Source organism: Paenibacillus sp. FSL R5-0527 (genome assembly GCF_038008055.1).
Lineage (GTDB): Bacteria > Bacillota > Bacilli > Paenibacillales > Paenibacillaceae > Fontibacillus > Fontibacillus macerans.
Genome location: NZ_JBBOYI010000001.1, coordinates 5,674,407 through 5,731,225, shown reverse-complemented (window position 1 = coordinate 5,731,225; position 56,819 = coordinate 5,674,407). Strand labels below are relative to the sequence as shown.

56 protein-coding genes, 2 pseudogenes and 1 riboswitch (1 of these 59 only partly in view) are annotated in these 56,819 nt (G+C 52.6%); of the genes and pseudogenes, 35 read left to right on the top strand and 23 right to left on the bottom strand.

Features of this window, described 5'->3' with window-relative positions:
• From NYE69_RS25505 to NYE69_RS25480, 6 genes are all read right to left on the bottom strand, one after another.
• Positions 1–253 carry the 5' end (the start) of a ketoacyl-ACP synthase III gene (locus NYE69_RS25505; RefSeq protein WP_326045671.1) on the bottom strand. Its footprint begins 737 nt before the window's first position, so 253 of the gene's 990 nt are visible here — the first part of the coding sequence; its start codon is at positions 251–253; its stop codon lies off the left edge, out of view.
• A gap of 12 nt (positions 254–265) precedes the next feature.
• The gene (locus tag NYE69_RS25500) at positions 266–607 is read right to left on the bottom strand and encodes a hypothetical protein (RefSeq protein ID WP_036621050.1); all 342 of its coding nucleotides are present in this window, start codon (positions 605–607) and stop codon (positions 266–268) included.
• A gap of 47 nt (positions 608–654) precedes the next feature.
• Entirely contained in the window at positions 655–2,280 is a 1,626-nt protein-coding gene (locus NYE69_RS25495) for a thiamine pyrophosphate-binding protein (protein WP_326045672.1), read from the bottom strand.
• Positions 2,281–2,300: 20 nt separating this feature from the next.
• A complete protein-coding gene (locus NYE69_RS25490; protein WP_326047842.1) occupies positions 2,301–2,735 on the bottom strand; it encodes a GAF domain-containing protein in 435 nt (144 codons plus the stop codon).
• Between the two features lie 18 nt (positions 2,736–2,753).
• On the bottom strand, positions 2,754–4,019 hold the full coding sequence (locus NYE69_RS25485) for a methyl-accepting chemotaxis protein (RefSeq protein WP_326047841.1): 1,266 nt from the start codon (positions 4,017–4,019) through the stop codon (positions 2,754–2,756).
• A gap of 208 nt (positions 4,020–4,227) precedes the next feature.
• A riboswitch (cyclic di-GMP riboswitch) is annotated at positions 4,228–4,317 on the bottom strand.
• A 636-nt stretch (positions 4,318–4,953) separates the two neighbouring features.
• Positions 4,954–6,027 (bottom strand): M42 family metallopeptidase, encoded by a 1,074-nt coding sequence (locus NYE69_RS25480; protein ID WP_340928486.1) that lies wholly within the window; start codon positions 6,025–6,027, stop codon positions 4,954–4,956.
• A 479-nt stretch (positions 6,028–6,506) separates the two neighbouring features.
• On the opposite strand from NYE69_RS25480, the gene spoVAC reads away from it, so the two are divergent.
• The 21 genes from spoVAC (at position 6,507) to NYE69_RS25375 (ending at position 25,407) form a co-directional block, all read left to right on the top strand.
• Positions 6,507–7,007: a stage V sporulation protein AC gene (spoVAC, locus tag NYE69_RS25475; protein WP_411828901.1), complete on the top strand. Its 501-nt coding sequence runs from the start codon at positions 6,507–6,509 to the stop codon at positions 7,005–7,007.
• Positions 7,007–8,029, top strand: a complete 1,023-nt coding sequence (spoVAD, locus tag NYE69_RS25470) for a stage V sporulation protein AD (protein WP_340928485.1) — start codon at positions 7,007–7,009, stop codon at positions 8,027–8,029. The genes spoVAC and spoVAD overlap by 1 nt, the downstream gene beginning before the upstream one ends.
• Entirely contained in the window at positions 8,026–8,376 is a 351-nt protein-coding gene (gene spoVAE / locus NYE69_RS25465; protein WP_036621060.1) for a stage V sporulation protein AE, read from the top strand. The genes spoVAD and spoVAE overlap by 4 nt, the downstream gene beginning before the upstream one ends.
• 108 nt (positions 8,377–8,484) lie before the next feature.
• A complete protein-coding gene (locus NYE69_RS25460; RefSeq protein ID WP_213511041.1) occupies positions 8,485–9,441 on the top strand; it encodes an AAA family ATPase in 957 nt (318 codons plus the stop codon).
• A gap of 2 nt (positions 9,442–9,443) precedes the next feature.
• Complete coding sequence (locus NYE69_RS25455; protein ID WP_340928484.1) at positions 9,444–10,712, top strand: DUF58 domain-containing protein; 1,269 nt, start codon at positions 9,444–9,446, stop codon at positions 10,710–10,712.
• Complete coding sequence (locus NYE69_RS25450; RefSeq protein WP_340928482.1) at positions 10,709–12,958, top strand: DUF4129 domain-containing transglutaminase family protein; 2,250 nt, start codon at positions 10,709–10,711, stop codon at positions 12,956–12,958. Before NYE69_RS25455 ends, NYE69_RS25450 begins: the two co-directional genes overlap by 4 nt.
• 152 nt (positions 12,959–13,110) lie before the next feature.
• A complete protein-coding gene (locus NYE69_RS25445) occupies positions 13,111–13,638 on the top strand; it encodes a YqeG family HAD IIIA-type phosphatase (protein WP_340928480.1) in 528 nt (175 codons plus the stop codon).
• A complete protein-coding gene (yqeH, locus tag NYE69_RS25440; RefSeq protein WP_340928478.1) occupies positions 13,635–14,762 on the top strand; it encodes a ribosome biogenesis GTPase YqeH in 1,128 nt (375 codons plus the stop codon). The genes NYE69_RS25445 and yqeH overlap by 4 nt, the downstream gene beginning before the upstream one ends.
• Before the next feature lie 25 nt (positions 14,763–14,787).
• Positions 14,788–15,678: a shikimate dehydrogenase gene (gene aroE, locus NYE69_RS25435; RefSeq protein ID WP_340928477.1), complete on the top strand. Its 891-nt coding sequence runs from the start codon at positions 14,788–14,790 to the stop codon at positions 15,676–15,678.
• A gap of 7 nt (positions 15,679–15,685) precedes the next feature.
• Entirely contained in the window at positions 15,686–15,976 is a 291-nt protein-coding gene (gene yhbY, locus NYE69_RS25430; RefSeq protein ID WP_278739633.1) for a ribosome assembly RNA-binding protein YhbY, read from the top strand.
• A gap of 22 nt (positions 15,977–15,998) precedes the next feature.
• Positions 15,999–16,592 carry a nicotinate-nucleotide adenylyltransferase gene (locus NYE69_RS25425; protein WP_340928474.1) on the top strand — a complete coding sequence of 198 codons (594 nt, stop codon included), beginning with the start codon at positions 15,999–16,001 and terminating at the stop codon, positions 16,590–16,592.
• Entirely contained in the window at positions 16,576–17,163 is a 588-nt protein-coding gene (gene yqeK, locus NYE69_RS25420; protein ID WP_340928472.1) for a bis(5'-nucleosyl)-tetraphosphatase (symmetrical) YqeK, read from the top strand. Before NYE69_RS25425 ends, yqeK begins: the two co-directional genes overlap by 17 nt.
• The gene (gene rsfS / locus NYE69_RS25415) at positions 17,164–17,511 is read left to right on the top strand and encodes a ribosome silencing factor (protein WP_036621073.1); all 348 of its coding nucleotides are present in this window, start codon (positions 17,164–17,166) and stop codon (positions 17,509–17,511) included.
• Positions 17,508–18,413: a CvfB family protein gene (locus tag NYE69_RS25410; RefSeq protein ID WP_340928470.1), complete on the top strand. Its 906-nt coding sequence runs from the start codon at positions 17,508–17,510 to the stop codon at positions 18,411–18,413. Before rsfS ends, NYE69_RS25410 begins: the two co-directional genes overlap by 4 nt.
• A gap of 28 nt (positions 18,414–18,441) precedes the next feature.
• The gene (locus tag NYE69_RS25405) at positions 18,442–19,215 is read left to right on the top strand and encodes a class I SAM-dependent DNA methyltransferase (protein WP_270619335.1); all 774 of its coding nucleotides are present in this window, start codon (positions 18,442–18,444) and stop codon (positions 19,213–19,215) included.
• Positions 19,216–20,159: 944 nt separating this feature from the next.
• Positions 20,160–20,759 carry an RNA polymerase sigma factor gene (locus NYE69_RS25400; protein WP_340928468.1) on the top strand — a complete coding sequence of 200 codons (600 nt, stop codon included), beginning with the start codon at positions 20,160–20,162 and terminating at the stop codon, positions 20,757–20,759.
• Positions 20,695–21,480, top strand: a complete 786-nt coding sequence (locus tag NYE69_RS25395; RefSeq protein WP_340928466.1) for a hypothetical protein — start codon at positions 20,695–20,697, stop codon at positions 21,478–21,480. The genes NYE69_RS25400 and NYE69_RS25395 overlap by 65 nt, the downstream gene beginning before the upstream one ends.
• A 43-nt stretch (positions 21,481–21,523) precedes the next feature.
• On the top strand, positions 21,524–22,417 hold the full coding sequence (locus NYE69_RS25390) for an ABC transporter ATP-binding protein (protein WP_445744791.1): 894 nt from the start codon (positions 21,524–21,526) through the stop codon (positions 22,415–22,417).
• Between the two features lie 11 nt (positions 22,418–22,428).
• On the top strand, positions 22,429–23,667 hold the full coding sequence (locus NYE69_RS25385) for an ABC transporter permease subunit (protein WP_340928465.1): 1,239 nt from the start codon (positions 22,429–22,431) through the stop codon (positions 23,665–23,667).
• A gap of 283 nt (positions 23,668–23,950) precedes the next feature.
• On the top strand, positions 23,951–24,577 hold the full coding sequence (locus NYE69_RS25380) for a hypothetical protein (RefSeq protein WP_340928463.1): 627 nt from the start codon (positions 23,951–23,953) through the stop codon (positions 24,575–24,577).
• Positions 24,578–24,756: 179 nt separating this feature from the next.
• Positions 24,757–25,407 carry an SGNH/GDSL hydrolase family protein gene (locus NYE69_RS25375; RefSeq protein WP_340928462.1) on the top strand — a complete coding sequence of 217 codons (651 nt, stop codon included), beginning with the start codon at positions 24,757–24,759 and terminating at the stop codon, positions 25,405–25,407.
• Between the two features lie 150 nt (positions 25,408–25,557).
• Here the strand turns inward: NYE69_RS25375 and NYE69_RS25370 are convergent, their stop codons facing one another.
• From NYE69_RS25370 to NYE69_RS25360, 3 genes and pseudogenes are all read right to left on the bottom strand, one after another.
• Positions 25,558–27,390, bottom strand: a complete 1,833-nt coding sequence (locus NYE69_RS25370) for an ABC transporter substrate-binding protein (protein ID WP_340928460.1) — start codon at positions 27,388–27,390, stop codon at positions 25,558–25,560.
• A gap of 42 nt (positions 27,391–27,432) precedes the next feature.
• A pseudogene (locus tag NYE69_RS25365) lies at positions 27,433–28,581 on the bottom strand (ABC transporter permease); the annotation flags it as partial.
• Positions 28,582–28,627: 46 nt separating this feature from the next.
• Positions 28,628–30,082, bottom strand: a complete 1,455-nt coding sequence (locus tag NYE69_RS25360) for an ABC transporter permease (RefSeq protein ID WP_340928457.1) — start codon at positions 30,080–30,082, stop codon at positions 28,628–28,630.
• Between the two features lie 120 nt (positions 30,083–30,202).
• Between NYE69_RS25360 and NYE69_RS25355 the strand changes: the two genes are divergently transcribed.
• The 7 genes from NYE69_RS25355 to NYE69_RS25325 all read left to right on the top strand — a co-directional run bounded on the left by NYE69_RS25355 (position 30,203) and on the right by NYE69_RS25325 (position 38,228).
• Positions 30,203–31,939 (top strand): ABC transporter ATP-binding protein, encoded by a 1,737-nt coding sequence (locus tag NYE69_RS25355; RefSeq protein WP_340928456.1) that lies wholly within the window; start codon positions 30,203–30,205, stop codon positions 31,937–31,939.
• 511 nt (positions 31,940–32,450) lie between these two features.
• Positions 32,451–32,609: a hypothetical protein gene (locus tag NYE69_RS25350; protein ID WP_340928455.1), complete on the top strand. Its 159-nt coding sequence runs from the start codon at positions 32,451–32,453 to the stop codon at positions 32,607–32,609.
• 21 nt (positions 32,610–32,630) lie between these two features.
• Positions 32,631–33,167, top strand: coding sequence for an S-layer homology domain-containing protein (locus NYE69_RS25345; protein ID WP_340930526.1), 537 nt, complete (start codon positions 32,631–32,633; stop codon positions 33,165–33,167).
• Between the two features lie 301 nt (positions 33,168–33,468).
• Positions 33,469–34,449 carry an Rpn family recombination-promoting nuclease/putative transposase gene (locus NYE69_RS25340; protein WP_340928454.1) on the top strand — a complete coding sequence of 327 codons (981 nt, stop codon included), beginning with the start codon at positions 33,469–33,471 and terminating at the stop codon, positions 34,447–34,449.
• A 235-nt stretch (positions 34,450–34,684) separates the two neighbouring features.
• Complete coding sequence (locus tag NYE69_RS25335; protein WP_316560717.1) at positions 34,685–36,388, top strand: ribonuclease J; 1,704 nt, start codon at positions 34,685–34,687, stop codon at positions 36,386–36,388.
• Between the two features lie 212 nt (positions 36,389–36,600).
• The gene (locus tag NYE69_RS25330) at positions 36,601–37,251 is read left to right on the top strand and encodes a hypothetical protein (RefSeq protein ID WP_340928452.1); all 651 of its coding nucleotides are present in this window, start codon (positions 36,601–36,603) and stop codon (positions 37,249–37,251) included.
• A gap of 308 nt (positions 37,252–37,559) precedes the next feature.
• The gene (locus NYE69_RS25325) at positions 37,560–38,228 is read left to right on the top strand and encodes a S8 family peptidase (RefSeq protein ID WP_340928451.1); all 669 of its coding nucleotides are present in this window, start codon (positions 37,560–37,562) and stop codon (positions 38,226–38,228) included.
• Between the two features lie 192 nt (positions 38,229–38,420).
• On the opposite strand, the gene NYE69_RS25320 is transcribed toward NYE69_RS25325, so the two are convergent.
• The 3 genes from NYE69_RS25320 to NYE69_RS25310 all read right to left on the bottom strand — a co-directional run bounded on the left by NYE69_RS25320 (position 38,421) and on the right by NYE69_RS25310 (position 41,907).
• Complete coding sequence (locus NYE69_RS25320) at positions 38,421–38,558, bottom strand: hypothetical protein (protein WP_340928450.1); 138 nt, start codon at positions 38,556–38,558, stop codon at positions 38,421–38,423.
• 128 nt (positions 38,559–38,686) lie between these two features.
• Positions 38,687–41,233, bottom strand: coding sequence for an ABC transporter permease (locus tag NYE69_RS25315; protein ID WP_340928449.1), 2,547 nt, complete (start codon positions 41,231–41,233; stop codon positions 38,687–38,689).
• On the bottom strand, positions 41,230–41,907 hold the full coding sequence (locus NYE69_RS25310; protein ID WP_340928447.1) for an ABC transporter ATP-binding protein: 678 nt from the start codon (positions 41,905–41,907) through the stop codon (positions 41,230–41,232). Before NYE69_RS25310 ends, NYE69_RS25315 begins: the two co-directional genes overlap by 4 nt.
• A gap of 243 nt (positions 41,908–42,150) precedes the next feature.
• Between NYE69_RS25310 and NYE69_RS25305 the strand changes: the two genes are divergently transcribed.
• Together NYE69_RS25305 and NYE69_RS25300 are read left to right on the top strand one after the other, a co-directional pair.
• The gene (locus NYE69_RS25305; RefSeq protein ID WP_340928446.1) at positions 42,151–42,432 is read left to right on the top strand and encodes an ATP-binding cassette domain-containing protein; all 282 of its coding nucleotides are present in this window, start codon (positions 42,151–42,153) and stop codon (positions 42,430–42,432) included.
• Entirely contained in the window at positions 42,417–42,776 is a 360-nt protein-coding gene (locus NYE69_RS25300; protein ID WP_340928444.1) for an ATP-binding cassette domain-containing protein, read from the top strand. Before NYE69_RS25305 ends, NYE69_RS25300 begins: the two co-directional genes overlap by 16 nt.
• A 17-nt stretch (positions 42,777–42,793) precedes the next feature.
• Here the strand turns inward: NYE69_RS25300 and NYE69_RS25295 are convergent.
• The 4 genes and pseudogenes from NYE69_RS25295 to NYE69_RS25280 all read right to left on the bottom strand — a co-directional run.
• Positions 42,794–43,168: pseudogene (locus NYE69_RS25295) on the bottom strand (sensor histidine kinase); the annotation flags it as partial.
• 44 nt (positions 43,169–43,212) lie between these two features.
• Positions 43,213–44,388, bottom strand: a complete 1,176-nt coding sequence (locus NYE69_RS25290) for an MFS transporter (protein ID WP_340928441.1) — start codon at positions 44,386–44,388, stop codon at positions 43,213–43,215.
• A 68-nt stretch (positions 44,389–44,456) separates the two neighbouring features.
• A complete protein-coding gene (locus tag NYE69_RS25285; RefSeq protein ID WP_340928440.1) occupies positions 44,457–44,738 on the bottom strand; it encodes an ArsR/SmtB family transcription factor in 282 nt (93 codons plus the stop codon).
• A 121-nt stretch (positions 44,739–44,859) separates the two neighbouring features.
• Positions 44,860–45,768: an ArsR/SmtB family transcription factor gene (locus NYE69_RS25280; protein ID WP_340928438.1), complete on the bottom strand. Its 909-nt coding sequence runs from the start codon at positions 45,766–45,768 to the stop codon at positions 44,860–44,862.
• 187 nt (positions 45,769–45,955) lie between these two features.
• Between NYE69_RS25280 and NYE69_RS25275 the strand changes: the two genes are divergently transcribed.
• Both NYE69_RS25275 and NYE69_RS25270 read left to right on the top strand, forming a co-directional pair.
• Entirely contained in the window at positions 45,956–47,449 is a 1,494-nt protein-coding gene (locus NYE69_RS25275; RefSeq protein ID WP_340928436.1) for an alpha-N-arabinofuranosidase, read from the top strand.
• A 12-nt stretch (positions 47,450–47,461) separates the two neighbouring features.
• A complete protein-coding gene (locus NYE69_RS25270; protein ID WP_340928434.1) occupies positions 47,462–47,731 on the top strand; it encodes a DUF6171 family protein in 270 nt (89 codons plus the stop codon).
• A 97-nt stretch (positions 47,732–47,828) separates the two neighbouring features.
• On the opposite strand, the gene pelA is transcribed toward NYE69_RS25270, so the two are convergent.
• From pelA to NYE69_RS25255, 3 genes are all read right to left on the bottom strand, one after another.
• Entirely contained in the window at positions 47,829–48,797 is a 969-nt protein-coding gene (pelA, locus tag NYE69_RS25265) for a pectate lyase (protein WP_328271433.1), read from the bottom strand.
• A 130-nt stretch (positions 48,798–48,927) separates the two neighbouring features.
• On the bottom strand, positions 48,928–49,455 hold the full coding sequence (locus NYE69_RS25260) for a methylated-DNA--[protein]-cysteine S-methyltransferase (RefSeq protein WP_340928432.1): 528 nt from the start codon (positions 49,453–49,455) through the stop codon (positions 48,928–48,930).
• 48 nt (positions 49,456–49,503) lie between these two features.
• Positions 49,504–50,115, bottom strand: a complete 612-nt coding sequence (locus NYE69_RS25255; RefSeq protein WP_326044244.1) for a bifunctional transcriptional activator/DNA repair enzyme AdaA — start codon at positions 50,113–50,115, stop codon at positions 49,504–49,506.
• Positions 50,116–50,277: 162 nt separating this feature from the next.
• Here NYE69_RS25255 and NYE69_RS25250 point away from each other — a divergent pair, with 162 nt between their 5' ends.
• Positions 50,278–51,228 carry a DNA-3-methyladenine glycosylase family protein gene (locus NYE69_RS25250; protein ID WP_340928431.1) on the top strand — a complete coding sequence of 317 codons (951 nt, stop codon included), beginning with the start codon at positions 50,278–50,280 and terminating at the stop codon, positions 51,226–51,228.
• A 343-nt stretch (positions 51,229–51,571) separates the two neighbouring features.
• Here NYE69_RS25250 and kduD read toward each other — a convergent pair whose 3' ends face one another.
• From kduD to kduI, 3 genes are all read right to left on the bottom strand, one after another.
• Complete coding sequence (gene kduD / locus NYE69_RS25245; protein ID WP_326044246.1) at positions 51,572–52,324, bottom strand: 2-dehydro-3-deoxy-D-gluconate 5-dehydrogenase KduD; 753 nt, start codon at positions 52,322–52,324, stop codon at positions 51,572–51,574.
• 35 nt (positions 52,325–52,359) lie between these two features.
• Entirely contained in the window at positions 52,360–53,112 is a 753-nt protein-coding gene (locus NYE69_RS25240) for a DeoR/GlpR family DNA-binding transcription regulator (protein ID WP_340928430.1), read from the bottom strand.
• Positions 53,113–53,332: 220 nt separating this feature from the next.
• The gene (gene kduI / locus NYE69_RS25235; RefSeq protein ID WP_155619942.1) at positions 53,333–54,166 is read right to left on the bottom strand and encodes a 5-dehydro-4-deoxy-D-glucuronate isomerase; all 834 of its coding nucleotides are present in this window, start codon (positions 54,164–54,166) and stop codon (positions 53,333–53,335) included.
• Positions 54,167–54,381: 215 nt separating this feature from the next.
• Between kduI and NYE69_RS25230 the strand changes: the two genes are divergently transcribed.
• Entirely contained in the window at positions 54,382–55,050 is a 669-nt protein-coding gene (locus tag NYE69_RS25230; protein WP_328271940.1) for a bifunctional 2-keto-4-hydroxyglutarate aldolase/2-keto-3-deoxy-6-phosphogluconate aldolase, read from the top strand.
• A 605-nt stretch (positions 55,051–55,655) separates the two neighbouring features.
• The gene (locus NYE69_RS25225) at positions 55,656–56,438 is read left to right on the top strand and encodes an SDR family NAD(P)-dependent oxidoreductase (protein WP_340928429.1); all 783 of its coding nucleotides are present in this window, start codon (positions 55,656–55,658) and stop codon (positions 56,436–56,438) included.
• 81 nt (positions 56,439–56,519) lie between these two features.
• On the opposite strand, the gene NYE69_RS25220 is transcribed toward NYE69_RS25225, so the two are convergent.
• A complete protein-coding gene (locus NYE69_RS25220; protein ID WP_051985353.1) occupies positions 56,520–56,750 on the bottom strand; it encodes a hypothetical protein in 231 nt (76 codons plus the stop codon).
• Between the last annotated feature and the right edge of the window lie 69 nt (positions 56,751–56,819).

Below are 56,819 nucleotides of genomic sequence, written 5' to 3'. Positions count from 1 at the left end.
ATGTAAAAATAATCAGGTCTACATCCTTGGCCTCAAGACCGCTTTTCTTCAGCACCAGCTTTGAGGCTTCCGCCGCCATCGTCAGCGTATTTTCTTCCGGGTTGTCGATGATAAAACGCTTGTTACGCCCGAGCGCGGTTACGAGACCGGTCACATCCGTCCCTTTTTCCGCAAAATAGTTGATGTAGTATTCGTTATCCACTTCATTTGCCGGATGGTACATGGCAATCTCGCGAATTTGCACGCCTCTCATAGCCATCTCTCCTTACACTTCGATGATTTCGTAGCTGTCCAGCTTAACGGTTCGGGCCACGCGCGAAAGCTGCATTTTCAGAATCGGGTTTTTGACAATGCGCAGCGTCACTTTTTTGAAGCCGTCTTTTTTGTAGAGGGCAAAGCATCCTTCCAGAAGCGGCAGTGAATCCGGCGCGGAGACGTTCAGTTTGGTGCAGTCGATGTCGATTTCATACTCCGGTACGGAAATGGTTGAAATCGCTTTGCTATAAGCCTCGATGGACGCTTGTCCGTCTTCGGGCGAAAAGGTTCCTTCTACATCGGCGTGAAATACTTTGGCGGATTGATCGATTTTAATATTAAAGCTTCCCATTGGATGTGGTTCCTCCTGTAATCGTTGATAGTTAAAAATTAAAAAAATTACTTTTTCAGCGCCTTCAGACGATCGAGAATCGGCGCCGGCTCGCTGCCATCGGTATTCACCTCGATCAGGCAAGGGCCTGCCATTTCCCGGACGAATCCCGGGATTTCGTCCATATCCTCCAGCCGGTCCACGGACATCGTCCGGATTCCGGCCGTCCGCATCATGTCGGCGATGGATATCCGCTCCTGCTTATAGTCCGGCATCGTGCGGTTGTACAGAAATTTTTGCCCGCGTTCGACATAGGAAAGCATAGCGTTATTGATGATGATATAGGTGATAGGCAGCTTGTACTCCTTGGCCGTAAGCACTTCGGAACCGTTCATGAAAAACGAACCGTCGCCGGCGATCACCGCGACCGGACGGCTTGAATCGGCCAGATAGAGTCCCGGTCCGCCGGCCATCGCCGAGCCCATCGCTCCGTAGTTTAGATTGATTTCAAAGTCTCCGCCCGCGGGGACTTCCAGATACTTCAGCACGAAGTTGGTGAATTCCCCGATATCGCACACATAACGCGTATCCCGCGGCATGACCTTGGACAGCTTCTCCAAAAACAGCCGCAGCGACAAGCCGGTATGATTGAGTTCATAAGGTTCGTTAAGCGGCAGCGGCTTTTTGAAAGCTCCTGGCGCAGGCTGAGCCTGCCGGAGAAGATAGGGGACCGCGTCCTGGAGATCGGCGACCACCGCCGCGTCCGTTTTGAAGACCTTCCCCGGCTCTTTGCCGTCGCGGTCGATATGGATCACTTTGCGTCCGGCCACAAGCGCTTCGTTGAAATTGCAGGTAGAGGCTTCCCCAAGGCTTGTTCCCAAGATGAGCAGGCACGAAGCCGGGGAAGCGTTGACGTATTCAAACGCCGCGTCGGTGCTGGAAAACCCGTAATTCCCCAGGTTAAGGGGGAAGTCGGCGGGGATGATTCCTTTTGCCGACGGCGTCGTAATGATGGGCCACTGCAGCCGCTCGCTAAGGCGCATAATCTCTTCGGCTGCGGCCCGCCCGCCGCGTCCGACCATGATGAGACCATGCTCTGCTTCGTTCAGCAGGGCGGCCGCCCGGTCCAACTCCGCCGGATCGAACGGAATCCGCTGAAGCAGCGCGGGATCCGGGGCGGCGGGAAGGCTGGGGGGCGCTTCCATCCGCTGCACATCGATCGGCACGGAAATATGTACTGGCCCGAAAGGAGGTGTAAGGGCGATCCTTACCGCCTTGTCCAGCTCGGCCATGACTTCCGCTTCGTTCATGACCGTGTTGCTGTATTTGGTGATCGGTCTGACGATATGCTGGGCGTCCATCTCCTGGATGGCACCTTTGCCGATCTGCCATCGGTTTACGTAGCCGGTAATCACGAGCAGCGGAGCTTTGGCCCGCATGGCGTCGGCGATCCCGTTCATCATGTTCGCTACGCCTACCGCCCCGGCGCCGGCGCAAACGGCCAGCTTCCCGGAGGTGCTGGCATATCTCGCCGCCATATAAGCCGCTCCAGCTTCATTTTTCGTAATGATCGGCTTCATATCGACATCGATCAACGCATCGTAAATCGGACCGATGATTCCTGCCGGAATCCCAAAAATACAATCCACTCCGGTTTCCTTCAAATACTTGAGTATGGCTTCGGCTATGTTCATATTCCGGATATCTCCTTATCCTAGTGTTGAAACGCATCTCTGTATTCGTTCACCAGTGCTTCCGCACGTTCGATCTCCTCGGCGGAGAAAAAATGCAGCTTGCCTATCGAGGCGACAACGACAATACCCTGAACCGCGCCGTCGTGCATGACGGGAATAACCATGATGCTGTCGATCCCGAACAGAAAAAACTCATCGGCCGATCTGGGATCGTTTTTGACGTCCTGAACCACTGCCGCCGTTTGGGGATGGGCCATCAGTTCGCGAAGCAGGCGGTCATGTTCGATATAGACCGGATTTTGCGCATGTACGCTTTTCCACCGCTCCACGCCAAGGTGATCCGTTTTCGTTTTCAACACCGGGTTCAAGCGGCCTTCCCTGATTTCGTGATAGGCGATATCGGCCACGCCGGTCAGGCGTTCCAGCGCTTCAAACAGCAAAGCTAATCGTTCCATGTCCATCCTCCTCGCTTGCTAGATTGAGTATCTGTTTAATAGGGACTTCAGTTTTTCGGCTTCCGTCTCAAGCTGCTTGGAAGATTCGAGCGTTTCTTCCATGGCGGTCAACTGTTCTTCCGAGCAAGCCATGATCTCCTTGGTCCCGGCCAGATTGACCTCGGTAATCTCGAGCGTCTGTCTTACGGAGTCCATGATTTGTTCCGTGCTTGCGCTGATCTGCTGCGTCACCGCGGAAACTTCCTGAACCCGGGTGGACACCTGCTCGGCCAAATGCACGATTTGCTGGAACGAATCGCCGGCGGAGGTAACGAGGACGCTTCCGGTCTCGACCTCGGTCATGACCCGTTTCATCGCTTCGATCGATTGATCGGAGCCTGTGCGGATATGGCCGGCCATCTCGGCGATATCCTTGGCCGATGCCGCCGATTGCTCGGCAAGCTTGCGGATTTCGCCCGCGACCACTGCGAACCCTTTGCCGTATTCGCCCGCTCTTGCGGCCTCGATAGCCGCGTTTAATGCCAGCAAATTGATTTGACTGGAAATTTCCGAGATCAGCAGAGTGACCTTGTCGATTTCTTCCGTCCGCTCGCCGAGTTGGTTTACGGTTTGCGACGAAGCGACCGTGGTTTCGTAAATTTTGCTCATTTGGTCAACCAGGCGGTCGATGCCTTCGTTGCCCGCATTCGCCTGAGCCGCGGCCTCGGTCGCTTCCTCCGCCACACCTTGCGCTGACAGGGCGATGTGCTCCATGCCTTTTCCGACTTCTTCAAGCATCAAATGGTTGTTCCGTGCACTTTCGACGAGCTGCTCACTACCTTCGGAAATCATTTTGATCGATTCCGTGACCCCTACAACGAGGTCGTTGCAAAACTCCATATTGCCCGTCAAGTCCCGCGACGTATCGGCTACCTTGGCCGACATGTCCTGCATATGCCCGGCCGCTTCCCTTAATTGGGCGCCGATCAGCTTCAGGTGGCCGGCCAGTTCGCTGAATTCGTCCATCACCTGGACGTCGCCGTCGAAGGCTAAATCGCCTTCCGTCATGGCTTTGGTCCGCTCGGCCATTTTTTGGAACGATTTGTCGAGCAGCCCGGCAATCAGCACGGCCTCCCCCGCGCCGATCAAGGCAAACAGGACGATCATCAGCGCGGCGGCCCAGCCGTTCATCAGTCCAAGCAGATAGAAGATCAGAACGAGCACGATCGCCAGCACCGCAAGCGGTCCGGCAACCAGCAACAACAACTTGCGGGCTAAGCCTTTACCGAAATGTGATAATTTCAAGTTACTTACTCCTTTGCTGTCACTCTAATACCCTTAGCAGCTGCCGTTTTCCGTTTTTCGCCGTTTTAACTTTTTAGAAGCAGGTCCCCTCCTTCCTTGTCCGAAGCTTCGCCGCGACGTTTTAACCTGGCCCCAAGCCCTAATTGAAACCAAAAAAAGACTTTCGCGAAGAAAGTCCGGCGGCCAACAAGCCATGATTCGGCATAAGGTTGGCATCCCGGCGGTCATGATTCCGTTAAGAATTTTAGATCCGTGGCTTTGCGTCCCTGCCTTTCGGCCAGGTTTGCGATTTACATCCTATTCCTTGTATTTGGTTGTGAATGATGGGAGAGTGAAGTCGCGGCGCTCCCACAGATTAGGAATATACTACTTATATCGGAAGGCGGGTCCTGATATTTCATAAAATTTTCGGCAAATTCAAAAAATTTTCAATAATAGGGGACTATAAGAGGATGACTTTGGTTCTAGAAAAAGAAGGGAAAATATAGGTCGAATAGGAAGGATGTACTATATATCCCATTTTAGATTCAAGGTATTGATGGCTGACCTATCGCATACGGCTGGGTTCAGTTTTCCTGGAAAGGCTTAGGTGTTCGAAGCAAAATTGGGTTCGCAGAAAATCTAACGGTTGTAATAGCGGCTATTTGACGAAAAAAGCCCTGTTCAAAATTTTAACGGTTGTGAGAAGCGTTATTTGCCTGAAACTAAGCAAAATGAGCCGGATTTCAGTGAAATAAGCGCTATGGCAACCGTTACAATTTGAAATCAACGTTTTTTAAGCGAATAGCGGTTGTGGCAACCGTTAGATTAGTTGTGGCCAGCGTGAGAGCTCACCGGGCTTGCTTAAGCGAAAATAAAACCGCCGGACGGTCAAGCTAAACAAGGAGTTAGCTTGCCATCCAGGCGTTAATTAAGCAGCGCACCCGCCGTTTGGTCAGCTCCGCTCCAGAATGGTAGCCAGCGTTGTGCGGTCGAGTCCTTTGACGAGCCGGATCAGCAGCTCCTTGGCGGCCGCGTAGTCGTCGGTATGGATGATGGACGACGAGGTGTGGATATAACGCGAGCAGATGCCGATCACGCCCGAAGGCACGCCGATGCCGCTCAAATGAACCGGACCGGCGTCGGTTCCGCCTGTGGATACAAAATATTGGTATTTGATGCGGTGCGTATCGGCCGTGTCCCGGATATACTCGACCAGCCCCCGATGCGTCAGCATCGTCGGGTCGTACACCCGCAGCAAAGCGCCTTCGCCCAGCTTGCCGAAGGCCCGTTTGTCGCCGGTCATATCGTTTGCCGCGCTGACGTCCAGCGCAAAGAAGATGTCCGGCTGGATCAAATTGGCCGCCGTGCGCGCTCCCCGCGTACCCAGTTCCTCCTGCACATTGGCTCCGCAGTACAACACGTTGGGCAGTTTTTCCCCATGCAAAGCTTCCAGCAGCTCGATCGCCAAACCGACGCCGTACCGGTTGTCCCAGGCTTTGGCCATGATTTTTTTCGGGTTGACGAGCGGAGTAAATTCACAGATCGGCAAAATCTGCTGCCCGATCTGCACGCCGGCCGCTTCCGCTTCCTCGCGGCTGTCGGCGCCGATATCCAGGTACATCGCTTTCAGGTCGACCGGTTTGCCGCGCTGCGCTTCATCCAGCAGATGGGGAGGCGTCGATCCGACCACGCCGACGATTTTCCCTTTCGGTGTAACGATCTGCAGGCGCTGCGCCAATACCGCCTGGCTCCACCAGCCCCCGAGCGGCTGAAAAGACACCATACCGTTATCGCTAATGCCGGTCGTGATGAAGCCTACCTCGTCAAAATGCCCGGCGACCATGACCCGCGGTCCCTGCTCATCGCCGCGCAGTACCCCAAACAAACTGCCGAGCCGGTCTTGAACGAACTCCTGCGTAAAAGCGGACATTTTCTCCTTAACCAAGGCGCGCAGCTCCCGCTCAAACCCGGGGGCCGCCGGAAATTCGGTCAGCTGTTTAAACAGCTGCTGCGTTTTTTCATTCATCTTGTTTCTCTCCTTTTTTTCCTGCAAATGGCAAGGCCATACGCTCTTTACATTAGTATGAACCACCTTGTTCCGATTGTCCATGCGCCTGAAAAGTCCTGTTCTTTTGCCGCCGGGCCAAGCACCAAATTCGCGGCGGCGCATATACTTTAACAAGCAAGGGGCCAAATAAGGGAGGCAAAAAAATGGAACTCCGCTCCACGGATTGGCTGTTGATCTGTCTTCTCTTTATTCTGCTGGTCATTATTCTTCTATACCTTTAAAAACAAATAGGACGCCTTGGACGCCAGTTCCGTTGTTTGACGCTAATTGTTTTACCCAAAACCCGGTGTCCCGAACCCGCCAGAGCGATCTTGGCGGGTTTTGTTTTGTTCGCTGCTTGCCGCTATGGATGATTTACCAAACATAACAAGCCAGTCGCTGACAAATAATGAATATACCGTGCTTATAAGGCATGAGCAGAAAAAGGAGGGATACCGTTGCCAACAAAAAGTAAACCGGGCGCCCGGGTGAAGCTGAACCATCTGCTGCTGACGGAAGAGGAATACAAGCAGGTTGCCGACCAGCACAAGCCGAAGACAAGCATCTTTGCCAATTGCCTCAAAGCTTTTCTGGTCGGCGGTTTCATTTGTCTGATCGGACAAGGTATCCAGCAGTTGTTCATGACGTTTGCCGGGATGACGTCAAGGGAGGCGAGCAGCCCGACCGTCGCCATGCTGATTTTGATTTCCGTCATTCTCACCTCGCTTGGGGTATACGATAAAATCGCGCAATGGGCCGGAGCGGGCACCGCCGTGCCCGTCACGGGCTTCGCCAACTCGATGTGCTCCTCCGCGCTCGAATCCCGGGCGGAAGGGCTGGTGCTTGGCGTTGGGGCCAACATGTTCAGGCTGGCGGGATCGGTGGTCGTGTTTGGCGTGGTGGCCGCTTTTATCGTAGGGATGATTTATGCGATTTTCGGTTTGGAGGGGGGCCACTGATGCTTATTGGCGCACAAACTTGGGAGTTCCGGTCCAGACCGGCGATCGTCGGGGCGGCCACGGTCGTCGGTCCCGAGGAAGGGGGCGGACCGCTCGGCGGGACTTTTGATTTCGTGTACGACAATCTGGAAATCGACGAAAAGACGTGGGAAAAGGCCGAGCGCAAGCTGCTCGAGCATGCCTCCGCCCTCGCCCTGGTCAACGCGGGGATCGCCCGGGAGGAGTTGTCCTGCTTTGTCGGCGGCGATTTAATGAATCAGATCATCTCCGCCACGTTCGCGGCCAGGACCATCGCCGCTCCGTACCTCGGTGTCTTTGGGGCCTGCTCCACTTCCATGGAGGGCCTGGCGCTGGCCGCGCTGATTGCGGATAGCGGAGCCGGACGGTTCGTGATGGCCGGCACGGCAAGCCATAACTGCACGGCGGAGAAGCAGTTCCGTTATCCGACGGAATACGGCTCGCAGAAACCGGGGACGGCTCAATATACGATAACCGGGTCAGGATGCGCCGTCGTGTCTTCGCAAGGCCGGGGGCCGCGGATCACACATGCCACGATCGGGCGAATCCAGGACCTCGGCGTGAAGGACCCGTTGAACATGGGGGCGGCGATGGCGCCCGCGGCCGCGGATACGCTGGTCTCCCATTTCCGCGACACCGGGCGGGGGCCGGAAGATTACGATTTAATCGTCACGGGGGACCTCGCCTCGGTCGGACATGCCATCGTCAAAGATATTTTGGCCAAAGACGGCGTACCGATGGATAAGACGGAATTTAACGATTGCGGGCTGATGATCTACGACCGCGGCAAACAGCCCTTCGTTATGGCCGGAGGCAGCGGCTGCGGCTGTTCAGCCGTGGTCGCTTACGGTTCGATTTTGCAAAAATTAAAAAACAAAGAGCTCGGCCGCGTGCTGGTCGTTGCCACCGGAGCGCTTTTGTCCCCGCTGTCCTATCAGCAGGGGGAAAGCATTCCCTGCATCGCCCATGCGGTTGCTCTGGAAAAGGAGGAAAGCGAATCATGATTTATGTTTGGGCGTTTGTAATCGGCGGGTTGATTTGCGTTGTCGGGCAGTTGATGTTCGACGTGCTTAAATTGACGCCGGCGCACACGATGAGCACGCTGGTCGTTGTGGGGGCGATCATGGACGGTTTGGGCTGGTACGATCCGCTTGTCAAATTCGCCGGAGCGGGGGCTTCCGTGCCGATCACCAGCTTCGGGAACTCGCTTGTTCACGGGGCGCTGACCGAACTTCAGCAACAGGGCTGGATCGGGGTCATTACCGGTATTTTCGAAGTCACCAGCGCGGGGATTTCTTCAGCGATCATCTTCTCCTTCCTGGCGGCCTTGGTCGTCCGGCCCAAAGGCTAGGAAATAAATAACAATCAGGCTTTTTGCGGGCCGGCGAGTGTACTCCCAATCTATCTTCATGTAAAATAGGTAGATATATACAGGGTTCTATTTGGGAGGGAAAAATACGTGCCCGTACAACAGCAATCGATTCGAACTTTAACCGCCGTAAAAAACAATTTGGAATCGTGCATTTTAGGAAAATCTTTTGAAATCCATCTCCTGCTCTCCGCGCTGCTTGCCGGCGGACATGTATTAATCGAGGATGTCCCGGGTACGGGGAAAACGCAGCTGATCAAAGCCCTGGCCAAGTCCATGCGCGGCGATTACCGGCGGATTCAATGCAATCCCGACATTTTGCCCAGCGACATTACGGGCGTATCGGTGTTTCATCCCCATGAGGAACGGTTCGTGTTCCGGCCCGGGCCGGTGATGACCAATATTTTGCTGGCCGACGAAATCAACCGGGCGACCACGAAAACGCAGTCCGCGCTGCTGGAAGTGATGGAGGAGCGGAGCGTGACCGCCGACGGCATCACTTATGAGCTGCCGCGGCCTTTTATGCTGTGCGCGACCCAGAATCCGATCGATTTTGAAGGAACATACATGCTTCCGGAGGCTCAATTGGACCGGTTTATGCTGAAGATCGGGCTCGGTTACCCCGATGCGGCCACCGAAAAATCGCTGCTCCGTTCCCACAGCCAGGGGCAGCCGGCCGATCAGCTGCAGCCGGTGACGACGATGGAAGAAATCGCGGCCATTCAGCAAGAAATCCGCGATGTGTATATCAGTGAAGCGCTGGCCGATTACCTGCTGGACATCGTCCGCCGTACGCGCGAGCATCAAGACGTGTTGCTCGGAGCTTCGCCGCGCGCTTCGCTGGCTTTCGTGGCGGCCGCCAAAGCGTACGCTTTTTTGCAGGAGCGGGATTATGTACTGCCGGATGACATCAAGACGCTCGCGCCGTACGTACTTGGCCACCGGATTTTGCTCCGTCCGGAATCTCGGCTAGGGCAAGTCCATGCCGCCCAGGTTCTGGAGCAAATCATGCGGCAGGTCCAGGTGCCGCTATCCGTAGGGCGGTAACTATGCGGGAGTTTCTCGAAGGAGTTAAAGCGGGCCTTGCCAGCCGGAAATTTTGGAGAGTGGCCGCCGTATGGCTGATCTGTCTCCTGTACGTTTTGTTTCAGGGCGGCAAGACTTCGTTTATGTTGTTGATGATGGTATCGGTGCTGGCCGCTTATTGGGCGATCGGCGGGCTTGGCGGCGTGAAGCGGATCCGTGGCACGCGGAATTTATCGCTCGAAGAACGCGGCGGAGTGCTGCAAGCGGGCCAGCAGGTGCTCGTCAGGCTTAGGCTGCAGCTCCCGGCGTTTATGCCGCTGCCTTACCTCGTCATCCGCGAGACGCTAAAGCGCCACAACGGCGACACCTGGGCGTTTGAAGACAGCGTGGTCCCGTACTTTCGCGGACGCGCGGAACTGGTGTACAAGACGCCCCCGCTTGAGCGGGGGAAATACGTATTTGCCGGCACGACCTGCAGCGCCGAGGATATTTTCGGTTTGATGGAGCATACGGGCACGGTGCAGTCCGGTGGGGAGTTCCGCATCTTGCCGCGCACCGTGTTCATCCCGCACTGGGAGCTGTACAGCCGCAATTCGCGTCTGGCCGGGCCGGAGACGGCCATCTCTCTTTCGCGGCGGGAAACGACCCAGATTAACGGGGTTCGCGACTACGTCTACGGCGACCGGATTTCCCGGATTCATTGGAACGCGACGGCCAAAACCGGTTCGTGGAAGTCCAAGGAGTTCGAGCATGAGTCGCTGCCGAAGACGATTTTGCTGCTCGACGCTCATACGTCCAGTTATGCGGGCGCAGCCCAGTTTGAGCTGGCCGTGTCGGCGGCCGCCTCTTTGCTGGAGTATGGAGCTAGGGCGCGGATCAGCATGGGCATGGGCACGATGGGCAAAACGTTTCGCCTCTTTGCGCCCGCCGAAGCTTCTCTGGAACGCGAGCAGATGATCCATCATCTCGTGGACATCGACGCGGACGGTTACGGCAACCCTCTCGACAAGCTGGAATCGCATAAAGAATGGTTTCCGCCGGGGGCGTTTTTTATTCTCATCAGCCCGCTGGCCGATGAGAAGGCGCTGGGCATGTTGCGTTGGGCTAAAACGCGGCAAATGGTGCCGTATCATATCCAAATCGGCCGGGGGAACCCGGCGGGAGCCCAGCCGCGGGCCAATCGAAGCCAGCCTTCCGCCTGGCAGCGGACGCTTCGCGAGCAGGGGCTGGGGGGCGTCCAAATCGCTGCCCTCGGCGAGCTGCCGGCAGCCATGGGAGGTGCGAAGCTATGATGACCACGGCGCCGCACTGGAAATGGTTTTCGTACCGGCTGCTCGTGATGCTCTGGCTTACGGTCATCGCCATGCAGTGGATCGATTTTACCGAGCCGATCTGGTTTTCGGCAACGACCACGCTGGTCACGGCCACCGTCATTACCATAGCGCTTATCGAAGTGCTGCTGCCGATCAAGGCCGCTTGGAGATGGACGGTCAAAATCGCGCTTGTTCTTGCCGGATGGAGGATCGTCTTGACCGGCTGCGGTGTTTACGTCCCTTACGGACCGCTGTTTCCCGACCAGATCCGCGGCATGGCGCTGTCCTTTGTTCCGTATATCTGGTTTTCGCTGGCGGCCTGGGCGCTCTTGGAACTGGCGGTTCGGCTGGTCGTCGGCCGCAAACGCATCCTGTTGTTTCTGGCGGTTCATCTGCTGGTGTTCACGATTTTGGACTCCTTTACTTCCTATTATCTATGGTCCAATGTCGCCTGGCTTGTTTTTGCCGCGCTGGGATGGCTGGCCAGCTGGCATTTTTACGAATACAGGCTGAAATATCCGCAAGGGTGGCAGCGGCTGCGGCGGCAGCCGATCAAAGTCGCTATAAACATCGCCCTGGTGTTTGCCTGCGTCCTGCTGATCGGCATCAGCATGCCGGCGGTTTCGCCGACGCTGACCGATCCCTACACGGCCTGGATCAAGCGCAGCGGCGGAGCGGGGGGAGACGCGGGAACAACGCTTGCGAGCGCTGTAGAAACTACGGGAACGGCCCTATCCCAGGAGCAAATTATGTCCGGATACAGCCGCGACGACAAGGACCTGGGCGACGGCTTCGAATTCAGTTACACGCCGGTCATGTCCGTATCCACGCCCGTCAGGTCATACTGGCGCGGGGAAACCCGCCGGATCTACTCGGGCAAGGGCTGGGCCGATCTGGAGGATGAGCCGCGGCAAACCGAGCGGTATCGGGGCGCCCCGTCCGACGGGCCGCTCGCCGCGGATCGTCCCGGGAAAGTCGAGACAAGACAGGTCGAGCAAATCATTACGATGAATACCGACCAGGAATATCCGGTGCTGTTCGGGGGCTACGCAATGGAGAGCGTCGAGCTGCTGGACGACCGGCAGCAGTCTGCCGATATGCGTTGGGCCCGGCGGGAAGGCGAACTGTTTTGGCACGGGTACCGCGATCCCGGCGACCTCCCGGATTATCCGCGCAAATACAAGGTTGTGGCAAATGTTCCGCTCATCCCGTTGCGGGAGCTGAAGCAGGCTGACTATGACGAGCTGTATCCGGAGCCCCCGGACGGGGAGTACTTGCAGCTTCCGGACAGCCTTCCGCAGCGGGTGAAGGATCTGGCGCGGGAGATCACGGCGGAAGGGTCCACGCCGTATGAGAAAATGGAGCTGCTGCAGGCTTATTTGCGGCAAAACTTCGAATATACGAACAAGCCGGACTTGTCCCGGCGGGAAAGCGGCGACTTCGTGGACAGCTTTCTGTTCGAAATCAAGCAGGGCTACTGCGATTATTATTCGACGGCGATGGTGATCATGGCCCGGTCGCTGGGGGTTCCGGCCAGGTGGGTGAAGGGCTACGCGCCGGGAACCCAGCCGAGCGAGGAAATGATGATGCGGAGTCCGGGGATCAGCGGGAATTACACGGTAAGCAACGCCGACGCCCACTCTTGGGCGGAGCTGTATTTTGGCGATTACGGCTGGATTCCGTTCGAGGCGACACCAGGCTTTGACGCGCCGATTTTGCTCGCCGAGGAGGACAGCGTGGAGACGCTGGCGCCGGAGCCGGCTCAAGAGACGGAGACCGCAGCCATAGAAGAAAGTTTCCTGGATAAGATCGATCCTGCCGTACTTCGCCGCGTATCCCTAATCGCGCTGGCCGTGCTGCTGGCTTGGGGACTGTATCAGGTTCGGAACGAGCTTTACTTCACTTGGCTGCGGCTGCGGTTGGGCCGGCCTTTAACGCCCGGCGAGAAGACGGTGTTCGAGACGCTGCGGGTGGTCAAAAGGCTGCGGCTCAGAGGGCTTACGCGCGGCGACCAGGAAACGCTGCGGGAAACGTTCGCCCGCTGGAAGCGGGAGAAGCCGCATTTGTCCGGCGCGCTCGACCCGCTGCTGGCCAGCTTCGAAAAAGCGAATTACAGCTCCGCCTCCGTCTCGGAGGAAGAATGGCAAGCGGCCCGTCGTCTTGCCCGCGATCTGCTCAAGCGTACGAGCGGTCGCCGCGGCCGCGGACTGCCCATGCAGCCTTAAGTCGGCGAAACGGCATTTGAATTTGCGTTCCCCCGCGCCCCGCGCGCGAGGGGCGTTTTCTTTTTAAATTACGAGTTACAATCCCTTAAAATATAGGCAGTTGGCGGCAGATTATGGTATAGTTTGTCGTATGGAAACTGAGGTGAACATCATTGTTTGAGATATTTATTCCGAAAAAACGTGTCGACACCGTGTTCGAAATCGACCTGGAGGAGCTGTACGCGGGCGGCTACCGGGGCATTATCACCGATTTGGACAACACCCTGGTCGGGGCCAAGGCGCCGCTCGCTACGCCCGAACTGATCGAATGGTTCGGGAAAGTGAAGCAATGCGGATTTAAACTGGTCATTGTGTCGAACAATAATTGGGACAGAGTGTCGGCGTTTGCCAACCCTTTAAATATCGAGTTTGTGCATGCGGCCAAAAAACCGTCCGCCGCGGCGTTCCGCCGGGCGATGGAGATGATGGGACTGGCTCCGCGGGAAACGGTGGTGGTCGGCGACCAGTTGATGACCGACGTGTTCGGCGGCAACCGCCTGGATTTGTACACGATCCTGGTTCTGCCGATTTCCGTTCAGGATGAAGGGCTGGGAACGCGCATCAACCGGCTGCTGGAGCGCATCGTCAAACGGCGGCTGGGCAAAGTTGGATTATGGCTGGAGGAGGAAAAAAAGCGATGACGGAGGTACGGGGAACAGCAGGCGGACTTCGCTGCAGCGGGTGCGGCATCGCGCTGCAAAGCGAGGCGCAGGATAAGCCGGGATATGTCCCGAGCGGGGCGCTCGCCAAAGAGCCGGTGATCTGCCAGCGCTGTTTTCGCATTAAAAATTACAACGAATCGTCTTCGGTGACGGTGGAGCAGGATGAATTCCTGCGGCTGCTGGCGCAAATCGGCGGCAAAAAGGCGCTTGTCATCCATATCGTCGACCTGTTTGACTTCCAGGGCAGCGTCATCTCCGGGCTGCAGCGGTTTATCGGCAACAACCCGGTGCTGCTCGCCGTGAACAAGATCGACCTGCTGCCGAAGGTGACGAACTGGAACAAGGTGCGGAACTGGGTGCAAAAGGAAGCAAAGGATATGGGGCTGAAGGTGGAGGACGTCGTGCTGTGCAGCGCCAAACAAAGCAGCGGCTTTGACCGCCTGCTGGAGGCGGTGGCGGCCCACCGCGGCGATCTCGACGTATACGTGGTCGGGGCGACCAATGTCGGCAAATCGTCGCTCATCAACCGGCTGATCCGCGATTACAGCGATTTGGAGCAGGAGCTCACCGTTTCGCGTTATCCGGGCACGACGCTCGATATGGTCCATATTCCGCTCGATGACGGGCGCGAGATCATCGATACGCCGGGCATCGTGTATCCTTCGCGGTACAGCGAGATGGTGGCCCCCGGCGATCTGGGCGTCATTTTGCCGGAGAAGCCGCTGAAGCCGGCGGTTTATCAGTTGAATGAAGGGCAGACGTTATTTTTCGGCGGCTTCGGGCGTTTTGATTTCGTACAAGGGGGTCGGCAATCGTTCACCTGTTTTGTCAGCGGGCGCGTGCCGATTCACCGGACGAAGCTGGCGCGGGCCGACGAGCTGTTCGCGGACCATGCGGGCGAGATACTGGCGCCGCCAAGCCGGGAAAACATAGACAAGCTTCCGGAATGGACGCGGCACGAGTTCCGGATCAACAAGGGAAGCAGAAGCGATCTGTTCATTTCCGGCCTGGGCTGGATTAAAATCAACAGCGACGCCGGGGCCGTCGTGGCCGCCCAAGTTCCGAAAGGAATCAAGGTGCTGGTGCGCCGCTCCTTAATTTGATCTTGAGGGGGCCGAGGGGGAAGTTATGAACGGTCAGGAACAAATGGAGAAGAACAAGCTGCCGCTGCTGCTTGGCGTGATCGGCGATCCGATCGGGCATTCGAAATCGCCGGCCATGCACGAAGCGGCGCTGAAGGCTTGCGGCCTCGCCGGGGCCTACTTGCCTTTTCACGTGAAGGGCGAGCGGTTGAAGGAGGCCGTGCAAGGGGTCGCGGCGCTTGGCTTTCGCGGCATCAATGTCACCGTCCCGCATAAATTGGATGTAATGAAATATTTGGACCGGATCGATGAAGGGGCGCGTTATATCGGCGCCGTCAACACGGTGGTCAACGATGGCGGCACGCTGACGGGGTACAATACCGACGGCATCGGCTACATCCGTTCTCTGAAAGAAGAGGCGGTGCCTGATCTGACGGGCAAAACCGCAGTCGTACTGGGCGCGGGCGGCGCGGCGCGCGGCATCATTTACGCGCTGCTCCTGGAACGTCCCGCCCACGTCATAGTGGCCAACCGGACGGCGGACAAAGCAAGCGAACTGGCTGCGGAATGGGCCCATCTCGGCCGCATAAGCGGCTGCGGCTTGGAGGAAGCGACGGAATATCTGCAAGCGGCGGATATTGTGATCAATACGACATCGGCAGGGATGTACCCGCATGTGCAGGAAACCCCGATCGATCCCGATCTCCTTCCGGGGGGAATTGTCGTCAGCGATCTGATTTACAATCCGCTGAAAACGGAGCTGCTGCAAAGAGCCGAGATGAAAGGCTGCACGATCCACAGCGGATTCGGAATGTTTATTTACCAGGGCGCGTACGCGTTTGAACATTGGACCGGCCTGCCCGCTCCGATCGAAGCGATGCGCGCGGCGGTTATGGCCAGTATGGGCATCGCACATTTGAATGTTAAGGGGTCTTGAATATACAATGCTAACAGGAAAACAAAAACGTTATTTGCGCAGTCTGGCGCATGGGCTGCAGCCGATTTTTCAAGTAGGCAAAGGCGGGACGAACGAGCATATGATCCGCCAGATCGCGGAAGCGCTGGAGCGTCGCGAGCTGATCAAAATCTCCGTGCTGAACAACAATTTGGACGATCCGCGGGAGATTGCCGAAACCTTGGCGGAAGGGGCCGGCGCAGAGCTGGTGCAGCTTATCGGCCGCACGATCGTCCTGTACAAGGAATCGCGCGAATACAAACAAATCGAGCTTCCTTAGGACGGCCCGGGGGGAAACCAACATGAAAAAAGTCGGGATTATGGGCGGGGCGTTCGATCCGATCCACCTCGGCCATTTGCTTGCGGCGGAATCCGCCAGAGAACAGCATCATCTTGAAGAGGTTTGGTTTATGCCTTCGCATATTCCGCCCCATAAACACCGGGCCGGAGTCAGCGGCAAGCAGCGGCTGGAAATGGTCGAGGCGGCCATTCAGGGCCATCCCGCCTTTAAGCCGCTCGACATTGAGCTGAAGCGGGGCGGCGTCTCCTATACGGTGGATACGATCCGGGAAATCCGGGGACAACATCCCGATCTGGACTTGTATTTTATTATCGGCGCGGATATGGTGAATTACCTGCCCAAATGGGAAGGGATCGAGGATTTGGCCGGAATGCTTACGTTCATTGGGCTGCAGCGGCCGGGCAGTTTTCTGGAACTGGATGCGCTGCCTCCGTTTATTCAGGAGGCGGTGCGGCTGGCGGAAATGCCGCTGATCGACATCTCTTCCAGCCTGATCCGCAGCCGTTTGGCGCAGGGGCGTTCGGTCAGGTATATGGTGCCGGATTCCGTGCATGATTATATGACAAGGAGCGGATTGTATGGGATACAGTCGTGATGAGCTGATTGCGGCGGTTTCGTCGGGGATGCCGGCGAAACGCTGGAAGCATGTCGAGGGCGTGATGGAAACCGCCGTCATCCTCGCGGGGCGTTACGGGGCCGACCCGGTCAAAGCGGATCTGGCGGCCTTGCTGCATGATTTGGCCAAGTTTTGGCCGATCGACCGGCAGGAAGCGATCATCCGCGAGAACGCCCTGAACGCCGAGCTGCTGGAACATGACAAGCAATTGCTGCACGCCGAGGTCGGCGCGTTTATCGCCCGCAGGGATTACGGCGTGGAGGACCGGGAGGTGCTTGACGCGATCCGCTACCACACCTCCGGCCGGGTCGGCATGACCCTGCTGGACAAAATCGTCTGCCTGGCCGATTACATGGAGCCGGGGCGGGAGTTTCCCGGGGTGGAGAAGATTCGCGATCTGGCCGAGACGAATTTGGAAGACGCGCTGATCGCGGGCTTCGATTCGACCATTTCTTTTTTGCTGGAGAAGGGTAAACCGATTTTTCCGCTGACGCTGCTGGCGCGCAACGATTTGATCAAACAAAGAGCAAAAACCAAGGAGGCTGAATGAATGGCGGTAACATCAAATGAATTGTTAAACCTGGCGGTTCAGGCCGCTGACGATAAAAAAGCGATGAACATCGTGGCCCTCGATTTGAAAGGCATTTCCCTGATTGCCGATTATTTCGTCATTTGCCACGGCAACTCGGATACGCAGGTACAGGCAATCGCCACCGAGGTGCGCAAACGGGCCCAGGAGGCCGGAGCGCAAATCCGCGGCATCGAAGGCATGGATTCCGCCCGTTGGGTGCTGATGGATCTGGGGGATGTCGTCGTGCACGTGTTCCATCGCGATGAGCGCGAATATTACAACATCGAACGGCTTTGGTCGGACGCCAAAGTTGTGGAGACGGTATGAGTCTCGTCGCGGGCACTATCGTTTCTTTGCCGATCGACCGGGAGGTTTCGCCTTACGGATATTTTCTCAGCGCGGGCGGGCAGGACGTTCTGCTGCATTATTCCGAGCTGACCCGGCTGGTGAAGCCGGGCGAAACGGTGGACGTGTTTTTGTTTTACGATACGGAGGACCGGCTGGCGGCGACGATGAAAAAACCGCTGCTTACGCTCGGTGAGCTCGCTTTGCTGGAGGTGGCGGACGTGCATCCCCGGCTGGGCTGCTTTCTGGAAATGGGACTCGGGCGGCAGCTGCTGCTTCCGATCCGCGAGCTGCCGGAGCTAAAGGAACTGCATCCGCAGGTGGGCGACCATGTTTACGTGATCATGGAGCATGACAAGCAGGGGCGGCTGAAGGCTAAGCTCGCCGGCGAGCAGGAGTTGGCTCCGCATACGTTTCATGCCCCGCAGTCGTGGAAAAACACTTGGGTGGACGCGATTGTATACAAGCCGCTGCAAATGGGCACGTTCGTGATCGTGCAGGGCGGCGTGCTCGGCTTCGGCGCGATCGGCATGATCCACGCCACAGAGCGAAGCCGCCTATTGCGGCTGGGCGAAAGCGTCAGCGTGCGGGTCGCCCATGTCCGCGAGGACGGGCGCGTCAACCTGTCGATGGCCCCGCGCAAGGAAGTCGGCATGGGCGAGGACGCCGAACGCATCTTGGCGTATTTGCGCAGCCGGCAAGGCGGGGGAATGCCGTATTCGGACGCGACGTCGCCGGACTTAATCAAACAGCGCTTCGGCATCAGCAAAGCGGCGTTTAAGCGCGCGCTCGGCAAGCTGATGAAAGAGGGCAAGGTCGTGCAGAAGGAGAACTGGACCTATTTGACGCAGCCCGAGGCCGGGGAAGGAAATGCCGGGGAATAGGCTAAATCACAGAAAGCGCGGTGACGAAATGGCTTCGTATCGAAAATTTGCCTACGTATATGACGAACTGATGGAGGATATGCCGTATCCGGACTGGATTCGCTTTGCCCGCACCGCCTGGGAACGGCACGGAATGCCGAAGTCGGTCGTCGATCTCGGCTGCGGCACGGGCAGCATCACGATTCCGCTCGTGAATTCCGGCTTCGAGGTGACGGGCATCGATTTATCCGTCGATATGCTGGCGGTGGCCCGGCGCAAAATGGAAGGCACGCCCCAGGGCGTTCGCCTGTTCCGGGAAGGCAGTGTGCGCTGGGTGCAGCAGGACATGACGGAATGGGCCATGCCGGAACCGGTGGATTCGGTGATTTCCTTTTGCGACTGCCTGAACTATTTGCTGGAAGAGGACGATATCGTCCGCACCTTCCGCCGTACATATGAAGGGCTAAAACCCGGCGGGACATTCCTGTTCGACGTGCATCACCCGAATACCTTGATCCGGTATGAGGAGGAGCAGCCGTTTATTTGGGACGAATCGCGGGTGGCGTATATTTGGACGTGCGAGCGCGACCCGTTCCGGAATGAGATCGAACATCATTTGACGATTTTCGCCCGCGAAGAGGAAAACGGGCCGGGCTTGTACCGCCGTTTTGAAGAGACGCATACACAGCGCGCCTACGATCCAGCATGGATGAAAAGCGAGCTGCTGAAATGCGGCTTCCGCGAAGTGAACTGCTACGCCGACTTCGAGTGGGTTGAAGCGATGGATGACGCCGCCCGGCTGTTTTATGTGGCCGTGAAATAAGGCAGCTGCGACGGTAGAATAAGGGCCGGCGATAAGGCTAACAGTATAAAACGACATATGGTTCACTGCGTACGGCGAACCGCAAGCCGGGGGAGGCCGCTTTTGGGCGGCCTATTTTTGGTTAAAAACCGAGATCAGTGCTTGACAAAATAAATTATGATAGCGTTCGTGTCCTGGTATCCCTGCATGCTGCTTTGCACGATTATCCCTCTTGTTCAGGGGGGAGAGGGTGGCTAATCACGGCCCTTTCCTTTTTCCCGGTGTCTTGCCCCTCCTTCCTCTCGTCAGGTCTGCTTCATGTCTCCTAAACTTCCTTCTCACAAATCTGTCTAACGATCTCGAACATGTCTGCTTCTCCCAAACTTATTTTCCTCTCCTGAATTTATCTTCCTCTCTGCTGCCGGATCAAACGGGATAATCGTGCAAAGCGTCCGGACAGCGGATATTGATCTGCCGATATTTCTTTCCACGGTCGTTTACCGGGCCCTCCCTGTTAAGCGCTGATTATTAGGTTGAGCCTTATTTTTTTGGTTTATTTTTCGCCTCTCCTCAGCTAGGTTTCCCCTCCCCTTTCGTATAAAATCATTCTCCTTTTTGTCGTTAATATCCGTAGCCTATGAAAATTGCCTGTACAAGCGTTGATGAAACCATCCTCTATATTAATATTGGATGAACCCACAGCATCATTAGACGTGATAGGAGAACACTCATCGTTTTGTTAATACCCGGTAAGTAGATAACATTATTGTTATGGATTCTGGACAAATAATAGAATTTGGGGCGCATACAGAGTTGCTTGGAAAGGGAGGGGTTTACGCTCGTTTATATCATATGCAGGCAAATTCATATGAAGTTTCTGTTTGAGAAACTTCACAAAAAAGACACATACTATTTCATTTTTTTTTCACCTAAAACAGTTATACATGATGGAGGGGGGGACGTGGTTGGACGAGAGTGAATGGATTAGGCGTATCCAGCAGGGGGAAACCCAATATCTGACGCAGCTGATTGAGCTCTACTATACTGACATTCAGAAATATTGTTACTGGCGGATAAGGAATGAGGAAGAGTCGAAGGATTTGACACAAGAAACCTTTTATCGTTTTTGTCGACACATTGAAGGTTACAGAAATACAGGAAAATGCCGCGCTTACTTATACACGATCGCTCGCCATCTTTGCAATGATCATCTACGGAAGCGGCCGTCCCTATCTTGGGAGGAAGCAGCGGAGGAGGCGGAAAGGAAAGTCTTGCAGCAAAGCATCTCAATAGAGGATCAGGTAGAAAGGAGGCAACTGGTTCATGAGTTGCTCCATTTGTTGCCTGAAGAGCAACGGGAACTGGTGTTCATGCGGTTTTGCTTGGATTTGACCTTCCGTGATATTGCTCGCATAACAGGAGTGAATGTTTGTATGGTGCAATATCGGGTTAAACGTGGTTTGACTGTACTAAGGCAGTACTGGGAAAGGAGTGAATCCGTTGGACAAGGAGTCGCGAAATACCATCATCGCCGCCCTGCAGAACTACCCCTCACCCCTCGTTGACAAGCAGAAGCTGGAGGAAACCGTCAAAGGGGCGAGAGAGATACTGCACCGAACACAGGCGGCCCGCAGAACATCCTTTTCAGAGTTCTATATGACCCAGATTCGCTTCATCAGCTGGAAGGTGTGGGTTGTGCAGTTGTTTATTGTACTTGGGACGGCTCTGATGTTACAGCATTCTCTTCACAAACCGAAGGAAAATATCCAACTTATCATGCTGGTCTCTATTGCTGCACCGTTACTGGTGACAGCGGGTATACAGACGCTAACTCGTTCGTTAAGCTGCCGTATGCTGGAGATCGAATTAAGTACGCGCCATCTTCTGGAGAAGCTAATATTGGTTCGCATGAGTTTGTTGGGAATAGCGGATCTGATAGGTCTGGCAGTGCTGGCCATATTATTGAGCGCCTACATGGAGGTAGAAATCAGCATCATTCTGCTCTATTTGCTTGTGCCCTTCAATTTGACCTGTCTTGGTTGCTTATGGCTGTTGAATAGGGTTCGCACCCCGAGCTGCGGGTATTACTGTTTGATTTACTGCGGTCTTGTGGCACTAGTACAAACAATACTAGCACTTAATCCCTCCCTCGGAATGTTTGAAACATCGGCAATCGGAGTATGGCTGGCATTGCTGCTGCTTACAGTCACAGGAATTACTTTCGAGGTACGCGGAGTACGCAAGGCCTGTCGGAGTATAGAAACTGCGTTGAGAATCGTTGTGTAAAATTATGGTTTTATAGTTATAAATCAGTGTGGAGGGGCGCTCAATGATGGAACTAACCTTGAATCAGGTAAGTAAGCAATTTTCCGCTAAAAAAGCGGTGAACGATATTTCGGTTCGCCTGTCCAGCGGTGTGTATGGTCTGCTTGGGGCTAACGGCGCGGGAAAAACAACGTTGATGCGGATGATCTGCGGAATACTCAATCCGACATCGGGAACGATTCAGATGAACGGCCAGGATATTGCCCGCATGGGGGAGCGTTATCGTGATCTGCTGGGCTATTTGCCGCAGGACTTCGGTTATTACCCTGATTTCAGCGCGGAGGAGTTCCTGTGGTATGTAGGTTCGTTGAAGGGACTGACGCTATCGGCGGCGAAGGGGAAAACTCGTGAATTGCTGCGCACAGTTGCTCTGGAGGAAGTGGCCCGTAAGAAAATCCGGACCTTTTCCGGAGGCATGAAGCAAAGGCTGGGCATTGCCCAAGCGATGCTTAACGATCCCCGTGTGTTGGTGCTGGACGAGCCAACGGCGGGACTTGACCCCAAGGAGCGGGTACGGTTTCGCAATTTGATTGCCGATTTGGCCAAAGATAAAATCGTTATTCTTTCAACGCATATTGTGTCGGATGTGGAGTACATAGCCGACCAAATTATGGTGATGAAGCAAGGAGGGCTGTTGATGACCGGTACGGTGGCCCAACTGACTACTACCATGGAAGGTTGTGTATGGTCCTGCCAAGTTTCGGCCAGAGAGGCGGAGGAATGGAATGCCCGCTATTGTGTAAGCAATCTGCGGCATGAAGGGAATCAGGTGGAGTTGCGCATCGTGTCCCCGGTAAAGCCCTCCCAGGATGCAGTATCGGTTGCGCCGACGTTGGAAGATTTGTATTTGTACCATTTTCAAGATGAAACGGCTGTAACAGCCGGTGAAGAAAAATAGGGGGACCACTTATGGATGCGTTGACCCGATTTGAACTGCGGAAGATCACCCGCCGGAAATCATTTTATGCAGGGATTGCGATTTTGGTAGTAATGATCCCACTTTTGACAATTGTGTTAATTACGAATACCCAGATAACAGGTAAGGATGGGAAATACTTATACGGAATACCAGCTATCCGATTATTAAGGGAGTACAACCGTCAGCTTGCCGGACCGTTAACCGTGAAAAAAGTAGCGGATACGGTTGAACGGCACCAAAAAGTGATGCGTGATCCGAAAAACCTTGATAAGAAAGGAGAGATGACCATTGAATCCCATGCCAAATATGAAGTTAAAAATAATCAGATTTATACCTTGATTAGTTTTGCTTTTTCTCCTTTGAATGAGTACGATTTTTATATTATCGACAGATTGAAGCCAAGTGATGCAAAGGAATTTTATCAAAAGCGGATGGAAAAAGTTAATCAGTATTTGAATGGTGATTATTCCTATGGAAATTATTCAGCGAAGGAGAAAGCTTTTTTTATAAAGATGAATGAAAGCATTCCGATTCCCTTTCAATTGGATTATGTTACCGGTTGGGAAAATGTGTTTGAAAATCTGCCGAATCTCTTCTTAATCATTGCTTTTGTGATTGCGATTTGTCTCGCTCCCGTGTTTGCTGGTGAATACCAGAGCGGGGCTGACTCGATCATCCTATCCACCCGCTATGGCCGCAATAAGGTGATCGCCGCCAAATTAAAAGCCAGTTTCCTGGTGTCCCTGGGACTGATCGTCTTTGCGGTGGCGGCCTATACGCTCTTGCTATTGGGGATCTATGGATTTGATGGCGGAAACGCAAGTATACAGATAATTGAGCTCTTGGCGCCTGTCCCCTATACGGTTTTCCAATCATATTTATGGGCGGTCCTCATTGGCAGTCTGGCCTGTCTGCTTGTGGGAGCGGTGACGCTGTGGTTGTCGAGCCGGATGAGGGGCCCCTTTCCCGTTATCATTGTTATCGGAATTTTTCTGATCGGTCCGTTGTTCATTCCGGCCAGCAAAAGCAGCCGCCTGTTTAATCATTTAATGAATTTGTTTCCGGAAAATATGATGGACGGGTTTAAAAAACTAACCGATTATGAAGTGTACCATATTTTTGGTCAAATGATTTTGGAGTATAAAGTCATGACAGGGTTTGCAGTAGCCGTTATAGCGTTGCTGGTGCCTCTTTCTTATCGGGCATTCCAAAAACATCAGGTGGTTTGACGGCGAGTTATGGTGCCGCAATTATGCAAAACATCAAAAAGATCATCCTCCACATGTTAGTTATCGCTGAGGCTCAGAAATCACTCTTTGAGGTATCTGTGTAATTTTATAGTTGTGATGCAGCGAAATCCCCAATATCGTTCGGATTGGTAAATAAGCCCAATAATTCAGTTGGGAGGGGATGGATTACCCTATGAAAAAGCCGTAATATGAAGGATAAATGGATATTATCGAGTACAACGGGGAGCTGGTTGAATTATCACATAGTGAAGGGAGGAACGAAATGCGGGTAAAAGCTAGCATATTGATCATGTTATTTTTCTTAACTGGCTGTTTCGCAGAAAGTACAGAGACCCCGCCGGGCAATAAGCCAGACCCTGTTACGATAAAGCTGACGCCCGTTGAATTGTTCAAGGGGGACGCAGCCAAGTTTCAGCTTTTCCTCGGCTCGATGTCCGGTGCTTTTAAATTAACGTATGAAGGAAAAAAGCCTAATGCCAGCTTGGATATAGACATCTGGAAAGACGGGCGGAAAGCGGATTCCGCAGGTTTTATCGGGGATTTGTTTCACAGTACGGAAGAGTCGAAGAGTGGTCACGAAGTCGAAGTCATCATATCCATAGACACGGTATCATTGGAAGGTAGGGATGATTACAGTACAATTAAAGTCTGTACCGTTGATCAACAGGGATCAAGCCTGTCTACCTTTACAATCCCGTGGGAAAAAGGGCTGAAAGCAAGAGGTTTGATAAAGAGTGCCGAACCGTTTTCGTTTACCACCGATCAGCCTGTATATGTGTTTGGCATGCACGCCACAAGCTCCAACGAGATCATTATGGCGGACCTTTCTCCGGAATCATTAAGCCGGACCGAATGGGCGCTTGTGTTCACTTTACGGTTTGCGGAGTAGATAAGGGAGATACCAAATTATAACTACCCGCTAAAGACACCCGGACGGAAAAGGGTGTATACTATTGGGGGTTGCTTGGCGTAAATTTGTGCCTTTTGTGTATCAAGCAGGGGAACACTGACGATTCGCCATCCGGGTCATTCTTAAAGGTAAAGGAACGAAAGGGGAAGAGATTTAAGATGAAAAAAAGGTTGGTTGTTTTGTTTCAAGGGGATTCCATTACCGACGGCAATCGGGACCGCGGAACCGACCTCAATCATATTTTGGGCCATGGCTACGCCTACATCATCGCCGCCAAACTGGGGAACGAATATGCTCATCTCCAGCCTTCTTTTATCAACCGGGGGATCAGTGGAAACCGGGTATCCGACTTATACGCGAGATGGAACGAGGATGCGATCAGCCTGAAGCCGGATGTTGTTAGCCTGCTCATCGGGGTCAATGACGCCTGGTTCACCGTGAACGATCAGCCGGGCGGGTTTACGGACCGGTTTGAACGCGCTTACCGTCATCTGTTGCAGGAGACGAAAGAGGTTTTGCCGGACGCCAAGCTTGTTCTCTGCGAGCCTTTCATCTTGAAAACGAGCGCAACGGCGGAGAAGTGGGCGTTGTGGTGGGAGATCATCTCCCGCTACCAGCAAATCGTGCTCCGTTTGGCGAAAGAGTTCGGCGCCGTGCATGTTCCGCTTCAGGCGGCATTTGAGGAAGCCGCCCAAAAGGCAGATGCGGAATACTGGCTATGGGACGGCATGCACCCGACCGCAGCCGGCCACGATCTGCTCGCGAAGCAATGGCTTGCGGCCGCGGAAAACGGCAGGGTGTGGGAGTAGGCATTTATTAGTATCATACAGGGTTCTATTAACGGAGGAGTATGCGTTTATGGAACCTTTTCTTGTGCTCTGATCTTATTCCGTGTGAAACAGCCCCTGTGCTTCCCGGGGAGCGCAGAGGCTGTTTTTGCGTGTAGCTGCAAAGCTCTGTTACTTGGATGCTTTATATTTCTCCAAATACTCCTTGACCTTTGCCGCATCGGCGACGAGCTCGTTGCCGGTTTTGACCAGCGGGCTGACGGTGGAGACGGCTTTGAGCTTGTTGTTGTTGTAGAAGGCGAGAATTTCGTCCTGGTTGATGGAATACAGCACCGCTTTGCGCAGGTCTTCGCTTTTGGCTACGTCCCGGCCCTTCGTATTAAAGAGCAGATAGCTTACGGCGTTGCTTTCGATCGTTTGCAGCTTCAGCTTGCCGTCGCCCTTCACGATATCGTATTTCGTTTCCGGCACTCCGTAATAGAGGTGGATTTCGCTGTTGCGCAGCGCGGAAAGCGCGCTGTCCGGATCGGCGATGAAGCGCACTTTCACCGTGGAAATTTTAGGCTCGTCTTTGGAGCCTTTGCGATAACCGGGATTTTTGTAAAAGATCGCTTCGTAATCATTTTTGGATGACAAAATATAAGGGCCGCTGGTATACAAAGTGTTGTTGTACTGGCTGCCTTCCGTGACCGTGTTTTGGTCGCCGTACGGAATGTCCTTGTTGACATCGAAGGTGGCCACGTCATACGTATTAATGCTTTCCACCTGCTTTTTGGACACGATGCCGGCGGATTGATGGGCCAGGTAGTTTAAAACTTGCGGGAAAGGCTCGGTTGTGGTCAATTTGACCACCTGGTATTTGCCCGCTTTGTTGTCGGCTTGGGTTTTATCGGCGACGAGCTCTTTAATTTTCGTATCCACCCCCGCTTCCAAAGCCTCCTTGACGGTTCCGCCGCCGCCGGCTTGCTTGATTCCCTCCAGGGAGGCGATGTTCGTGACGATTTCCACGCTTTTAATATGCTCATGCAGGCTGTACGTCCGATGATCCGGCACCGAGTTTTTGTCCTTGGCCCGGTTCAGGGAGAAGACGACGTCGTCGGCGCCCACGCGTTCGCCCGTATCTACGGCTTGTTTATTTTCAATCTTGGCGAAATGGATATCGTCCCGGAGCAGGAAATAGTATTCCGAGTTGCCTTCGGCGATGCTGTGGTTGTAGGACAACGAGCCGTCCGAGGTGATTTTGTCGTCATCCGTAAGATTGATTAAGCGGACGTACATATTGGTATTGAGCTGATTGATCGAGCCGTCGTTGCCTTTGATCGGGTCGAGCGAAGTCAGCACGGAAGCCGATTGGGTAAGCAGCAGCGGCTCTTTGTCCCGCTTGGACGTGTCGTTGAAGTCGATGCTTTCCCAGGCCAAAGCGCGGGATTTGGACAGTCTGACGGTATCGGGATTCAGGATGTCTTTGTTGACTGCTTGGCTTTTCAACGAGATATAAAGCGGTGCGATATAGGCTTTGTCGAACACGAGGCGCTGCTCCAGTTGCTTGTACGTTTCCTTGTATTGCTCCGGCGTTTCCGTCGCGGCCCGATCGATCAGCTTGTCGATTTCCGGATCGTCCAAAATACTGTAATCTCCGCCCGTCTTGAACAGCGATCTGACCGCGTAATCGGGATTGCCCGTCACCGTCGTCCAGCTGGAATGGGCGATATCAAAATTCCCCGCGTCCTCCTGGGCCTTAAAGCTGCCGTAGTCCGGCTGAATGTTCAGCTTAACGTTGAATCCGTTTTTGGTAAGCTGGTCGCGGACGATGTTCAGATCCGATTCATTGATGCTCATCCCCAGAAGTTCGATATCGACGGGCGTCTGGTCCGTTACTTTCTCCGTTTCGGTTTCCGTCTTCGGCTCGGTGTTCGTGGCCACGTCCGATTTGGTTTTGACCGTGCAGCCGCCGGCGATAAGGACAAAAGCAAGCGGCAGGATAAACCATGCATGTTTTTTCATAATGACTCCTCCCATAAATAAAAAATGTTTCAGCAGTTAAGGCTAGCCGAGCTTTGGATCCAGGGCGTCCCTGAGGCCGTCGCCGAGAAAGTTAAAGGACAACACGAGCAGGATGATCGCCAGTCCGGGAAATACGGCCAGGTAAGAATGGGTTTCCAAGTAGGCGCTGCCCAACTTTAAAATATTGCCCCATTCCGGAATATGCGGCTCCACCCCGAGACCGAGAAAGCTGAGGCTGCTCGTGGAAATGACCGCGCTGCCGATCATTAAGGTGGATTTGACGATCATCGGCGCGAGCGATCCCGGCACGATATGCCTGAAAATGATAGCGGCGTTCGAAGTCCCCAAGGCCCGGGCGGCATCGACAAATTCAAAGGTGGACACCAGCAGTACGTTGGCCCGCATCGTTCTGGCGTAAGTGGGGATCGCGCCCACACTCAGCGCCAGGATCAAATTCACCGTATTGGCGCCGAACGCGGCGATAATCGCAATCGCCAGCAGAATTCCGGGGATGGCGTAAAGAATATCCAGCGCCCGCATGATGATATTGTCGGTGTGCCGTCCGTAATATCCCGATATCGCCCCCAGCGCGCCGCCGATCAGAACCGGAATCGCGGTGGAGAGGAAGCCGACCGCCAGGGAAATCCGGGCGCCGAACACAATGCGCGAGAACAAGCATCTGCCGAAGTTATCCGTCCCAAGCGGGTAGGCAAGGCTTGGCGGCTGAAGAATCGCCCCGTAATTGTTTTCCGTGGCCATCGCGTAATCAAACGTAAAGTAGCTGCAAATGGACAGCGAAAACAAAAAGATGATAAAAAACAGGCCAAGCATGGAGGCGGCGCTTGCGGTCAGCTTCTCCCACACGTCCTCCCATCTGGAGGCCGAAGGATTGTCGCGGTTAAGGATTTTAACGAGCAGATTCACGCCCAGCAGTAAAGCGAACAGGTTGCCGGTAACGGAGGTCAAAATCAGCAGACACGCTACCCAAGCCAGCCATGGAGCCGGCTTTCGGCCGCCGGCATACTTGGCGGCGAGCAGCAGGGCGACGAGGTGAAACAGGGCGATAAACAGCAAACCGGACATTGCCGGCAGAAACGTGTCCGAGACATAGGGCTTGAACAGATTTAACGCCGACAGCGCCATCACGAACAAACCGGTCAGCAAAGCGTATACCGCCAGCGTGTACTCCGGGCTGCGCCGTTGTTTGTTTTTGTTCATATCTTAATTGCACCCGCTTTTAATAGTGTTTCATCTTCGTCCGGATACGAGGATCGAAGAAAGCGTAAAAAATATCGACGACCATGTTCACCAGGGATATGGTAATCGCGGTATAGACGACCCCGCCGATGATGCTGGGGATGTCGGGGATAAATTGCTTGTCCACGATGTAGCTCCCGATCCCGCTGATGTTGAACACCTTTTCCGTGACGGCCGAACCGCCCAGCATCCCGCCAAATTGCAGGCCGATGACGGTAATGATCGGAATCATCGCGTTGCGCAACGCATGTTTCAGCAATACCTGGCGTTTGCTGAGCCCCTTGGCCTTGGCGGTAAGAATATAGTCTTCATGGATGACCTCCAAGGTGGACGACCTGGTCATTCTGGCCACGGCCGCCGTCAGCCCGGTCCCCAAAACGACGGTCGGCATGATGAAGGACAGCGCATTCTGCGGATTAAAGGTGGCGGGCAGCCAATGCAGCTTGATCGAAAAGTTCAGGATGAAGATGAGCCCCTGCCAAAAGTTTGGTATCGACAAGCCGATCAACGCGATGAACATAAACGTATAATCCCACAGCGAATTTCGTTTGACGGCGGATATGATCCCTACCGGAATGGCAATCAGGATCGCCAGCATCAGCGAAATAACGGTTAATACCAGCGTAATCGGGAACTTGCGGGCGATGGTGGCCGTGACTTGTTCATTGCCCGAAAACGATTTGCCCAGATCGAACGAGGCGATGCCTTTGATCGTGTTCCACAATTGGACGAAATAGGATTGGTCGAGCCCGTATATTTTGTTGAATTGGGCGATTTGCTCCTCCGTCGCGGTTTCGCCGAGAATGTTGGCGGCGGGATTCATCGGCGAGAGATACAGGATTGTAAATACGAGGATGGACACGCCCATGATCACGAACAGGCTCATCACCAATCGCTCAAACACGTACTTCAAGTAAGGATGGGTATAAAGGAAGATCAAAGCATACATCGGCAATCCGGGAAGGAACGTCAGCGCCAAAAACAGCGGCTGTTGAACCAGGGCTTGAAAAGTGCCGGCGAAGCTGGTTTTTTGCAGCCGGCCTTGCGCCAGCTTTCGTTCGGCTTCATCTACGGCCGCCTCATGGAAGCGGGCTTCGGCTTCTTTTTCCGTTTGGCGCTTTTGTTTCCCGTCCGCAACCGGTTGTCCGAAAAATAACTGCTTACGCCGCAATTCCTCGGCAATTTCCGCTTTCAGCTTCTCTTTATAGCCGGATTCCAGAAGCTCCTTCCTGGCAGCGGCCAGCAGTGAGCCGTAAGCGTCTTGCCTTTTGCGAAATATGTATATCAATAGAACAACGAGATGGACCGGGGCCCCTAATAACCAGATGAAGTAACGATAAGCGGGATTTATGACCATTTTGCCGTAAGTGATGCTGATCGTTTTTCTGATGGACAGGGTCTCCAGTTGCTCTCTTGTCGCCGGTGCGGCTTGCATGGTTCCACCTCCTTGCGTTTTAAATTGAATTATTCCGATTGATATAGTATATATTAGGTAAGCTTGTTTTTGATGTCAATGATTGATTTTTATGATTTAAACTGGAAGGTGTTGCGGAAAATGGAATCCATATTGCGGGTCAACAATCTCTCGGTTACTTTTCGGACGCGCGATCAGGAGGTGCAAGCCGTGCGCGGGGTCAGCTTCGAGGTGGGAAAAGGAGAGACGCTGGGCATTGTCGGCGAATCCGGCAGCGGGAAAAGCGTCACCGCCCGTTCCGTCATGCGGCTGCTGGCTTCCCCTCCTTCATACGTACAAGAAGGGGATGTTATTTTTCTGGGGAACAATCTGGCCGATTACTCGGAAAAAGAGATGGAAAGCATTCGCGGCCGCGACATGGGCATGATCTTTCAGGACCCGATGACCTCGTTGAATCCGACGCTCAAAATCGGCGAGCAAATTTCCGAAAGCCTGATCAAGCACCGGAAATTGTCCCGCAAGGAAGCGAAGGAAGAAGCGATCGAATTGCTGAAGCTGGCAGGCATACGTCATAGCGAGCTGCGGTATGAACAGTATCCCCATGAGTTCTCCGGGGGGATGCGCCAGCGCGTGATGATCGCCCTCGCCCTCGCCTGCCGTCCCGCGCTGCTTATCGCCGATGAACCTACGACGGCGCTGGATGTCACTATTCAGGCGCAAATTTTAAGTTTGATGAAAACGATGCAGGAGCGGTTCGGGACCTCGATTATTTTGATTACGCATGATTTGGGCGTTGTGGCCGGGATGTGCGATCGGGTCGTGGTGATGAAGGACGGCGAGATTGTGGAAAGCGGAACGGTGGAAGAAATTTTCGCCCAGCCGCGCCATCCGTATACCCTGAAGCTGCTGAACGCGCTGCCGCGCCTTGGCGAGAAGAAGAAGCCGAAGCCGGCCCCGCTCGTATCCGCGGGGGCGGGCAGCGCCCTGCCTTTGCTTGAGGTTAAATCTTTGAAGCAATATTTTGACTTGGGCAAAGGGACGATTTTAAAAGCGGTTGACGACATTAGCTTTCAGATCCAGGAAGGGGAAACGCTTGGCGTGGTCGGGGAATCGGGGAGCGGCAAGTCGACGACCGGACGGGCCATCCTGCGCTTGCATCAGCCGACGGGCGGGAATGTGTACTACCAGGGAATTCCGGTTAACCGGTTGTCTCCCGCCGAAATGAAAACGATGCGCCGTTATATGCAAATGATTTTTCAGGACCCTTATGCCTCGCTCAGTCCCCGGCTGAAAGTAGAAGATATTATCGGGGAGGCCCTCGATGTTCACCGGCTGGCGGGCAGCCGGGCCGAACGGAGGAAAAGGGTAGGGGAACTGCTGGATATGGTTGGGCTTGATCCCGCTTTTGCCCGGCGTTATCCTCATGAGTTCTCCGGGGGGCAGCGGCAAAGAATCGGGATTGCCCGCGCCTTGGCGGTGGAACCCAAGTTTATCGTTTGCGATGAGCCGCTTTCCGCGCTTGACGTGTCTATTCAAGCCCAGGTGGTCAAGCTGTTGGAGGAGCTACAGCAGCGGTTGGGCCTGACTTATTTATTTATCGCCCACGATCTTTCGATGGTTAAGCATATCAGCGACCGCGTGGCGGTGATGTATATGGGCAAAATCGTGGAGCTGGCCGAAAGCGAGGAGCTGTATGCCAATCCGCAGCACGAATATACGAAATCGCTTTTGGCCGCCATTCCGGTGCCGGACCCGAAGCTCGAAGCCCGCAAAAAGCGGGAGCTTGCCGATGACCCTGCGGAAACGGTTAAATACGATGTCGAGCATTCCAAGCTCGTTGAGGTGTCCGAGGGGCATTGGGTGGCGTTGTCCGGCTAAAGGAACTGACTAACAAATGAGCCTGCGCAATCGCAGGCTCGTATGATATAATTCAGCTTGTACAACTGAACTTGGGTTGGGAAAGTATTGCCTCCAGATCGGAGGTGATGCGTATGAAATTTTCGTTTTCGGAAGTGCTCATGCTTGGAATGTTTATCCTCGCATTGCTCACCTATCTGAACAAACGAAAATAACCCGCCCAGGTTAGCGCTAGGGGAACGGGTCATTTTCAGCTTGAACTGGAGGTTTCCCACCCAAGTGTTTGTACCGGGGAGGCTGTGGCGCAGCCTCCTTGTTTCTATTGTTATCTTAGCATATCGAATCTTATACCTCAATTGCACTTCACAAATTTGTTCAAACCCTAATGAGCTTTAACTTATTAATCGCCAATGCTATTCCATTGATAACCAAGAAAATAGCCAAAATAATGAATAGCTTCATGTCCGTTGCAAAATGGGCATATAACTTTCGTTCCACCATACCCGTGGCGCTGAATGAGTATGCATCCTACGTGAAACGGTCGATATTGCTGGAGCAGCCTGGTTCATCCGCTTCGCTTGCGGTAGTGCGTCTGGACGGCGGCGGTGGTTACATGCCGGTACCGTTTAAGGCGAACGGGCGGCAGATCGATATCTACAGCCAGGCGAATGGGACTTATCTGGTGACCTAGAATGCGACCACGTTCCGGGATATTGCCTCCCACTGGTCCAAGGCGGACGTCGAATCCCTGGCTGCCAAGATGATCGCTACCGGGCGCACGCAGCAAACCTACGTGCCGGATGCTCCGGTCACGCGGGCCGAATTTGCGGCGCTGATCGTGAGAGCTTTGGGGCTAGCCGATTCGGCTGCGGCGAGCTCCTTCAGGGATGTAGCGGCGTCCGACTGGCACGCCGGTCCAATCCAGGCGGCGGTAAAGGCCGGCATCGTGGGCGGATATGCGGACGGCATGTTTAGACCGGATCGGACGATCACGCGCGCAGAGATGGCCGTGATGGTATTCAAGGCGCTTGAATACGCTGGATACCAGCGCGGCAGCGCTCCGCAAGCCGCTTTCGCCGACGGGGCCGAGATCGATGCTTGGGCCGAAGAAGCGGTTCAGGTCTTGAGCGGGCTTGATATCGTAAACGGCGACAGCCGCAAGCGGTTCGCGCCGAAGTCGAACACCACAAGAGGCGAGAGCGCCGCCGTGCTCAATCGGATGATACGGGAACTGACGTTTGAGAAGTAAGGGATAAGCCGGGCACTTGCCCGGCTTTTTTGCTTCACTGGCAGCGATGGGATGTAAAATTCCTCCTGTAATTAAGAACTGCGAATCCTCAATTTCGCATTGTGCCGAAAATAAAAAAATGCCCATGCGGGTATATTTCGGCACGAAAACAACATTGCTTTCCGATCCTGATCGGTGGTATAGTTTACTTATAACTATGGAACGAAAAAGTGAAGCACACTTGCTGGCGTCTTTGGGACGCTATGGCGGTGTGCTTTTTTGTTGCGAAATTGCCCCATTACTGGGAAAGGAAGGATTACACATGAGTGCTTTTGAACTAGCGGTAAAAGAAGAGAAAGCAAGATGGCCGGAAGGCAGGCCATTCACTCCGCATGATGAAGCGTTCAAGAAGCTATTGCAAACCTTTTTTGCGGAGTTTATCGAACTGTTCTTTCCTGAACTGGACAAGCTCCTCGATCATCGCCATACTCGATTTTTGATGCAGGAGCTGCTTGTGGATATCGTTGGCGGGGAAAAGCGGACGCTGGATCTGCTGCTGGAGACGAGATATTTGGAGTTGGATACCTACATACTGATCCACATCGAGCCGCAATCCTACCGGGAGAACGACTTCCATGAGCGAATGTTCATCTATTTCAGCCGTTTGTTTGAGCGGCATCGGAAGGAATATAAACTCATTATTCCCATTGCCGTCTTTACGGCGGACGAGGTCAGGGAGGAGAAAAATACGCTGGAGATGAGCACGCCGCAGCAGCCGATTTTGCGGTTTGAATTTATGAAGGTGGTGCTGCGGAAGCAACCCTGGCGGCAATTTATCGATTCCGGCAATCCGGTGGCTGCTGCGCTGCTGGCGAAAATGGGCTATACTAAGGGAGAAGAGCGAGAAATACGCCTGGCGTATTTACGGATGATTTTACGGCTGCAAGGAAAGCTGGATGATGCGCGAATGGCCCTGATCATGTCGGTGGCGGATCAGTATTTCAATACCGATCCCGAGCAGGACAAGCGGTTGCTAGAAGAGTTGAAGGAACAATACCCGGAGGAAGGTGAATCTATTATGAAACTGATGCCCGCGTGGAGTCGTTTGGGATACGAGGAAGGTTTGAAAGAAGGTATGGAGGAAGGTATAGAGAAAGGGATTGAACAAGGGATAGCCGTGGGCATGGAAAAGGCAGCGCTTAATATGCTTCGCGAGGGAATGGATATATCGCTGGTGGTTAAGGTTACGGGGTTGTCTGAAGAGCAGGTAGTGAAGTTGAAGAAAACAAGCCATATAAAATGAACCAAACGGAAATAGACCGTTCCGCTCAAGGTAACGGTCTATTTCTGTTTGCAATCAAGGGTTCTGATGACCGAAAGGCAAGCTGCTGGTGTATTAATTCCATTGAAAATGGAACAACTCCTAATCGCCTTTACCGCCACGAGAAAAATTTAAATAGTTATTATGCCCATTATTCAGTATAATTTTGTATGAATGCTTACGAAGAATGAACCCTTCAGAGAGGATTAACGATCTAATGAATGTAGCAGCAAATAAACCAGCAAAAACAAACCGGCGTTCCAAATCGTCTCCGCCGCCCGTCCGTATCTTTTCGCTTGGCGGCATCGGCGAAATCGGCAAAAACATGTACGGCATCGAATATAGGGATGAAATCGTCCTGATTGACGCCGGCCTTAAATTTCCGGATTCCCGGCTTTCGGGCATCGACTGCATTATTCCGGATATTCGTTATTTGATTGATAACAAACATAAAATGAAAGGGCTTTTTTTGACGCATGGTCATGAAGACCATATCGGGGCCATTCCCTTTGTGCTTCGCCAGCTGCAGATTCCGATTTACGGCGGGCCGCTGACGATTGGCCTAGTCAAGGCGAAATTGGAAGAGTACCGGCTGCAGGGCGAGGCGGAGTTGCATGTTTTTCATGAGGATGATCGCTTTAAGTTTAACCATTTGGCCGTGCATTTTTTCCGGACGACGCACAGTATTCCCGATGCGTTTGGCATCGTGGTTGATACGCCTTACGGCTCCGTCGTGCACACGGGGGATTTTAAGTTCGACTTTACGCCGGAGGACCGTCCGGCCGATCTGTTCAAAATGGCCAGCGTCGGCGGGGAAGGCGTGCTGGCGCTGCTGGCCGACAGCACCAACAGCGAGAAGGAAGGGTTCACTCCTTCCGAACGCCGCGTCGGCGACGCGATTCTGGATTCGTTCCGCGGCTGCAAAGGGCGGATTTTGTTCGCCACGTTTGCGTCCAACGTCCATCGGCTTCAGCAGGTCGTGGAGGCGGCGGCGCTGTGCAACCGGAAGATTGTCGTCATCGGCCGCAGCATGGAGAAAGTATTTGCCATCGGACAGGAACTGGGGTATATTCGCGTACCGGAAGGCATGCTGGTTGATGTGAAGCATATCGACCGGTTTGAGGACCGGCAGATTTTGATCGTATGCACGGGCAGCCAAGGCGAACCCAATGCTGCCTTAAGCCGGATCGCCTCGGGCGCTCATCGCCATGTGCAGGTTTATCCCGGGGACACGGTGATTTATTCTTCATCCCCAATTCCGGGTAATGCGCCGAACATCAACCGGAGCATCGACGCGCTGCTGCGGGCCGGGGCACATGTCATTTACGGCTCGATTTTCGATATCCATACGTCCGGTCATGGCAACCGGGAAGATTTGAAGCTGATGCTTAGCTTTATCCGGCCGAAATATTTCATTCCGATTCACGGCGAATACCGCATGCTGCTAAACCATCGCAATTTGGCGCTGCAGACGGGCATTCCCGAGGACCGCGTGTTTATCCTGAACATCGGCGACACGCTGTCGGTGTTCCGCAACCGGGCCAAACGGGGTAAAACGATCCCGTCCGGCGAAGTGTTCATCAGCAACGGAGAGATGCGCACCTTCGAAGACGAACTGCTGGTCGAGCGGATGGAATTGGCTCAGGAAGGTATCGTGATCGTGGTCATGACGGTGGACCGGAACACAAGGCAGATTTTGGCGGGACCCGACATCGTGACGCGCGGTTTCGTCTATATGCAGGATGCCAGACCACTGTTGCGGCGGGCTGAGGCACAGCTGAAGCGGAGCCTGAACCGGATGCGCGACAAGGAATATGACCGCAAAGCCTGGCTGCGTGCGACTCAGCAGGTGATGCGGAGGTATTTTATGAAAGAGGTTGGCCGAACGCCGCATATCATGCCTTCCATTTTGGAGGTATAAAATCCAGGTTGACAGGAGCTTCCCGAATCAGGGAGGTTCTTTTTTTAAATCGACCCCTGATTCATAGTTTCGTATAATGTGTAAAAATATGGGGCGGGAGGGCGAGAGGGGATGACGAATATATCCACTATACGTTCGATAATCAGCAGCCAGTTGGATTCCATTAAAAACCGAGTTTTTTTGAAGGATTCAGAGCGGAGCGCGAACTGGTCGTGTACTACGGCCAAAGCTTTTTGCTTAAAGGATCGGCGCGGGAGCACCAGGGCAAATACGGCGAAGCGCTGGATTGCGTTGACGGCTATGAGGATCTAAGCTGGTTCGAGGGCTTAAACGACACCGGCCGGGCAGAGGTGGCGAAGTTTAAAATCTGGGCCAAAGCGAACAGGTACAATTTGGAGGTATTGAACGGCAACGAAGCGATTCTCCCGGAATACGTGGCGTTCCTAAAAAAACATCCGCATGAAATTCTCCCTAGCTTGCGGATCATCGTCGAAGCGGCGAATATGAACAACTTTTCGATAGACGATGTATTAAAAGAGTTTCCCGTTAATACGAATTTATATAACCGGTCCGGTAATTACTATGTTCCGCTGGTCAACAAGGATCGTTATCTCGATTTGATTTATCAGCTGGCGATTTACCATTTTCGCCGCAAAGAGATCGCCGCCGGGCTGGAGAAGTTGTTATATGCCTTAGGTTATGCGATTTCCCTCAACAATAAGGAGCATTTCTTCAAGATGGTTCCTTGGTTTGAGCAGCATAGGGGACAGGCTTCGGCTCAGCAGCTGAAAGATTATGAAACATTGATGGGAGTGGTGTTAAAAGATGCGGAAATGGGTTCTGGCCTTCGCGTTGGTGATTAGTTTGGGCGCCGGCATCGTTGGGCTTACGCCTCCATCCGGCGGAACCACGGTTTGGGAGAATGGGGTGGGGGGTAATATTTCCCTTGGAAAAACATAACTGAGTTATAGAACATTTTAGGTCGATCCATTTGGGGTTAACTCTTGCCCCAGCATGGTTCGGCTTTATTATTGGGTTTTAAGCTGGTAGTGGAACTATGGTGTTATTTGTATCACATAAGCATGTTTTTATGACATATAAAAAATACTTTGGGGAAAAGTGATAATTTAGTTATAGCGTTTCACATATTTAATAGGTCAGGTGTCAATTCATGTACGATATGAGACAGGTAGTAGTCATTGATACGGGAATTGATATGAACAATCGTAATTTAAACAAGCATATCATAGGAGGAACCGGGTTTAGCTGTTCAAATCAGCAAATCCTCGAAGATCATCTCTATCAAGACGACAATGGTCATGGAACGATGTGCGCGGATACGATCTTGCAAGTTTATAATGAAGCTCAGTTTTATGTGATTAAAATAGCGAATTCGGAAGGGAAAACCAGCACTTCTCTTTTGCAGAGAGCTTTACTTAAATGTCTTTCGCTAAATATCAAGTACATTTGTGTAAGCTTGGCAGTTACGACTGCGGCGTACCGTCAGGAACTGTTTGATATTACAAGACAGTTAGTAGACCAAAATAAATTCGTTTTTGTGTCTGTAAAAAATGATAGCCGAAGCAGTTATCCCGCTAGTTTGCCTTCTGTAATCGGTGTAGCGGGACAAGCACTCCTCTCCAACGAATTATTTTCTTTTTCTGCCAGTAAAGCAATTCAGGCGGTATTTGATGATTCTCCTTTATTTGTATATACGCTTGCCAACAGGTTTGCTTTTTTTAAAGGGACTTCCAAAGCAAACGCACTCTGTGTCGGAATGAGCTTAAAGTTAATTCACGGTGTTAAAGGGAACTGCGAACGGAATTATAGGACCGATTAAAGCTGTGACCAACTACGTTGCAGGCTGGAAACAGGCGAAAGTGTCCATCGACAGAGTAGAGTTAATTATGAACGCCGAAGAGGTGGACTAACCATGAATTTAGAATTCGGAAATAAAAGTTAACTATGCATCTGAGTTTTACTATTTAGAATTGTCTATACTTTTTAAATGATCCTAAGACCCATTCTAAGATTAAAATCCGCCTGTCCACCAAGCGCCACAATCATTATTTCCACTAGGAGCACAATCATGATTACAATCATCCGGGTCGCAAATAGCTTGGATTGACATGTCAAATTCTTCTGCTTCTAAAAGTTCTAATTTTTCCATTTTACACACTCCCTTTAATTTAATGAATATATCAGATGCATAGTTAACTAAAAACAGCATAAAATCAAAATCCTATAAAAAAATATAATTGTAATAAAAAGCGGTTTTTCTGTAATAGCTAACTAACTTTATTCTGCCAGCCGGAGCTGCTCCACAATACTTCGTTTGTTGTTCGAAGAATAGGCCGCTAATGGAATGAGGCAGCCGAGAGCAAACAATATAGGCAATACAGCTAGTACAGGCCAAATAACAAAATGGTAGCTAAAAAACCACATCATGTCACTGATAGGTCTTACAATAAATATTGAAGATATGATGGCTAACAGGATAGAGAGCAAGCTTGTGCCAACTGCATAATAAAGTCCTTCAAAAGCCAGCATGCTGCGTAATTGCCGTTTGGTCATACCGATACTTTGCAACATGGCCAATTCCTGCTGCCGGGTGATAATGCTGGTTAAAATTGCATTTATAAAATTCAGAATACCTATCAGACCAATGATCAGGCTAAGCGTGCCGCCAATCATCCTCACCGTGGTTTGCATTCCCGATACTTCATTTAATACGGTAAATTTGGACCGATAGTCCATTAACGGTTCTGTTATCTTGGTGTAACTTTTCAAGAAGTTTTCCATATTCGTTTCTTCGTTGGAAGATACATTAAAGGCATAACTCATCACCGTTTGTTTCCTTGTTAATGTCTTGTAGATATCTGCCGGGAGATAAAAGCTATAGTCCATTGCCCTGTTATCAGAATTGGAGTATTCTTTCATAGCAACGTGACCAAGTACTGTAAAGTTAAAGGTTTTATAACCTTGGTCTAGTGGAGCTTCCTTGGTTCCCATAAATTTATGAAGCGAAACTTTTTCAGCTACTTTGTATTTCACTCGTTCCCATTTTGGTTTGCCATAGTCATCGAGATCAACTCCCTCCAAAATGTACCTGCCTGAAGCTAATTTGTTGAAATCAAGTTCACCGTCAATGATTTGCAGATAGCCCAGACACAATTTTTCAAGTCCGTATACCTGAGCAATGTAGTTGCCGTAAGCATCAACTCCATCGGTCATTTCTGCAGTGGGCTTTGATTTATCAACCGTCAATACTTCTCGACCGCCATACAACCGGCAGCCTTCTTCAAAACCCCGTTGATCTTGAACCTCTTGAATAAACCTTTCGGAAGTTCCGTTTTCTTGCCCCACAAACTTCTGTTTAAACAAATCCGCATGTCCAATCAGAAAGTCCGTGTCGCCGAACTTGGACGACAAATACTTATTTATATCTATACTTTCCGAGAGGGCAAACGCGGTGTTCAAGAGTACAGGGCTTAAGGACAAACTGATAACGACCAGAAGAGTACGTTTTTTACTTCGTCCCAGATTGGCCCAGGCCATGCTGCGCATACTTACTCCGCGCGTATATTTTTTCGGTATGGCCTTGTTCCCGGGACTTCTGTCTACATATCTCGTCGCTGCGACCGGTGACACGCTTGAGGCCATCTTGCCCGGCTTATGGGTACTAATAAACACCGTTATAAGTGTAAACAGCGCGGCCAATATAAAAATCCATGGACTCGGAGATACCGATGCTTTCGTACCGGCTACGATCGTGTTGTTGATAATCAGTGGAACAAGCGACTTTCCCACCATATACCCGAAGATTAAGCCAAGGGGGATGCCGAGAACCGACAGGAGTAAGGCTTGTCGGCGAATAATCTGGCGGATCTGTCTGCCGCTGGTGCCGATCGTCTTCAGGAGGCCGTAAAAACGGATATCCCGTATCACCGAGATTTGAAAAATGTTATAAATAATCAAATATCCGGTAAACATGATCAGCAGCAGCATTAAAATGAGCGCAAATATGAGTCCAGGATCCGTATTACCGAAATTGGCTGCAAGGTACGCCCAATTCACATTACTCTCGACATAGTTTGCAGCATCTTCATCTAGGGAAAATCCGCTTTCGGTGATCACTTTATTGAGTTTGTTTCGTAAATCAAGACTATTGCTGAACATGATATAGGGGTGAATGGTACCCGTATTGAATTTATCTTTCTTATACGTACTTTGCAATTCAGCGTGATGCGCATCCAGATAGGCTTTGGAGGCGTAGATTTGTCCCGCATTAAACATCGGGTCACTCTTCCACCAACCAGATAGGATAAGCTGGCGTTCAACCTGTTTTCCGCGAATGTCAAGCTGCAGGGTTAAAGGCGCGCCAACCTTTAAGGGAACCTTTAGCAACTGCAACGTCTCGGTATCAGCGATCACTTCATTTTCGGCTATAGGCTTATGACCACCAGCCAGCTTAATGAATCCGAGCTTTAACGCTGCATCATCGTAATACCAAAACTCCGTTTGGCGTTTTAGAAATTCCTTGTTCATAACACCGTCGCACAAGAGACGTCTATACGCGATTTCTTTGATCAAAGGGTGATCCTTAACCTTCGCGAATACCTCATCATCGATATATTTGAGTATAGCATGACCATCCCCGCCAGCCTGCCGCAGCGTGGTCCGCTGCATGCTGTCCACAGCGCCTAGCCCCATGGTGTATAACGCCGTAAATAACAACGAAGTAAGAGCTATCGCTAAGATGGCGATGAGATTTCTCGTTTTATTGACTTTATAGCTTTTATCTGCCAGCTTACGGATGACTTTTTTATTTTTTACTTTGATCATCCGGCCGCACCGCCAATCAATTTACCGTCCTCAATGCGAATGATGCGGTCTGACATTTGGGCGATTTCCTCGTTGTGGGTAATCATCACTATCGTTTGGCGAAACTGTTGGCTGGACACCTTAATAAGGCCCATGACATCCATGCTGGTCTTGCTGTCCAGGTTCCCGGTAGGCTCGTCGGCTAAAATAATAGCAGGCTTTGCCGCCAGCGCCCTGGCAATAGCTACGCGCTGTTGCTGTCCTCCGGAAAGATTGTTCGGCAAATTGTTTAGTTTATTCTCAAGTCCCAGCGTATTTACAATTTTGTCCAAATAACCTTTATCCGCTTGTTTCCCGTCCAATTCAATAGGGAGTACAATATTTTCGTACACATTCAAGACAGGCACCAGATTATAATTTTGAAAGACGAATCCGATCTTTCGTCTGCGGAAAATGGTCAACTCTTCATCTTTAAGCGAAAAGATGTTCTTGCCGTCCACTTTGACGTTTCCGCTTGTCGGCCGGTCCAGACCACCCAGCATATGCAGCAAAGTAGATTTGCCGCTGCCGGACGTGCCGACGATGGCGACAAATTCCCCATGTTCCACCTCGAGGTTCACACCGTCCAAAGCATGAACGGCAGTCTCATCACTACCATAAAATTTCTTCAGATTATCGGTTTCTAATATCTTCATCGGCTCTCTTCCAAATAATAAGGTCTGTATTGTGGTCATCAGCTACAATACAGACCTTACCATACTCATCTTTCCACAATCTTTCTAAGATCTAACAGTCTTGAAAGAACTTGATCCGTCGATGCAGAAACAGTTGAAAATGTATTTTATGACAGAAAAATGGTGCATGATGTCATGAACAAGGAGAGGGGGCTATTTAAACAGTAAAATAAACAATACTTTTTATTTAGAGGTGGATCAATTATGCATTTAGAATTCAGAAACGTAAGTTACAGTTATAACGGGGTGCAAGATGTGTTAACGAATGTTAGCTTCTCCATTGATAACAGTGATATTTTTTGCCTATCCGGACGTAATGGAGCGGGGAAAAGTACGCTGCTGAAATTACTGACCAAGATCAATTGTAATTATACAGGTGATATTTTGCTGGATGGGAAAGAGCTGAGAAGATGGAAGCGGGAAGAGGTGAACGGTAAAATAGGCATTTGTTTTCAGGAATCTGAATGTATATGGATACAATTATGAATAATATCACTTTAGGAAAACAAGGGATCCCTATCGAGCGGTTAAATGATTATATTGATTTATTGGATACCAAGAAATTTATCCAGGAGCATGGCAACGACCAAATCATCGGAAAGAATTTTTCTTTGTCAGGCGGCCAGCAGCAGATTATTGCGATTTTACGGAACATTTTTGTCAATAAAGAGGTCCTCATTTTTGATGAGCCAACTGCAAATTTAGATCGCATTGTCAAACAAAATTTTATGGCGATATTGGAAGAACTTAAGCCAGACCATACCATAATATTAATTACGCACGATAGGGATTTGGAGAGCAAATTTAATAAAATCATGTTGAGTGCTTAAGTTATGCATTACAATTCTTATGCTGAAAATTTGTCGATAGGGAGAAAGATCGAAAAGGTAGAACCGCTCCCCAAGTTTGATTTCACCCGAATATATCCTCCTTCGGCAGTTAAAATCTCCCTGGTTAAAAACAATCCGATACCGACGCCTTCCTGCATCTGTACAACGGAGGAGCGATAGAAGCGTTTGAATATCTTTGTCTGTTCTTCCTCGGCAATTCCTATTCCGGTATCGGTAATATCGATCCGGCAGAATAACTCGTACTCAATAACCCGAACGACGATGCTTCCTCCCTTATCCGTGTATTTTACGGCGTTATCGACAACGTTATAGACGGCCTCCGCGGTCCATTTCAAATCGAAGCGGGCATGGATGGCCGTATCTGCCATAATGTTTTATAATGTTCTGGCCGGCTTATTAAACTTCCGATGTGCTGTTAGCTTAGTTTTTGTGTCTCTGCTGCAGCCCGCGAACGCAGGGACAAAGCGAGCATCGCCGGGATCAAGGCAATTGCCACGCCAACCCCGCCGAGCCAACCGACCGCGGCAAGGGACATCCCTTCCACAATAATGCCGCCGATGACGGCCCCCGCGGCCATCCCCAACTGTACGATGGATGTGTTCAAGCTTAGGACGATCCCCGAAGCCTCCGGCGCCATGCCGATTAGGAAAACTTGCTGGACCGGTCCTGTCGACCAAGCGAAAAAGGCCCATAACATCAGCAAAGGCAGTACGAGGATAGACGAATGGGGGAACGCCGCCAGTAAAAATAAGACACCGGTGTGAAAAAGCAAGCCTCCGATTATCGTGCGGGGGATTCCCCATTTATCCGCGCCGTAGCCGCCAACTTGGGAGCCAAGGAGACTGGCCAACCCGAAGGCAAACAAAGCGATGCTTACCATTTGTTCGCTCATTCCCGTAATCGTCAGAAGGAACGGCGAGATATAGGTGTAGAGAATCGTGTATCCGAATATCCAGAAAAAACTGATGGACAAAGCCACGGAGATTCGGGGACTTTTCAGTAAGGAAAGTTGTTCACGAATCGGAACGGGAGCATCTCCCTGCGCTTTGGGGATCGCCAGCAAAAGAACAAACATCGCGATCAGGCTAAGTACTCCGATACCCGTAAAGATCAGTTTCCAATCATAAGTACCAGCAATAATCCTCCCCAGCGGAACCCCGAGAATGAGCGCGAGGTTAAAGCCCAGAAGAACGGTAGCGATGGCGCTGCCTTGCTTGCCGGGATGAGCGATCTTGGTCGAAACGGTCAGGGCGACGACCATAAATACCCCTGTGCTTATCGCCAAAATAATTCTCGCCCCGAACAGCATGGCGAAACCAGTCGTTGTGACGGTAATGACGTTGCCTGCGAAAAATAACGCTAGGGCCGCCAGCATCAGTTTTCTTCGATCCATTCTAGCCGTGAGTGCAATTAGAATGGGAGTTCCGATCGCATAAGCAAGCGAGTAGACGCTAATGAGCTGCCCGGCCGCCGCTACCGATACCCCAATATCGCTTGCGACCATATCCAATATGCCGGCGATAACGAATTCCGAAGTTCCGACCAAAAAGCTGACAATGGCCAGCACATAAATTTTCCATGAGTTCCTCATGTGGTTCCTCTCCTTATTCATTTTATTTTCACACTTCTAGAACTATAGAAATCATGATTAAAAAAAAATTACGACAATAAATAAGGGGCGTATTTCTCCGCCATTTCCCGATTGACGCTATAGTAAATAAACGATCCGTCCTTGCGAAAATCAATCAAGCCGGAGTCCGTCAATTGCTTCAGATGATGCGATAGCGTTGAACCGGCAACCGATCCAAGTCTTTCGCCGACTGCGGTGAAGCATAAATAATCCTCTTTCGCAAGCAATAAAGCGATTTTCAGCCGGGTGGGTTCCCCCAAAGCTTTATACACTTTTACCGCTTGCCCGATATCTTCTTGAAGCTGCCCCATTTATAGTCTCCTTTCCACATGTTCTGCAGTTCTATAACTGTCGAAATCTATATTAGCATTGCGTTACTTAAAAGTAAAGGGGGCGTGCTTCCTGGAATTCGGTGTTTTCGCCCCCCTAATTTCAAGCATCCGCATATACCAACTCCACCACCAGATGCTCGTCATAGTTGCCAAAGCTTTTGCCAAACAGTGTAACCCCACCCTGATGCAGAGCATCGTCTTCCACGGAGATCCTTAGCGTCCATTGCTTGCGCCGGATATCGACGTCGTTCAGCGTAACGCCGGATAGCTTAACGCCATCCATATAAGTCCCCTCATCCGTGACGCGCAACTGCTTCAACAGCCCGTATTGGTTCGTATATTGCGGCCACCAATCGGGGGTGAATCTTCCCCGCTGATCGCCGTAATCTCCCGGACTCGTCCAAGTTCCGAGCTTGACCTCATTTAGGGCAAACGTAATGTCGGACGGATAGTTGTTGTTGACGCCGGGCGCTTCCGAGGCGATTTCCATCATGATCAAGAGCTCGCGGGGCCGCTGGCTCGACAGCAGGAAATTCGGGCATTTGTATTCGATATAGCCTTTGCCGAACCACAGGATGGCGGCATGGATCCGTTCCTGATCCCAGAAATACCGGGGATCGTCAAAGCTCCCTATAATATGGCTGGTCGTGGCCAGGCCACAGGTAGGCTCGATATGGAAATCGGAGTAATGCCCGATCGGAATTTCGGTCCGATGGCTTTGGCGGGTTGCGGCTTGTTCGGCCGGAAAAAGAATTTCAAGCGAAGTGGCGGCCAGGGAGCAGATTTTTTGCAGCCCGCTTTTGCCCGGGGCCATTTGCGTGGCGATCAAGCCCGCTTCACTAAGCTTGCGCACGTGCATGGTCATGATGGCGCTGGATAAGTGGACGGCGCCGGCCAGTTCCTTCACGTTCATCGGCCGCTCGGCCAATAAACGCAAAATATGCAGCCGCACGGGGCTGGCTAACGCTTCGTAAACGGGCAAAGATTTTTCCGTTAGATCGAGTTTCATCGTGTTTCCGCCCTTTTCGATTTAATTAATATGTATATTACTTAAAAGTCGAATGGTTTACAATACTCAAAATGAATCGGGTGATTTTCCTGGAATATGATTGACGTTGGTTGCAATGTGCGACTATAATGAGTTTGTAGTATATAAACTAATTAATATAAATATTAATTAAGGAGTGAAACGACCGATGACGCTGAAGGGTGTACTTAACGCCGATGTGGGGCAAGGAACGATCAACCGGAACATTTACGGCCATTTTTCCGAGCATTTGGGCAGATGCATTTATGAAGGGATTTGGGTCGGGGAGGACTCGCCGATTCCAAATACGAACGGGATACGCAGGGACGTTGTGGAAGCGCTTAAAAACATTAAAATCCCGGTGCTGCGCTGGCCAGGAGGCTGTTTTGCCGACGAATACCATTGGAAGGACGGAATCGGCCCGCGCGCAGACAGAAAGCGGATGGTCAACACCCACTGGGGCGGGGTCGTAGAAAACAATCATTTCGGCACCCATGAATTCATGGAGCTGTGCCGCCAGTTGGAATGCGAGCCTTATATCAACGGCAACGTAGGCAGCGGAACCGTTCAAGAGATGTCGGAATGGGTGGAATATTTGACGTTCGGCGGCGAATCCCCAATGTCGCTGCTGCGTGCGGAGAACGGGCGGGAAGAGCCGTGGAAAGTGACCTACTTCGGGGTCGGCAACGAAAACTGGGGCTGCGGCGGAAACATGCGTCCGGAGTATTACGCCGACGTATATCGGCGTTATCAGACATACGTGCGCAACTACGGCGACAACAAAATTCACCGGATTGCCTGCGGACCGAATTCGGACGATTACAACTGGACGGAGGTCTTGATGCGGGAAGCGGCCCGCTTCATGGATTCGCTTACGTTGCATTATTACACGGTCCCTGGAGAATGGCAGAATAAAGGTCCGGCCACGGGGTTTGCGGAGCGAGAATGGTTCACGACGATGCGGAAAGCGCTGCATATGGACGAGTTGATCACCCGCCACAGCGTTATCATGGATAAATACGATCCGGAGCGGCGGGTCGGGCTGATCGTGGACGAGTGGGGCACCTGGTACGACGTGGAGCCGGGCACGAATCCCGGATTTTTGTACCAGCAGAACACGATTCGCGATGCGCTGGTCGCCGGACTTACGCTGAACATCTTCCATAAACATCATCAGCGCGTGCGCATGGCCAACATTGCCCAAACCGTGAACGTACTCCAGGCGGTGATCCTGACCGAAGGGGAAAAAATGATCCTGACCCCGACGTACCACGTCTTCGACATGTACAAGGTGCATCAGGACGCCGAATTCCTGGACCTGACGCTGGACGCTGGAAGCCTCAGCTTCGATGGGGAGGAAATTCCCGCGGTGTCCGCCACGGCCTCAAGGGACAGCCAAGGCAAAATCCATATCAGCTTGTGCAATCTGAGCCATCTTGACTCAAATGAAGTGATTCTGGATATCCGCGGGTTGGCGGGGCAAAAGCTGTCCGTCGCCGGAACGGCGCTGACCGGGGACAAGATCGATGCGCACAACACGTTTGCCGCGCCGGACAACGTCAAGCCGCAGCCGTTTTCCGGCTTTGCGCTGCAGGACGGCCTGCTCACGGTCACGCTGCCGCCGATGTCGGTCACTACGCTGGAACTGACGACGGAAAGCTAAGGAGCGCTCAAAATGGCGGGAGAAACGGCGGAATGCAAAGGCTGCCGGGAGGAATACAAGGTGACCGAGGCGCAAATCGCCCGCATTTTAGCGTCGCCGATGTTCGCTGCGGAGCACTGCGTGCCCGATGAGGTTTATGAACAGCGGCTCAAGGCCTGCGGCGCCTGCCCTAAATTCGAGAACGGCACGACCTGCCGGGTTTGCGGCTGCATCGTTCCGGTCGTCGCCAAGCTGAAGGAGCGTGCCTGCCCCATGCCGGGCGGCGGCAGGTGGCCGGGGTAAGAGCGGACTGAGAAGTTTTCGGAGCGAATTGGGTCACTTTACAGTAAAAGAGCTTATGCCAGCGCTGGCATAAGCTCTTTTACTTATAATAATTCGATTAATTCACCAGGCTCGAAGGCCAGTTGCCGTACCAAGCATATCCGGTTCTTCTCTCTTGATCAATATCGCTGAGCTTGTACTTCACTACGCCATCACGCCCTACAAAGATAGGTTTGTTCGTACCGATCTCGTAAAAGCGGGCCCAGATCGGAGTCGTTACACTGGGGTCGTCCACAACGATCACGTCATCGCTTGTTTTTACTATTCGGATTCCGGTAATCTTAACGGCTCTAAACCAATTTTCCGCAGCTTGAATCGAAGCCTTAATTTGCGTGGTAGCCGGTCTGGTTTTTAAGAATTTTACAATACCTACACTTTCACTGGCGGTAAGAGAAGGAACTTCGTATGCTCTTGCCCCTGCCGGTTTTAGCGTGGCGGAGTCATGCTGTTGTCCCCAAACGGTCAGCTTTCCGTTAGCGACAACCTGAGTATTTAACAAACAGTCCACGCCTTTTGCAACAGCGGATTTGCTGCGATTGGCCAAAGAACTGTCTACGAAGGAAAAGTCGCCTTTCTTGTTGGCAACTTCGTCAAGCAGAATCATGACATTGACCATGGCATTGTCATTGTAAGTAATGTGTTTATGATAGCCCGAGCTTTGGTAAATCTGCGGCCATCCGCCGTTGGTGTATTGCATGTTTAATAAGAAATTGATTCCTTTGATAGCTGCGGCGGAATATTTGCTGTCTTTGGTTTTGGCATACTCAGCCGCTAGTCTTCTTATTTCCGTATACGTGGCCTTGTTGTCAATCGTGGACTTCGCCCACTCCCCGCTGGTTACTTTGTAATCCTTTTTCCAGCCGCCATCGGCCTGCTGGTTTTTCAGAATGTCCGAGATGCTCGCAGTGGTTCCGCTGGCATCGGCGGCGAATACGGTTGCGGAAGGCAGCGACAATCCGCCGAAAATCGTCAAAACCAGTGCTAAGGCCAATACCAAGGATACGTTGCTTGCTTTTGTTTTTAACATCACACATCTCCTTTAATATGAAAGTTTGGCAGATATGTTGAGCACCCCTCCCTCAAGTTCCACGTATTGTATGCGTTTACATTATGTGACTCCATTATAATAAACAAAGAATAATATGTCTATCATTGATTTATTTGTAAAATGTTTGTTTTTCCAACGCAAGCAATCTGGTTTTCATCTCCAGGCCGCCGCGGTAGCCGGTGAGCGCGCCGTTTTTGCCGAGGACCCGGTGGCAGGGGACGGTCACGAGCAGCGGGTTGGCCCCGATCGCCGCGCCGACGGCCCGCACTGCGGACGGTTTGCGGATCTGTTGCGCAATGTCCGAATAGGAGCGGGTTTGGCCGAACGGAATGGCGCACAGAGCCTCCCATACGGCAAGCTGAAACGGGGTTCCCTGCAGGTCGAAAGGGACGGTAAAATGCTGCCGCCGGCCGTGGAAATACTCCGTCAGCTCGGCCGCATACGGCTTCAGCCTGCCTTCGTCACGGACGAGCGGACTGCCGGGGAAGCGGCGTCCGGCCCACGCCTCCAAATCGGCAAAAGGCCAGGCCGGAGAACCGACATATGCTAACCCTTTCTCCGTTGCGCAGATATATAAGTTCCAATCCTGATCGGTAAGCTGCGACCAGAATAAGGTTTGGACTTGGGTTGTTTTCATATTGGTAAGGCACCTCCAAAAGTGATAGATCGCTGTAGTTTCCGGCGCTCAACGCATTTGCGATTTTCGATATTCCGCAGGCGTAAGTCCGGTTGTTTTTTTAAACAAGGTGATGAAATAAGCCGGGCTGCCGATGCCGACATCCAGGGCGATGTCCGCCACGGTTCGCCGCGAATGGAGCAGCGCCTGCTTGGCCTGATTGATTCTGCGCTGCTGGATATATTCTCCGGGGGTCATCCGTTTGACGCGTTTAAAAGTCCGCTGCAAATGGAAGGGGCTTCCGTGGCACATGTCGGCCAGCGTTTCCAGCGTCAGCTTCTCCTGGTAATGCGCATCAATGTAATCGGCGATCTGCTCTACCCATTCCGTGTCGGGCAGCGGCCAGCCCTCCGGCTTGCAGCGTTTGCACGGACGAAACCCGGCGGCTTTGGCCTGCTCGGCACCAGCGAATACGCGCACGTTCTCCCGCTTGGGCGGCTTCGATTTGCACGATGGCCGGCAAAAAATCCCCGTACTGGCTACCGCGTAAAAAAACCTTCCGTCATATGCAGCATCGTTATGGATAATCGCCTGCCACTGCTCTTCGCTAATGATGTCACCACGCTTTGTGCGAATATCTTCACGTCCCTCGTCAACGGTTGGATACTTGCCTCCTGCCATAAAGATCACCTCCAGATTCAGTATACCTTTGCCTCCCGGACCAAGCCATGCTTTTCGAATGGAAAAGCAAGATAACGAAATGATAGGATCGCGGATCATGTTAAAACTATAAATGAAGAAGCCGACGGTAGGAGCGGACGCCAAAGTGAGGGAGTTGGGTAGATGAATAACCGATTTTATCCGGGGAAGCCGGACGCGGTTTGGGAAGATCAGGGGCATATGCTGAGGCTGCCGGTTCCCGAGGAATTCAGTTTTGCCGAAAATATGAAGTATTTGTCGCGTTCGTCCAATGAGTGTCTGTTGCGCATCGGCGATCAGCGGGTGTATAAAGCCATCCCGCTGGAAAGCGGAGAAGTTCCCGTCGTAGAGATCAGCGCGGACGGGAGCGATGCGCTGACGGTCCGCTTTCTCGGCGGAACGGCGCCTTCCCGGAAGCGGGATCGTGAAGAGGTGGCCCGCTATGTCAGAGATTGGTTCGATTTGGATACGGATTTACGGCCGTTTTATGAGCTGGCGAAAGAGGATACGCTGCTGCGTGGAGCGGTGGAATCATTTTATGGTTTGCGCAATATGGGAATTCCGGATTTGTTCGAAGCCATAGCCTGGGGGATTATCGGCCAGCAGATCAATCTGGCTTTTGCCTACACCTTAAAGCGCCGCCTCGTTGAGCAGTTCGGGCGGTCCGTGGATTGTGAGGGAGAACGGTACCTTGTATTTCCTTCCGCCGGGGACATCGCCGCCTTGAACGTTCAGGATCTGGAGGGAGTCCGCATGACCCTGAAAAAATCCGAATACCTGATCGGGGCGGCCCGGCTGATCGCTGCGGGAGAATTGACGAAGGAAGGGCTGCGGGCGGCAGGCGGGATCAAGGAAGCGGAGAAACAGCTTGTCGGTATCCGCGGGATCGGACCGTGGACGGCCAATTACGTGCTGATGCGCTGCCTCAGAATGCCGGACGCTTTTCCGGTTGACGATGTCGGATTGCATAACGCGGTCAAGCATGTGCTTGGAATGGACCGGAAGCCGGCCAGAAAGGAGCTTTTGGCATGGGCGGAAGGCTGGAAAAAGTGGGAGTCTTATGCGACCTTCTACTTGTGGAGAGTGCTGTATTAGCATTTGATAATTACCGGCGAGTATGGAAGCAGGCAGCCGCCGTGAAAGATATCCGGAGCTGCCTGCAGGTGATTTCCGTTTAAGTGCGAGTTCAAAAAGTTGGGTTTTCAGGACCGAAGCTTATGCTTCCGAAGTGCGTTTTCTCAAAACGCTTGAGTTGAAAGAAGCTAGGGACGAAAGTAGCGGAGCGTAGACAGATCTACGTGAGTCAAATGTTTCCGAAGGAAACATGCTTCGGAAGCATCCGCTTGGAAGGCCCAGCTGAATTCAAGATTCGACGTCGAGTCCTCTCCCTGTACTGCTTCGTCATGGGAAGACGACTTTTTGAACAACCTTTTTAAAATTATCTGGCCATCCAGCCGCCGTCGACGCACAGAATGTGCCCGTTGAGATAGTCCGAAGCGGCGGAGGCCAGGAATACGGCCGGGCCTTTCACGTCGTCCGGCGTACCCCAGCGGCCGGCGGGAATGCGGTCCGTAATCGAAGCCTTGCGGTTTTCGTCGGCGCGGATCGGCGCCGTGTTGTCCGTAGCCATGTAGCCGGGAGCGATCCCGTTCACTTGAACGCCGCTCTCCGCCCACTCGTTGGCGAACGCTTTGGTCAGTCCGGCCACGCCATGCTTGCTGGCCGTATAGCCGGGAACGTTGATCCCGCCTTGGTAGGAGAGCATCGAGCAAATGTTGATGATTTTGCCGCTGCCTCTTTCGATCATATGGCGGCCGGCGATCTGCGACAGCAGGAACACGGTGTTCAGGTTGATGTTAATGACGTCGAACCAGTCTTTTTCGCTGTGGTCTTTGGCCGGCGTGCGGCGGATAATTCCGGCATTGTTGACGAGAATGTCGATATGTCCGGTGAGCCCCAGCGCTTTGTCAAACGTCTCCTGCAGCTTGCTGTGATCGCTCAAATCAACGATGATTTCCGCCCCTTTTCTGCCGAACGCTTTAATTTTCTCAACCGTTTCCGCGCTGGAGCCTAATGAAGCGCTGACGACGTCGGCTCCCGCTTCGGCCAATCCTGCGGCGATTCCCTGGCCGAGACCGCCGGCCGCACCCGTAACTAAAGCCGTCTTCCCCGTTAAATCAAACCATTTCATGAAAAATACACTCCTTATCATTTCAATTTTCCGTTTCAATGCTCGATAATGACCCCGGTATGTTCATACTTGCGCGCCGTGTCGGCGCTAAGTCCGCCGTCGGTGATGATCCGCGACAGTTCTTTGAGCGCGGCGAACGTGCGCAGCGCCGTTTGTCCGAATTTTTGATGGTTCATGACGGCGATCGTCTCGCGGGCCGTTTCGATCATAGCGCGCTTGAGGCCGATCAGATCGCCGGTATAAATCGACAGCCCATGTTCCGGATGGATTCCTGTCGCCGAGATAAACGCTTTTTGAATGTTCAGCTGCTTGACGTAAGCCGCCGCCTCCGGGCCGGCCAGCATGTTGCGGACCCGGTAGCCGCCCGGAACAACGAGGCGGATCTGGTCTTTGGCGGCAAGTTCGCCGATAATATATACATCGTTGGTAATGACGGTCAGCGGGCGGTTGTCGAGCCGGCGGGCGATTTCCAGCGTGGTGCTGCCTCCGTCCAGGGCGATAATGTCGTCCGCTTCGATATGAAGCAGCGCTTTGCGCGCGATGTCGGCTTTCTCCTCCGCATGCTTGGCCAAAGGCTCCCGGGAGGGCAATATCCCGAATTGGTCCCCTTGCGCTAGCACCGCCCCGCCATGTATGCGGACCAGCAGGCCCTGCTCCTCCAGCTTGGCGAGATCTTCACGGATCGTCTTGCCGGTAACCCCCAAAGTTTCGCTTAATTCCGCTACCGTAATCTCCTTGTTCGTTAGCAGAATCTCCATGATTTTCTCGTACCGCCGTATCTGACTCATCGTATAGCTTCACTCTTCCGTTAAGGTTTTGCTTTCTAAAATAAGAGTTCAAAAAGTCAGGTTTTCAGCACCGAGAAGGTTGAATGAAGCAGGGACTGAGTAGCGGAGCGTAGGATAACCTACGTGAGCAACGGAAGGCCCAGCTGAATTCAAGATTCGATGTCGATTAAGCTTCTTGACCAGCTTCGTGATCAAAAGATGACTTTTCGAACAACCTTTCTTATTTTAAATCTTTCATCGCCACGGCGTCCATGTCCCCGTAAGCTTTGTTGTCGCCGGCCATGCCCCAGATAAACGTATAATTGCTTGTACCGACGCCGCTATGGATCGACCAGCTCGGCGAAATGACGGCCTGTTCGTTACGCATCACGATATGGCGGGTTTCGTCGGGGGCGCCCATCAGATGAACCACAATGGAGTCCTCCGGCAGATCGAAATACATATAAGCTTCCATTCGGCGAGGATGCACGTGGGCCGGCATGGTGTTCCACATGTTGCCCGTCTTGAGCTGGGTCATCCCCATCACAAGCTGGGAGCTTTGAATGCCGTTTTCGTGAATCAGACGATGGATCGTCCGCTCGTTGGAATTTTCGATCGAACCGAGCGCGGCCGATTCCGCCTCGGCCAAAGTCGTTTTGGCTGTCGGAAATTCCTTGTGGGCCGGAGCGGAATTCAAATAGAATTTCGCCGGCTTCGCCGCGTCCTTGCTCTTAAAAATAACTTCCCGCGATCCTTTGCCCACGTACAGGCAGTCCTTGGTGTCCAATTCGTATTCGGTGCCGTCCACCACGATCGATCCCGGCCCGCCGACGTTAATGGCGCCAAGCTCGCGCCGCTCCAGGAAATAGGATACGCCCAGCTCCTTGAGATCGGTTTCAAGCTTCACCTCGCCATTTACCGGCGCGGCCCCGCCGACGATCAGGCGATCCTCGTGCGTGAGCACCAATTCAAGCTTATCCGGCGTAAACAGTCTGGGAATCAAAAATTCCTGGCGCAGCCGGGCCGTATCGAACTGTTTCACTTCATTCGGATGAGAGGCATAACGACGTTCCATTTTTCTATCGTCTCCTTTTTTTGTTTGTTTGGGTGTATAATGTTCATATAGGTTCATATTAATCCCATTTGGGTTCGTTTGGCAAGTGTCATTTGTCACAGCAATTCCCGGCCATCCAGGAGAGCCGAAATTGAACGGCAAAGCGTGTGACGTGGAATTGAGATTCGTTTTAGATTACATTTATCTTAGAACATATACAGAAAAGAGGAATTCCTATGAAAAAGCTGCAGCTCGTACAAAAAATCGTAGAGGAAGGCGTTGTCGCGGTTTTGCGCGGCGAGACGCCGGAGGAAGTCGTGTTAATGGCCGAACAGGCGATTGCCGGCGGCATCAAAGTGATTGAAATTACGATGACGATCCCGTTCGCCTTGCAGGCGATCGAGCAACTGGCCCGTAAATACTCCTGGGATGCGAAGGAGGCGGCGAATTATGCGATTATCGGCGTCGGTACGGTGCTCGACCCCGAGACGGCGCGGGCGGCTATTTTGAGCGGCGCTCAATTTGTCGTCGGGCCGTCGCTGAACCGCGATACGGTGCTGCTGTGCAACCGCTATCGCATCCCGGTCATGCCCGGCTGCATGACGATCAAGGAAATCCAGGAGGCGCTGGAGCTGGGGGCGGACATCGTCAAGCTGTTCCCGGGCAACCTGTATGATCCTTCGATGATCAAGGCGATCAAAGGGCCTCTGCCGCAAGCCAACATCATGCCGACCGGCGGTGTATCGCTGGACAATTTGGGCGAGTGGATCAAAGCTGGCGCGGTGGCCGTCGGCATCGGCTCCGATTTGACGAACGAAGCGGTGAAGCAGCGCAATTTCTCGCTGATCGCCAAAAAGGCCGCGGCGTACAAGGAAGAATATTTGAAAGCCAAGGGATTGAAATAACTTCCGCGGAAAATATAACACCGGCTGTGTTCAGCCGTACGAATGGACAAACTAGCCGTATAAAGCAGGCTGCGATGATTTCGTGCGGCTGCTCAAGCGTTCTGATTGGAAATATCCAATGAGACCATTTTGACACTGGCGTTGCATTAACGCCTGCACAAAATCTCTGGCACACCTAGATCACGCCAGAAATCTAACGGTTGTATTAGTCGCTATTTTGCCAAAAAAGCCCCTTTCTAAATTTTAACGGTTGTGAGCGCGGTTATCTGCTCTAATCTGAGCCCAAATCGCCGGGTTTTAGCTAAATAAGCGCTATGGCAACCGTTAGAATTTGAAAATGGAGATATTGGAGCAAATAGCGGCTGTGGCAACCGTTAGAATGTGGTGGCGAGAAAATGTATCTTGGCGGATTTAATGCAGGCGCTAGTGGCATTTAGAACGAATTCTATTGGATATTTCCAAGTGAGGAGCCAAAATTTCGGTCGTTGTTCGCCAATCTATTGGATTTTTCCAATGTGAGGTGGAGGGATGTAGTTAGGACGGCCTTGGCAGCCGAGCGATCCGGCTTAATCAGCAACAATATCTCTATTTAGGAGGAATGCGGCATGGATTTGGGACTGAAGGGAAAGCGGGCGATCATCACGGGCGGCAGCAAAGGCATCGGTCTGGCTACGGCCTTGACGCTCGCCGGCGAAGGGGCGCAGGTGGCCCTTGTAGCCCGCGGGCTTGAGGCACTGAAGGAAGCGGAAGCTAAACTGATGGAACAAACGGGAGTCAAGCCGCTTATCCTGCAGGCGGACGTCTCTTCAGAATCCGAGGCGCGCCGGGCGGTGGAGCGGGCGGCGGAGCAGTTTGGCGGCATCGATATTTTGGTGAATAACGCCGGAACTTCGGCTGCGCAGCCCTTCGAACAGGTGGATTCGGAAGCGTGGGGCGCCGACCTCGATCTCAAGTTGTTCGGGGCGGTGAACTTCGCCCGGGCGGCCATCCCTCATATGCGAAAGAACGGAAGCGGCGCGATCCTCAACGTCACCGCGATCAGCGGCAAAGCGCCCGGCGCCTCCTCGCTGCCCACCTCGGTCAGCCGGGCGGCCGGGCTTGCCTTAACGAAGGCGATGAGCAAGGATTTGGCGCGCGACAACATTCGCGTCAACGCCGTTTGCATCGGCCTCATCCGCAGCGATCAGATCGAGCGGAAATGGCGGGCCACGGCTCCGGAGCTTACCTGGGAGCAATTTGCCGCCGATCCCCGCTTCGGCATCCCGCTTGGCCGCATCGGCCGGGCGGAGGAGGCGGCGAAGGTGATCGCCTTCTTGGTTTCCGATGCCGCGTCGTATGTTACAGGCACGGCGGTCAACATCGACGGAGGTTCCGCGGCGGTGCTGTAGCGCGGGCGGCTCGTCAACGCAGGTGAATGGGGGCTTGAAACCTATCTATAGCGGTCCTGTCCGGAAAAGGCGGGACCGCTTTTACTTCTTTACGGTTGAAAAATAAACTTTGGCGAACCGCAAGGCGGGAATTCGCTTCATCCCTTCCGTTCCCAAAGCGCTGCCCACCGTGCCAAGCAATGCGCTCGCGGTAGCCAGTTTAATCAGGTAGTAAAGTCCGGTCCCGGCGATTAAATCCAGGATGATAAAATTCCGGATCGTGGACGCCTTGATCGTTACAAATATAAAGGGGCGATGTTTCGTTTCGGCCATGTGATTTTTCCACCTTTTCCGTAGTGTAAGAAACAGTATTCGCTGTTCATATATATTGATTGCTTGGTT

What these genes read in the sequence shown, in the direction of transcription:
- NYE69_RS25500 (WP_036621050.1), bottom strand. Translation starts at nt 607, where the DNA reads ATGGGAAGCTTTAATATTAAAATCGATCAATCCGCCAAAGTATTTCAC.
- NYE69_RS25495 (WP_326045672.1), bottom strand. Translation starts at nt 2,280, where the DNA reads ATGAACATAGCCGAAGCCATACTCAAGTATTTGAAGGAAACCGGAGTG.
- NYE69_RS25490 (WP_326047842.1), bottom strand. Translation starts at nt 2,735, where the DNA reads ATGGAACGATTAGCTTTGCTGTTTGAAGCGCTGGAACGCCTGACCGGC.
- NYE69_RS25480 (WP_340928486.1), bottom strand. Translation starts at nt 6,027, where the DNA reads ATGAATGAAAAAACGCAGCAGCTGTTTAAACAGCTGACCGAATTTCCG.
- spoVAD (WP_340928485.1), top strand. Translation starts at nt 7,007, where the DNA reads ATGCTTATTGGCGCACAAACTTGGGAGTTCCGGTCCAGACCGGCGATC.
- spoVAE (WP_036621060.1), top strand. Translation starts at nt 8,026, where the DNA reads ATGATTTATGTTTGGGCGTTTGTAATCGGCGGGTTGATTTGCGTTGTC.
- NYE69_RS25455 (WP_340928484.1), top strand. Translation starts at nt 9,444, where the DNA reads ATGCGGGAGTTTCTCGAAGGAGTTAAAGCGGGCCTTGCCAGCCGGAAA.
- NYE69_RS25450 (WP_340928482.1), top strand. Translation starts at nt 10,709, where the DNA reads ATGATGACCACGGCGCCGCACTGGAAATGGTTTTCGTACCGGCTGCTC.
- yqeH (WP_340928478.1), top strand. Translation starts at nt 13,635, where the DNA reads ATGACGGAGGTACGGGGAACAGCAGGCGGACTTCGCTGCAGCGGGTGC.
- aroE (WP_340928477.1), top strand. Translation starts at nt 14,788, where the DNA reads ATGAACGGTCAGGAACAAATGGAGAAGAACAAGCTGCCGCTGCTGCTT.
- yhbY (WP_278739633.1), top strand. Translation starts at nt 15,686, where the DNA reads ATGCTAACAGGAAAACAAAAACGTTATTTGCGCAGTCTGGCGCATGGG.
- NYE69_RS25425 (WP_340928474.1), top strand. Translation starts at nt 15,999, where the DNA reads ATGAAAAAAGTCGGGATTATGGGCGGGGCGTTCGATCCGATCCACCTC.
- yqeK (WP_340928472.1), top strand. Translation starts at nt 16,576, where the DNA reads ATGGGATACAGTCGTGATGAGCTGATTGCGGCGGTTTCGTCGGGGATG.
- rsfS (WP_036621073.1), top strand. Translation starts at nt 17,164, where the DNA reads ATGGCGGTAACATCAAATGAATTGTTAAACCTGGCGGTTCAGGCCGCT.
- NYE69_RS25410 (WP_340928470.1), top strand. Translation starts at nt 17,508, where the DNA reads ATGAGTCTCGTCGCGGGCACTATCGTTTCTTTGCCGATCGACCGGGAG.
- NYE69_RS25405 (WP_270619335.1), top strand. Translation starts at nt 18,442, where the DNA reads ATGGCTTCGTATCGAAAATTTGCCTACGTATATGACGAACTGATGGAG.
- NYE69_RS25390 (WP_445744791.1), top strand. Translation starts at nt 21,524, where the DNA reads ATGATGGAACTAACCTTGAATCAGGTAAGTAAGCAATTTTCCGCTAAA.
- NYE69_RS25385 (WP_340928465.1), top strand. Translation starts at nt 22,429, where the DNA reads ATGGATGCGTTGACCCGATTTGAACTGCGGAAGATCACCCGCCGGAAA.
- NYE69_RS25380 (WP_340928463.1), top strand. Translation starts at nt 23,951, where the DNA reads ATGCGGGTAAAAGCTAGCATATTGATCATGTTATTTTTCTTAACTGGC.
- NYE69_RS25375 (WP_340928462.1), top strand. Translation starts at nt 24,757, where the DNA reads ATGAAAAAAAGGTTGGTTGTTTTGTTTCAAGGGGATTCCATTACCGAC.
- NYE69_RS25370 (WP_340928460.1), bottom strand. Translation starts at nt 27,390, where the DNA reads ATGAAAAAACATGCATGGTTTATCCTGCCGCTTGCTTTTGTCCTTATC.
- NYE69_RS25360 (WP_340928457.1), bottom strand. Translation starts at nt 30,082, where the DNA reads ATGCAAGCCGCACCGGCGACAAGAGAGCAACTGGAGACCCTGTCCATC.
- NYE69_RS25355 (WP_340928456.1), top strand. Translation starts at nt 30,203, where the DNA reads ATGGAATCCATATTGCGGGTCAACAATCTCTCGGTTACTTTTCGGACG.
- NYE69_RS25340 (WP_340928454.1), top strand. Translation starts at nt 33,469, where the DNA reads ATGAGTGCTTTTGAACTAGCGGTAAAAGAAGAGAAAGCAAGATGGCCG.
- NYE69_RS25335 (WP_316560717.1), top strand. Translation starts at nt 34,685, where the DNA reads ATGAATGTAGCAGCAAATAAACCAGCAAAAACAAACCGGCGTTCCAAA.
- NYE69_RS25325 (WP_340928451.1), top strand. Translation starts at nt 37,560, where the DNA reads ATGTACGATATGAGACAGGTAGTAGTCATTGATACGGGAATTGATATG.
- NYE69_RS25320 (WP_340928450.1), bottom strand. Translation starts at nt 38,558, where the DNA reads ATGGAAAAATTAGAACTTTTAGAAGCAGAAGAATTTGACATGTCAATC.
- NYE69_RS25315 (WP_340928449.1), bottom strand. Translation starts at nt 41,233, where the DNA reads ATGATCAAAGTAAAAAATAAAAAAGTCATCCGTAAGCTGGCAGATAAA.
- NYE69_RS25310 (WP_340928447.1), bottom strand. Translation starts at nt 41,907, where the DNA reads ATGAAGATATTAGAAACCGATAATCTGAAGAAATTTTATGGTAGTGAT.
- NYE69_RS25305 (WP_340928446.1), top strand. Translation starts at nt 42,151, where the DNA reads ATGCATTTAGAATTCAGAAACGTAAGTTACAGTTATAACGGGGTGCAA.
- NYE69_RS25300 (WP_340928444.1), top strand. Translation starts at nt 42,417, where the DNA reads ATGGATACAATTATGAATAATATCACTTTAGGAAAACAAGGGATCCCT.
- NYE69_RS25290 (WP_340928441.1), bottom strand. Translation starts at nt 44,388, where the DNA reads ATGAGGAACTCATGGAAAATTTATGTGCTGGCCATTGTCAGCTTTTTG.
- NYE69_RS25285 (WP_340928440.1), bottom strand. Translation starts at nt 44,738, where the DNA reads ATGGGGCAGCTTCAAGAAGATATCGGGCAAGCGGTAAAAGTGTATAAA.
- NYE69_RS25280 (WP_340928438.1), bottom strand. Translation starts at nt 45,768, where the DNA reads ATGAAACTCGATCTAACGGAAAAATCTTTGCCCGTTTACGAAGCGTTA.
- NYE69_RS25275 (WP_340928436.1), top strand. Translation starts at nt 45,956, where the DNA reads ATGACGCTGAAGGGTGTACTTAACGCCGATGTGGGGCAAGGAACGATC.
- NYE69_RS25270 (WP_340928434.1), top strand. Translation starts at nt 47,462, where the DNA reads ATGGCGGGAGAAACGGCGGAATGCAAAGGCTGCCGGGAGGAATACAAG.
- pelA (WP_328271433.1), bottom strand. Translation starts at nt 48,797, where the DNA reads ATGTTAAAAACAAAAGCAAGCAACGTATCCTTGGTATTGGCCTTAGCA.
- NYE69_RS25260 (WP_340928432.1), bottom strand. Translation starts at nt 49,455, where the DNA reads ATGAAAACAACCCAAGTCCAAACCTTATTCTGGTCGCAGCTTACCGAT.
- NYE69_RS25255 (WP_326044244.1), bottom strand. Translation starts at nt 50,115, where the DNA reads ATGGCAGGAGGCAAGTATCCAACCGTTGACGAGGGACGTGAAGATATT.
- NYE69_RS25250 (WP_340928431.1), top strand. Translation starts at nt 50,278, where the DNA reads ATGAATAACCGATTTTATCCGGGGAAGCCGGACGCGGTTTGGGAAGAT.
- kduD (WP_326044246.1), bottom strand. Translation starts at nt 52,324, where the DNA reads ATGAAATGGTTTGATTTAACGGGGAAGACGGCTTTAGTTACGGGTGCG.
- NYE69_RS25240 (WP_340928430.1), bottom strand. Translation starts at nt 53,112, where the DNA reads ATGAGTCAGATACGGCGGTACGAGAAAATCATGGAGATTCTGCTAACG.
- kduI (WP_155619942.1), bottom strand. Translation starts at nt 54,166, where the DNA reads ATGGAACGTCGTTATGCCTCTCATCCGAATGAAGTGAAACAGTTCGAT.
- NYE69_RS25230 (WP_328271940.1), top strand. Translation starts at nt 54,382, where the DNA reads ATGAAAAAGCTGCAGCTCGTACAAAAAATCGTAGAGGAAGGCGTTGTC.
- NYE69_RS25225 (WP_340928429.1), top strand. Translation starts at nt 55,656, where the DNA reads ATGGATTTGGGACTGAAGGGAAAGCGGGCGATCATCACGGGCGGCAGC.
- NYE69_RS25220 (WP_051985353.1), bottom strand. Translation starts at nt 56,750, where the DNA reads ATGGCCGAAACGAAACATCGCCCCTTTATATTTGTAACGATCAAGGCG.